Consider the following 57,167-nt stretch of genomic DNA (forward strand, 5'->3'; position numbering starts at 1 on the left):
CGCAGAGGCGAAGAGGAAGACGATGCCAAGAGTTGCAGCGAGCGCATATGGCAAGGCGATGGCGGCACGGCCGAGCATGAGCTTGCCGGCTTCCGATTTTCCGAAACCCGAGAGCCAATGCTCGCCGCCGCTGGTCACAATGGTCGCCACGATCATGGACATGAGCGGGACGAGAAACAGTGCGAACTTCTTAAGTGTCATCGCCGAACGCCTCCGCACCGATCGTCATCAGCCGCTGGCGTTCCCCAGCGTCATCACCGAGCCTTCGCTTGAGCTCGATCAGTGCACCGAGGAGGAGTGCACGCTTCTCGTATCTGAGACCGGCTTTGACGATCAGCCCGCCGAGTTCGATCTTCTCCCGCGTGTCCTTCTTTCGGGCGTCGGAGGTGGAGGTGCGTGCCATTCGCTCAAGTCTCAGCAGTGCCGCTCGCAGCCGCGCCAGGCGTGATCGGCGCGATGTCGGCCGTGCTCGAGCCGCCTGCACTTGCCCTCTCCCTCCCGTTCGATCCTCCCTTGCCTCCGCGAAACCGCTTGGCCAGGTCCTCAAAGGCCGCCTGAAGTTGCGCCTCGTCGATTTCGATCTCGCCTAGTCCGGCTTTCAGCGCGATGCGACCGATGCGCTCGGCCTCGCGGGTTTCGGCGACTTTGAGCTGTTCCTGCAGCTTGGCGATTTCGTCGCGGATCTTGGAGGATGGTCTCTTCATTTTCCGGTGGTCCTTTCACGGTTTCCGACTTCGAACCACGTGACAGTCCCATGAGATCGGCGTGCCGATCTACTAACAGAAATGCGAGTTGGCGCAGCCAACGCCTTTGAGCATCATCCCGGCCGTTCCGAAGGAGCGGATCCGAAGGGCGCAATTATACGTCGCTGATGCGACGCTTTGCTTTCTGCCCCTGGCGGCGCCTGCCGCTTCCAACGAACCTGTTGATTTTGTTCGCAATCGGGAAAGAACTCCGCCGTGGCCGTCCCTCACTTCTCCGTCAGCGTCGTTGCCCGTGGCTCCGGCCGCAGCGCGGTTCTGTCGGCGGCCTACCGGCATTGCGCCAAGATGGACTTTGCGCGGGAAGCGCGCACGATCGACTACACCCGCAAGCAGGGACTGCTCCACGAAGAGTTTGTCATCCCGGCCGACGCTCCTCACTGGCTGCGCTCGATGATCGCCGACCGCTCGGTCTCGGGCGCATCCGAGGCCTTCTGGAACAAGGTCGAGGCCTTCGAAAAGCGGTCGGACGCGCAACTCGCCAAAGACGTCACCATCGCGCTGCCGCTGGAACTCACTGCCCAGCAGAACATCGCGCTGATGAGGGATTTCGTCGAACGGCAAATCACCTCGAAAGGCATGGTTGCCGACTGGGTCTATCACGACGCGCCGGGCAATCCGCACGTCCACCTCATGACCACCTTGCGGCCGCTGACAGAAGACGGTTTCGGCGCCAAGAAGGTCGCGGTGCTTGGACCAGATGGCAAACCGGTTCGCAACGATGCCGGAAAAATCGTCTACGAACTTTGGGCCGGCAGCCTTGATGATTTCAATGCGTTTCGTGACGGCTGGTTTGCTTGCCAGAACCGCCACCTGGCGCTTGCCGGCCTCGACCTTCGTGTCGATGGGCGGTCGTTTGAAAAGCGAGGGATCGAGCTGGAACCGACCATCCATCTCGGTGTCGGTACCAAGGCGATTGAGCGGAAATCTGCCGGCGCCCGGGAGGATATTTCACTCGAGCGGCTCGAACAGCAGGAAGCGCGAAGAGCCGAAAACGCGAGGCGGATCGAACGAAGTCCCAAGATCGTCCTGGACCTGATCACGCGCGAGAAAAGCGTCTTCGACGAGCGTGATGTCGCCAAGATCCTGTACCGCTACATCGACGATCCCGGCCTCTTCCAGGATCTCATGGTTCGGATTCTCCTGTGCCCCGAGACCTTGCGGATCGAACGGGAGCGCGTCGACTTCGCGACCGGCTCAAGCGTTCCCGCTAAATACACGACCCGCGACATGATCCGGCTGGAATCGGAGATGGCCAATCGTGCCATCTGGCTTTCGCAGCGATCGTCGCATGGTGTTCGGCAAGCGGTACTGGCGGCGACCTTCGGGGGCCATGAGCGTCTGTCGGAAGAGCAGAAAACCGCGATCGAACATGTTGCGGGGCGTGAGCGGATCGCCGCAGTCATCGGCCGCGCCGGCGCCGGCAAGACTACAATGATGAAGGCCGCACGCGAGGCCTGGGAAGCGGCCGGCTACCGGGTCGTCGGCGCAGCCCTCGCCGGCAAGGCAGCCGAAGGCCTGGAGAAGGAAGCGGGCATTGTCTCGCGCACGCTGGCGTCCTGGGAGCTGCGTTGGAATGAGGGGCGCAATCAACTTGATAACAAGACTGTCTTCGTCCTGGACGAGGCTGGCATGGTGTCGTCGCGGCAGATGGCGCTCTTCGTCGAAGCAGTGACCAAGGCAGGCGCCAAGCTCGTTCTCATCGGCGATCCCGAACAGCTTCAGCCGATCGAAGCAGGAGCCGCCTTCCGCGCGATTGCCGATCGCATCGGCTATGCCGAACTCGAAACCATTTACCGCCAGCGCCAGCAATGGATGCGCGACGCCTCGCTCGACCTGGCGCGCGGCAAGATCGGAAAGGCAGTCGACGCCTACCGTGCCAACGGCAAGGTGATAGGTTCGGATCTGAAGGCGGATGCCGTCGACAATCTGATCGCCGCCTGGGATCGCGATTACGATCCGGCAAAGACGTCGCTGATCCTCGCTCATCTGCGCCGCGACGTTCGCATGCTGAATCAGATGGCCCGCATCAAACTCATCGAACGCGGCGTACTCGACCAAGGATGCATGTTCAAGACCGAGGACGGCGAACGGAATTTCGCAGTCGGTGATCAAATCGTGTTCCTCAAGAACGAGGCATCGCTCGGCGTCAAGAACGGCATGCTGGCGAGGGTCGTTGAAGCAGCTCCCGGCCGCATCGTTGCCGAGACTGGTGAGGGCGGACACCGCCGTCAGGTCGTCGTCGAGCAGCGCTTCTACAGCAACGTCGATCATGGCTATGCCACGACGATCCATAAGAGCCAGGGCGCCACCGTTGATCGTGTCAAGGTGCTGGCCTCGCTCTCGCTCGACCGGCATTTGACCTATGTCGCGATGACCCGTCACCGCGAGGATCTCAGCGTCTATTACGGCCGCAGATCCTTCGCCAAGGCCGGTGGGCTCGTGCCGGTCCTCTCGCGCAGAAATGCGAAGGAAACGACCCTCGACTACGCCGGCGGTCCCTTCTATCGCCAGGCACTTCGTTTCGCCGAGGCCCGCGGCCTCCATCTCGTCAACGCCGCCCGAACCCTGGTTCGCGATCGGCTTGAGTGGACGGTTCGGCAGAAGCAGGTGCTCAAGGATCTGGCGAGCCGGCTTGCGGCTGTCGCAGCCAGGATCGGCCTCTTCGCCCCGGCGTCCCAAACTCACCGTCCCGATACAGGCAAGGAGGCAAAGCCGATGGTGTCCGGTATCACGAACTTCCCCAAGTCGGTCGAGCAATCCGCCGAAGACAAGCTCTCGTCCGATCCAGGTCTGAAGCGGCAATGGGAGGATGTTTCGACGCGGTTCCAGCTTGTCTATGCCCACCCTGAGGCAGCGTTCAAAGCTGTCAATGTCGACGTCATGCTCAAGGACAAGGCGAGTGCCGCCGCCACGCTGTTCAAGATCGCAAACGAGCCGGAAACCTTCGGAGCGATCAAGGGGAAGACGGGCATTCTCGCCGGCAAGGCCGATAAGCAGGATCGCGAGACCGCTCTCCTCAACGTGCCCGCACTTGCCCGCAATCTGGAGCGCTTCCTTGAAATGCGTGCGGAGGCCGAGCGCAAGCATCAGACCGAAGAGCGGGCGGCAAGGTTGAAGGTTTCCATCGACATCCCCGCGCTCTCGCCGAGCGCCAAGACGGTGCTCGAGCGAGTGCGCGACGCGATCGACCGGAATGACCTTCCGTCTGGGCTGGAATATGCGCTTTCAGACAAGATGGTGAAGGCGGAACTCGAGGGCTTTGCCAAGGCCGTCGCTGAACGGTTCGGCGAGCGTACCTTCCTGGGGGTTGCGGCGAAAGACGCGAGCGGCGAGACCTTCAAGACGATTACCGCGAGCATGAGCCCCGGTCAGAAGGCGGAGGTCCAGTCAGCGTGGAGCCTGATGCGCGCAGTGCAGAAACTCAGTGCGCATGAGCGAACCGTCGAAGCCCTGAAACAAGCCGAGACGATGCGCCAGGCCAAGGGCCAGGGGATGTCGCTGAAATGAACATGCCTCGCATGAAAATGGCGCCGGAGCGGCGACCGTACACACGGCTCCTTCGGTCCACGGCGTCGGTCACAGCAGCGCTTCTCGGTGCAATCGTCACTGCTGGGCTTGGTGGCTACCGGATCAATTTCACGCCGAGCGAACCGCTCGGTCTCTGGCGTATCATCAAGCTGGATCGTGCAGCCGATGTCGGCGATCTCGTCTTCATTTGCCCGCCTCGAACGGCAGCCATGCAGGAGGCGCTCAGTCGGGGTTATCTGCGCTCCGGGTTTTGCCCGGGCGGCGTTGCGCCGCTGATCAAAACGGTGATCGCCGTCGCCGGCCAGCGGATCGAGGTCGCAGCAAGCGTTCGCATCGATGGGCGTGACGTTGGTCGATCGACGCTTGTAGACCGGGACGGAGAGGGACGGCCGTTGACGCCGTTCGGAGGCGGGATCGTGCCGGCGGGTAGCGTCTTCCTGCACTCGGCTTTCGCCGGCTCCTACGACTCCCGCTATTTCGGTCCCGTTGCCGCTTCCGGTATCCTTGGCTTGGCGCAAGAGGTTCTGACCTATGAGCCGTGATCATCGCGAACCAACGCTGCTGATCATTGCTGCGATGGTCGCCGGGACAATCGGATGGAGTGGTCATGTCTTGCTGCTTCCGGCCGCGCTGGCATTCCCAATTCTGTGGGCGAGGTCGAAAACGAGATCAGTGGCTGCGCTGGTTTCCGCCGGATATTTTCTGGCAGCATCTCGGGGTCTGCCGCAGGGTGTCGCAACCTTCTATTCATCGGACCTCTGGCCCGGTCTGCTACTATGGTTGTGTGCGTCGGTGAGTTTTGTTGGCGTGCATGCGGTGCTCTGGACGAAGAGCTCCGGTGCTCGCCCGTTTCGCTATCTTGTGGCCGCTGTCCTAATGACCGTTCCACCCTTCGGAATCACCGGCTGGGCACATCCTGTGACATCCGCCGGCGTCGTCTTTCCCGAATGGGGATGGTGGGGAATGGTAGCGATCACAGCCGGCCTCATGGGCCTCGTAACCCGCATGTGGCCGGCTGTCGCCATCGCCCTCGCAGGCTTTTGGCTGTGGTCCGCCGCCTTCTGGACCGATCCGAAACTACCGGAGGGCTGGCAGGGCGTCGATCTCGAAATGGCCTCTTCGCTGGGTCGGGACGCCAGCATGCAGCGCCACCGTGATCTGATTGCCACGGTGAAGGATCGTGGAGCTGGCCAAACGATCGTGCTGCCCGAGAGCGCCCTGGGCTTCTGGACGCCGACGGTCGAACGGCTTTGGGCCGAAGCTCTTCGGGGCACGGAGATTTCGGTGGTCGCCGGCGCCGCCGGCGTCGATGCCGACGGGTATGACAATGTGCTCGTCGTCGTCTCTGCCGCCGGCAGCAAGATCCTCTATCGCGAGCGGATGCCGGTCCCAGGCTCGATGTGGCAGCCATGGCGGTCGTGGCGACGTGAGACCGGCGGCGCCCGGGCGCATTTCTTCGCCAATCCGACGGCGGTTATCGGTGATCACCAGGTCGGGCCTCTGATTTGCTACGAGCAGCTGATCGTCTGGCCGATCCTGCAATCGATGTTCCACGACCCGGATTTTATCGTGGCGGTCGGCAATGGATGGTGGACTAGCGGGACATCCATTGTCGCGATCCAACGGGCGAGCGCCATCGCCTGGGCAAAGCTCTTCGCAAAACCGCTTGTTCTTGCATTCAACACCTGAAATTTTGGAGACGTCATGCTGGACGCTGCCCTGATCAAAGAATGCGCCGAACCTCCCCTGAAGCCGGCGATTGTCGAGCAATTCGTCAATGCTGTCGGGTCTCCCGACCCCCTCGCCATAACGGTGAAATCAGGCGGGCGACTGCTCCTCGTTCCGAAGGCGAGGTCGGCCAGCGAGGCGATGGAGATCATTCGGCAGAATGTCGGGCATGCGGTGGTTCGGGTTGGCTTGACACAGTTTCCGGCGGGTGTCGGCGCCAGGGACGCCTCCGAGCTGAAACCCGACCTCGTCGAGCCATGTGCCAACCTCCGCATGGGAACGGCGATGTTCGCCAAGATCCTCCGGATTGTGACCAAATGGTACGGAAACCCCAAGAGCGCGGAAGTCTTCCCTCAGATATTCGATGACGCCGTCTATGCCTGGAAGACGGGCGAGTTTGAAGGAGAGAGCGTGTTTCAGGCGGAGGATCCGGGCGGCGCGGTAGCCGAGCAGCCCAACGGTGCCGTCGAGCGCGATGCGTCGACGCCGGCCGATCAACCTGTCGAGCCAGCCGCGTCAGCCCAATCGAACGTGCAGGACGCTGGCATCCGGGTCGATCTTTCGAGGATCGGAAACAAGTAGGCCGCGGTATTCGGCGGTGGTGCGGAAGTCGGGATCCCGCATGTGATCGGGGCTGGGCCGGGTGAAAAGGATTCGAAGCGCGCTAATGCCACAATGCCGAAATTGGCACGGCGGACAGGCGTTCTCCGAAAGGGATCACCCTGTCATGGTCGTACAAGACGATACCCGAAACAAACCGTTCTCCGGATGCTTCGGCCAAAATTCGCAATCCCGAAAAATCGGAACTCGAGACGGTTGCTGCCGCTTTTATCTCGATACCGACGACCCTCCCTTTTCTGTCTTCGATGACGATATCGACTTCGTTCTGCTGCTTGTCGCGAAAGTGCGAAAACTCGAAGCGACTGTGTGCAGCGCTGGCGAGTTTAAGAATCTCGCCAAAAACGAAAGTCTCCAGCAGCGCCCCGAACTGCCCCCTGTCGTCCCGGAGACGCTCAAGCGAGAGGTCCCGAAGAGATGCGAGAAGACCAGAATCGAGGAAATGTATTTTCGGCGTCTTCGTCAGGCGTTTCAGTTTGTTGGAAAACCAGGGTTGCACGGTTCGGGCCAGGAACAGGCTCTCGAAGATGCCGACATATTTTTGAGTTGTGATGTGGTTCATCCCGATGGCGGCGCCAATCCCGGAATAGTTCACGAGTTGTCCCGAATGCTCTGCCAGAATGCGCAGCAGGCGCGGCATTTGAGCAATCTGCTCGACTTGAGCGACATCGCGAACGTCGCGTTGAACGATCGCATTGATATAGTCTGCATACCAGTCCTGCCTGCGACTCAAGGTTTTGCGGCCCAATGCCTCGGGATATCCCCCGGCCAGAACTGCAGCCATCAGGTCGTCGCCGACGATTGGTTCTCCGGCTTTGGCTTCGTTTCGGAAGGCGTCGACCAAAAAGCTTCCGCCGCCAGTTCTGATTTCGCTTTGGGCGAGCGGCAGCAATCGGACGACCTCCATGCGCCCTGCCAGCGAGTCCGCCACGCGTGGCAGCGTCATGAGGTTGGCTGAGCCGGTCAGGAGGAAACGCCCTGGACGCTGGTCGGTATCCACGCTTTCCTTGATCGCCAGCAGCAGCTCGGGAGCGCGCTGAATTTCATCGATGATGGCACGGTCCATACCTCTCACAAAGCCAACTGGATCCTGCCGGGCTGCCTCCAGGGTCGTCGCATTGTCAAGCGTGTAATACTCCATCCCCTCGTTGGCCATCTTCTTGGCCAACGTCGTTTTGCCTGATTGTCTCGGACCCACAATCAATACGACTCGCGTGTCTGACATGGCGTCGGCTACGCGTTGCTCGACAAGCCTTGGATACAGCGCCACAGCTTCATTCCTTCGATGACTGTTTGAAACTATCTTGATGACCGATTGAAAGTCAAGATGCGACCATTTGAAAGCAGAGTCGCGGCCGATTGAAAGTATGAGTCCGCGAACGCCCTTATCTCACGGTGCTGACCTTTGTCCCAAGGCTAAGGACAGACAGTAGCTAGGCCGCACCCGAGGGCTGGCGCTTCCCGTACAGAATACCTATAGAGGAGTCAGGGCGACCAACGTATCGCCCCGGGGCGTAGAAACCCCGAACACAGCGGCAGATGTCGGCCGCAACGATATCGGATCCTCTGGCTTTCGGCCGGGGGCCTGTGACGTATGTCCAGGCACTCGTGCTAAAGGTCGCAGGGGCCGACTGTGTTCGGTTTTCTAACCCCCGGTCAGGGGTCAAAGGATGACTTTGCGAGGACGTATCGCAAAACACGGGGTTAGGTGTGATTGTGGTGGACACGAACTATGATGAAGCTGTGTCGGAAAGCAAGTTAGTTCTAAGGCCGCTCATCGGCCTGATGGATGGCCTCAGGCCCGACGAAATCGAGCGGTTCGTCGTCGAAGAAATCGAGAAGCATCGCCGTCTGCGCGACGAGGCGGTCCGGATCGAATCCTCTCTGGACTCGGAGACGGATCAAACCGAGCTCACGGAAAACAGGCGGGCGTACATTTCCGCGATGGTCGCCGTCCACGCACAGCAGACGGTGGTCTCAACACTTCTCGACGTGCTCGGCTACATTCCCGAAATTCCAAGGTCGACGCCTCACTGAGCTTTCGTCAGATCAAGCCGAACTCTTTCGCCAACGCAGTCGCCTGTGGAAGCGTCGAGGCGCCGAGCGCGCTCTTGGCGTTGCGTAGGAAGAAGCAGACGTTTGCGTAAGTCGTGTTTTCGATGATGGCGATGGCCTTCATCGATTTGCCTTCGGCAGACCATCTGAGACACGTCAGTTCGTCGGATTTCAGACGGATGTTGCTGCGACGCGTAGGCCGCAACCGCATCAGCTCTAAGCGGGAATGCACTTGACCGAAGGACGCAGCGGCGCCGACCGGATTGAGGACCTGCGCCTCGGCGAAGTCCACTTCGCTCGATGCAAGCGTGAGCATCGCCATCCTTCCGAAGCCGGTCTTGATGGGAACTGTAATCCCCGACCGAATGCCGAACTCAGCGGCCTCGCCGAAGAACTTTCGACGCTCCTTGCTCGTCCGGCCGGTTGCGACGTTCGACCAGGCAAAGGCTTCCTTGCGATCTCTGGCGGTTCGAATGACGGGATCGATCTCCGCATAGCAAAGATCGAAATACCGCTGTTGCCATTCTTCCGGATAGTTGGAAACAGCCGTCTGTGTTTCCGCCTGTAAACTGAGATAGGCGTAAGCATTGAAGCCCGCTTCATAGGTCAACCTTTGAAGTGTCGACCTGACGGCGGGCTCGTCGTGCGCAATGGCAACTTGCTCGCTCAAACGCTCAAACCACTGATTCAATTAAGGCCTCCAAGCAAACGGACGCGATGCGTCAAATTCCTGCTCGGCAGCTTACGTGCGCGTGGAGCGCAGATGATTCAAGTGCAGCAAAACTAAAAAGTTGACCGCAGTTAGAAAGAATCTCCCTATGTGTGGTTGACGCATCACAGAAAATACACGCACGAGAATCGACGGGCCGCCGGCGGCTCAGCGCGGCGTGTAGGCCGAAGGAAAAATGATATCCTGATCAACCAGAACATTGAAACGATAGCCCGGTCGAATGTTGATGGTCGGCTGCACATTGAGGTTCTTCGAAATCGTCTCCTCGGCGACGCGGCCGAAGCTCTCGGCGAAGTTCCGTCGTGCTGCATCCGACGCTGTATCCTGTGTCGCAAGCGTCGAGCTCTGCGGCATCGACATATCGATCCCCGTGCCGATCAGTGCGACAAGCGCGGCCGAACTCCACGTGCGCCAGAGGTGCCGATCGACCTTATCCTTGAAGCCCCCATATCCTTCCGCATCCGTACCGGCCATGCCGCTGATCTGAAGCGTGGAGCCATTCGGGAAGATGAGGTCGGTCCAGACGACCAGCACCCGCTCCTGACCGAACGACACCTTGGAATCATAGCGGCCGAAGAGCTTGGCGCCCTGTGGAATGAGCAGCCGGTAGCCGGTGGCGCTGTCATAGACATTCTGGCTAACCTGCGCCGTGATCCGCCCGGGGAGATCGGAGTTCAAGCCAGTGATGAGGTTTGCAGGAATGACTGATCCGCGCTTCAGCTCGTAAGGGGAGAACTGGGGAACGACCTTGTTCTGCAGATAGCCGAGGTCCTTGATGTCCTGGTTGAAGAAATCCTCCTTCGACGACTGGCCGTTTTGATCGACGTTCTGCCCCATGAGTCCGGATTTCATGGCGGCAGCATAGAGATCCGAGGCGTTGTTGGTTGCCGCTGTCGTCGTCTGCCGGCCCTTGTCTGTGGAATTGCTGGCGGCCTTCTCGGCATCTGAGATATCGACTTTCAACGGCGAGTCCAAAGCAGTTGCCCGGGCCTGCAGCCGGGCCATGCGCTGGCGCTGAGCCTCGCGGATGTATTGCTCGTCCTGCTCTCGCTTCAGCCGAGCCTTCCATTCCTCTTCGGACTCGAGCTGTGAGCGTCGTTCTTGCCGCTCGATGGGCCGGCGGTCGACCACGGGGGTTTCCTTCTCGACCTTCTGTTCGGCGGCGGGCGTTGGCTGGAAGGCTTCGCGCTCCACTGGCTCGCCGATGATGCCGTCGCTGACGCCGCGCTTGAGCTGGTCGCCGAAGTTTGTTGCCGGCGAATTCGATGCGCTGTCGATATCGTTGCTGCGATTGAACCCCAAGCCGCGCCACGACAATCCGATCACGACGACGCCAACGAACAGCGCGACAATGACGATGGCGATGATGATCGGCAGCCGATTGAGGCGGCGCATACCGTTCTGATCGTCGGCCTGATTGGAGGCGCCGAGCTGGAGAGACTGGACCATTCTCGCCTCCTTCAATTGCGCCGCAGGATGGAGAGCGGGCTTGCCGGCGTGGCGCCGGCCGCCGATGTCGCATAGGCCCGTCCGAGTGCCACCGATGGCGTCGAGAGCCTTGCAAGCACCTGACCGTCTGCGCCATCGATCGAATAGGCGAGCTCGACCGGTTTGATGTCCTTGCCGACCTTGCCGTCGGTGATCACCGTGTAGCCCCAACCCTTCAGGGCCGCTTCGAGTGCCATCGCGAAATCGGAGGAGTCTTTGTCCATTTTGAGCGTCGTCGTGCCGGCGGGGCCGATCTGCTCGGCGAGCCGGCTTGCTATGTCACCGGCAATGGCACTGGCAGCCGGGCCTGTAACAGCGACCGGCGTGGAACTGGTGGTCAATCCGTCCTCGGCCGTTTGGCAGCCGGCAAGAACAGTGGCCGCAATGATGAAGACGACAAGCTTGCGCATGGTTAGCCTCCCCGCCGGATGGTGATTTTCTGCTGGCGCCAGCCAACACCGGACACGAGGATCGCCTTGTCGACCGCGCAGTCGACGATCATCATGTCGTTTTTCATCCGGTAATTGACGATGCGGTTCTGGCCGCCGGAGACGACGAACAGCACCGGCGCATCCTGCCCGGAAATCGATTTCGAAAACTGAATGTAGGTCTTAGCACCGTCAGAATAGACGCGCTTCGGTCGCCAGGGCGCGCTGCCGCTGATCGAATACGAAAAATTTAGTTTGTCAGGCGCGGTCCCCGGAATACCACCGGTTTCGAGTCGCGCATTGATATCGGCGAGCTTGGTCGAGACGTCCTCCGGATATTCGAAGCCGACACGGGCCATGTATTGGCTCGGATGGGACTTGAGTTGGATGTGATAGGTGCGCCTCGAGGTCGTCACCACCATCGAAGTGACGAGACCGGGTTCCGATGGCTTGACAATCAGGTGGATCGCCTGGCCGCCGGTGGCGCCTGATGTCGCCGGCTCGACCTTCCAGCGTACGGTGTCGCCGACCATGACATCGCGGACGATCTCTCCACCCTGCAATTCGATATCGCAGACCTGCAGCGGCGAGCAGACGACGGAGGGCTGCATTTCGCCGTAGAGGAAAATAACCTTCCCGTCCGGTCCCGTGGTCACGAGGCCCGGTGTTCCCCGCCACTTGCTCGACAGCTTCATGCCTTTGACCTCGTTGCTCGTCATGCTCTGCGCGTGGACGCCACCCACAAAGACGAGTCCGGCCAAGCAGCCGGCGGCTGCCATCAATCCTGTTCTGTGCATTGGAAATTCCTGCCCTTAAAGCTGTGCTGTCCAGTCGAAATCCCGGACGTAGAGACCGATGGGATTGAGGCGGATGGTCGCCTCGTCCTGCGGCGCGGTGAGCGCCACAGTCGCAATCCCGCGGAACCGCCGCGTGCCGGTTTCCTTGCCCTTGCGATCCCGTTCGTATTCGGTCCAGTCGATCTGATAGGTCTGGTTGGAGAGCGCCACGATGTTGTTGACTTCGATGGCGACCGTCGCGGTCTTCGCCTTCTCAAACGGCGAGTTGGTGCGAAACCACGAATTGATTTTTTCGGTGGAAGGGTCAGATGTGCGCAACAGGGCGTAGGTCCGGTCGATATACTGCTTCTGCACCACGGCGTCGGGCGTGATCGAACGGAAGCTCGTCACGAAATTTCCGAGCGTGGAGCGCACCACCCGCACGTCCGCATATTCGATCTGTTCGGGGAAACCGGCGGTTACCGCCGTGCCCAGTTTATCGACCTGAACGATGTAGGGCACGAGCTTGACCTGGGTGCTCAGATACATCGAATATGCGAAGCCGATGACCGCCATGGTGAGGCCCAGAATGCCGACGACCCGCCACGCGGCCGCCGCCTGCACATAGGAGCCATATCGCTCGCTCCACTCCTGGCGTGCGGCAAGATAAGGGTTTTCGGGGGTGCCGTTCACTGCCATCGATCCATCACTTTCTGATTGCTGTTAGTCTTTGCGCTCGGGTGGCGGGTTTGGCCCGCTGTGGCCGCCGCGGCTCTGATCGAGCTTGGCGTTGGCGAGCCCGAGGATCGATCCCGCATAGGCGCCGGGAGAGCCGATCGCCTTCTCCTTCGCCGCGGACCCGGCAGCTTTGCCCACCGATCCGATACCAGCCCCGATGCCTCGAAGAGCGGCGCCCGCAACGGAGGAACCGGCTGCGCGTGCCGCTTGCCCGGCTGCGAAACCCGCGCTTGCAGCGCCGCCCGCAAGAAACCCGGCTCCCGCGCCCAACGAGGCCGCCTGCCCGCCGTGGCGGATCGCCTCCATGCCTCCGGAAACCGAAGCTCCCTGAACAACGCCTTGGATGATGTTCGGCACATACATGGCGATGATGAACACCACGACAGAGATGCCGGCGATCGCCAGGGTCGTGACGAACTGATCCGAAGACGCCGTCGGCGCGTTCGCGAGCCCCAGCAGCACCTGCGACCCAATCTTGGCGATCATCACCAAAGCCATCAGTTTCATGCCGACGCTGAAGGCGTAGACGAGATAGCGGACCGCGAAGTCCTTCGTGAACGATGAGCCGCCCAGCCCGAGCATGATCATGCCGGCGAGCAGGCCGACATACATCTCAACCATGACCGCCACGAAGATCGCCGCGACAAGCGAAAAGCAGATGACGACGACGCACATTGCAAGCACCGCCGCGATCGCCAGCGCGTTGTCCTCGAACACACCGAACTGGGCTTGCTGCGACATCTGCGATGCCACCCGAATGCCGGCGTCGAAGATTTCGGCGGGCGACGCCGAACCGCCGCCGGCGCCGATCTGGAAAAGGCTGTCGACCACCGCGCGCGCGAAGGTCGGGCCTTGCGTGAGGACGAAAGCGAAAAACCCGATGAACATGATCCGCCGGACAAGCTCTGCGAACCAGGAGTCAAGCGATGCGGCCTGGATTGCGAGCCAGACGGCTGCAATACCGACCTCGATGGTGGCCAGGATCCAGAACAGCGACTTCGCCGCGTCCATGATGGTCCTTTCCCATCCTTTCGCGGCTGTCGAAACCTGGTTCTCCAGTTCAGTGAGGACCTGTCCTTCCTGCGCGAAAGCGGGTGCAACGAAGACGACGGCCACGAGTCCCGCGATAAGGAAAGTACGTGCAGTGAACTTCACCATCTCGGGCGCATCTCCTGGCCCTCTTTGACCGGCGGCAGTTCCCTGCTCGAGCCGAAGAATTTTTCCCGTGCCGCCCGCTGTTCCTCGGTGAGCGAAGGCTTGCCCGCGTCTCTGAAGTTGATGATCAGCACCGTGGCTGCAGACGATGCAGCAGCGGCAAGGGCGATCAGGGCGATAATGATTGCGCGGCTCACCAGCGAGGCTCCATCTTCTGACCTTCCGGAACGGTTTTGACCTCGGCTTTGAAGAACTTTTCGCGCCGCGCCTGCGCCAGATCCTTGTCGGTCTGCTCCGTCTGCAGCCAGGTGCCCATCATGGTCATTTGCTGCGAAACGAGACCGCGGAGCTTCTGGGTCTGCGCCACCTGTTGCGCAGCGATCTCATGCCCCACCTGCAGGGCTTTCATCTGCCCGTCGGCCGTCTCCGACATCGACCGAAGCGAGGACATGGTGCTTTCCTCGCTGTCGAACTGATCAGCCGTGAGGCTTGCCGCCTTCAGCGTGCTGGCGATCGTGTCGCGGTTGGTGTCCGACCAGGTTTGATAGGTCGAGGAGAATGTTTCGTTGTTTGGCAGATTGGTCTGCAGCGTCGAATAGCTCTGGAATCGCTGCTGCAATACGTCGTCCGCATTGCCCATGGAGAATGCGATGCTCTGGCCCCGATCGACGATGCTGCGGAGCTGATCGAGGTCACGCTCGACCTGCCCCCACATATGTGACGGAAGGGTAGCCGTATTCTGCAGCAAGTTCTGATAGATGTTGAGCTGTGTCTCGATCTGCTGTGCCAGCTGATTGATCTGAGTGAGCTGATTTTGGATCTGCTCGCCGGATTTTCCGACGAGGGCAACCAGCTCGCCATTGTTCAACACCTGCGTCCATTCGGTCGCCGCACCTGTTGCGGTACCGGCGCTGGCCGGCGAGGTACTTCCGATCGCCAAGGCGATGGCCGCAAGACCTGCGACCAATTTATTCGACGTTGAGCAGCGATGCGGCATCGTAAACTCCTCTCATCTGAAGCCAGTGGATCGGCCAGTCGCGGCCGTGTTCGGAATGGAGCGCACGGATGCGCTTCAGGTCTTCCTTGCCGGATGCTCCGACGAAGCTGAGCGCCAGCGGGCCGAGCGCCATGTCGAACAGCCTCCGGCCTTCGGGGCTGACGACGTAGTATTCCCGCTTGGGAACGGCGTTCGAAACGATCTCGACCTGGCGCGCATTGAACCCGATCCGCTCATAGAACTCGCGTGTCCCGGGTTCGCGGGCAGCGCCGTTCGGAAGGCAGATCTTCGTCGGGCAGGATTCCTTCAGCACGTCGATGATCCCCGAGCGCTCGGCGTCCGAGATTGATTGTGTGGCAAGCACGACCGCGCAATTGGCCTTGCGCAGCACCTTCAGCCACTCACGGATCTTGCTTCTGAACACCGGGTGGCCAAGCATTAGCCAGGCCTCGTCGAGCACGATCAGGCTCGGCGAGCCGTCGAGGCGTTTTTCTATCCGCCGGAACAGATAGGTGAGCACGGGCACGAGATTGCGCTCGCCCATATTCATCAGCTGCTCGATCTCGAAGGTCTGGAAGGCGCCGAGTGCCAGCCCATCCTCCTCGGCGTCGAGAAGCTGCCCCATCGGCCCGTCGACGGTATAGTGATGAAGCGCGTCCTTGATCTCGCGCATCTGCACGCCGCTCACGAAATCCGACAGCGATCGGCCGGGCGCGGTGGACATGAGCGCGACCTGGCGGGAGATGGCGTTACGATGGTCGGGCGTGATCGTGACGCCCTGCAGCGCGACCAGCATCTCGACCCACTCCGTAGCCCAGGCCCGATCCGCATCGGTTGAAAGGTCCGAGAGCGGGCAGAAGGCCAGGGCCTTCCCCTCCTCCGCAATGTCGCCGCCGATCTCGTAATGATCGCCGCCGGCAGCCAGCGTCAGAGGCAGGAGCGAGTTTCCCTTGTCGAAGGCGAAGATCTGGGCGTGCTCGTAGCGCCGGAACTGCGCGGCGATCAGCGCCAGAAGCGTCGACTTGCCCGAGCCGGTCGGCCCGAAGATCAAAGTATGGCCAACGTCATCGACATGCAGGTTGAGCCGGAACGGCGTCGAGCCGCTCGCGACCTGCAGCAGCGGTGGGGAGTTCACCGGATAGAAGGGGCAAGGCGCGACCGGATTGCCCGACCACACCGAGTTCAACGGGATCAGGTCCGCAAGATTGCTGGTGTTGATCAGCGGCTCGCGGATATTGGCGTACCAGTTGCCGGGCAGACTGCCGAGATAGGCGTCTGTCGCGTTCAGCGTTTCGATCCGCGCGCCGAACCCCTCAGCCTGGATCAATCTGCGGATTGCCTCGGCCTTTTCCTGCAGGGCTTCGCGGTCCTGATCGAACAGGACAATGACGGGCGTGTAGTAGCCATAGGCGACGAGCTGCGACGACGCCTGCGCGATGGCATCTTCCGTCTCCGCGACCATCGTCATGGCGTCCTGATCGACCGATCGGCTTTGCGTTTGGAAAAGCTGATCGAAGAACGGCCTCACCTTCTGCTGCCATTTCTTGCGGGTGCGCTCCAGTTTCTGACGCGCCTCTTGCGCATCGAGAAAGATGAAGCGCGATGACCATCGATAAGTGAGCGGCATCAGGTCGAGGCTATTGAGGATCCCGGGCCAGCTCTCGGCTGCAAGCCCGTCAATTGCCACCACGGCCAGGAACCGGTTCTCGACCTTCGGCGTCAGCCCGTGCTCAAGTTCGGCCGTGGCAACCCAGTCGAGATACATGGGAGCGTTGGGAAGTCGGATTGGGTGGTTCTCGCCGGTGATGCAGAAGCGGACGAACTGCAGCAGTTCGTCATAGCGCGCTACGCGCTCGCCTCCCCTCTCGCGCACCTCCCGCGTCTCCATCCGCCGGATCGAAACGGTATTGGCGAGATACTGCTCGATCTCGCGGATCGCGTTCCTGAAGATGAACAGCACCGTGTCCGCATAGGTCTTCTTGCGGCTGTCCTCGTCGGAGTAGATGTATTTGCTCAAAGCCGTCTTTTTGGATTCAAGCGGCCGATGGGTCAGGATCAGCGCGTGCTTGCTCTCGAAATGTCCCCGCTCGCGCTCGAAATGCGCCCGGCGCTCCGCGTCGATCGCGCGCGTCACGGCATCGGGGAAATGGCAGCGATCTTCCGACGGATAGTCGAATGTTGGGATACGAACTGCCTCGACCTGGATCATCCAGCCGCTACCAAGCCGCGACAGGATGGCGTTGATCTGACGTGACAGTTCGTTGCGCTCAAGGTCGGTAGCGCTTTCGGAATCCGGCCCCGCAAAATACCAGCCGGCCATCAGGCTGCCGTCCTTCAGCAGGATCACGCCGTTATCGACCAGGCCGGCATAGGGAACGAGATCGGCGAACGATGGGCCGGTGGCCCGGAAGCGTTTGAGAGCGACCATTCCTTCCCCTCAATATCGGCGCCACGGAGACGTGGTCGCTTTGTAGTAATGCCCGTAGGAGATGTGCCGGATATAGACCTGCCGCATGAGTGGATCGGACTTCGCCATCATCCGAAGCAGCCCGACAATGACGATCCAGACGGCGACGCCGAAGAGTGCCGAGTAGAGGGTCAGCACCACGAAAATCAGGATGACGGCGGCGAGGCCCGTCAGCAGCACAAGTTCCCGGTCGGCGCCCATCAGCAGGTTCGGCCGCGACAGCGCGCGATGAATGCGGCTGCGCTGTAGTCCGGACAAGGACTCAGCCATGAGCCCCCTCCCCTTCGCTGTTTTGGTCGATGGACGTTGCCTGCTCGTCGTAGACCCCGATCGAGGCGCCCGTGGCGCCGAACAGACCAACGATGTTGGTGGCGCCGAGCAGAATGCCGGCGACAAGCACGACATACACGAGCCTCCGCGCGAAATCGTTCAACTCACCGCCAAAAATCAGCATGCCGCCGGCGATCGCCACCGCGGCCAGCGCAATCGCGCCGGCGACCGGACCGGTTATCGATTCCTGGATTTGCTGCAGCGGTCCTTCCCAGGGAAGACTGCCGCCGGAGCTGGCCAAGGCCGGCGATGCCGTCACGACCACGCCGACGGCCACGAGACCGATATATTGAAGAGACCGGTTAAGCTGCATCGCGTGCGTCCTCTGCATAGGGTTCGACTTGGTACTGTCCGCCGGCAAAGCGGCTGACATGGAGGATTTCCGTGACCCGCCGCCCCTTGGGTGTCCTCTCGATGAAGATGATGAGATCCACTGCGTCGCCGATCACGGCCTGCATAGGCTGCTGGCTTGCCTCGGCGGTAAGCTGCTCGAGGCGCTGCAAGGCGGAGCGCGCCGTGTTTGAATGGACGGTGGCGATCCCGCCGGGATGGCCGGTGTTCCACGCTTTCAGGAGCGTGAGTGCCGCGCCGTCGCGAACCTCGCCGACGATGATACGGTCTGGTCGAAGCCGCATCGTGCTTTTGAGCAGGCGAGACATGTCGACGGTGTCGCTCGTGTGCAGGCAGACGGCGTTGTCAGCGGCACACTGGATTTCTGCCGTATCCTCAAGAATGACCAACCTGTCGTCGGGAGTCTGAAGAACAATCTCCCCCAGGATCGCATTTGTCAGCGTCGTCTTGCCCGAGCCGGTCCCGCCGGCAACAACGATGTTCAGCTTCGAAGCGACCGCGCTCCGAATGACTTTTGCCTGCTCGGCCGTCATCGTGTTGCTCGCAACATAGTCGTCGAGCGGGATAAGCCGTGACGCGCGCCGGCGAATTGTAAAGGACGGACCGGCGACCACAGGCGGCAACAGACCTTCGAACCGATGGCCGCCGATCGGAAGCTCCCCCGAAACGATGGGACTTTCATCGTCGACCTCGGAGTTGAGAACATGAGCAACGCTGCCGATCACGGTCTCGGCCGCCGCTCGCTGCATCTCCCCTGCGGCAGCCATGCCGTGTCCCAGCCGTTCGATGAAGAGCTTTCCGTCCGGATTGAGCATGATCTCCACCACGCTTGGATCCTCAAGCGCCACGCAGAGATGATCGCCAAGGGCATTTTGGAGCTTGCTCACCAAACGCGGAAGAGAGCGATGTTGTGAGGGCATCATTTCTCACGCAGCCTTCTGGTGGGTCATGAACGAAGAGTGATAGTGTTGCGGCCGGAGGCGATCAAAGCTGGCTTGGTCGGCGGTCAGGACGCCAGCGACACTGTGTGTTTCATTGATCATCGTCGGGGAGCCGAGGCGGCGCATGGGCCAGCCGGCGCGCTTCAGGATACGCTCGAATCGGAGATCGGTCGCTGTGGCGATTTCTGTATAGCCGTTCAGCATGCACCATTCGACGATGCCGGCGAACATCGCCAAGGTCGTATTGTGGAGTGAGCTTGCCCCCCTCCCCTCGGCGAACGCGGTATCGACGCAAAATCGCGAGCTCTCGATCATGTGGTTATGTGAGAATAGCAGGCCGGTTTCGAGCAACTGCGGGAAAACAGTCTGCAGCATGGTCGTGCCCGTTGCAGGCAACAGCCGGGCGGATCCGACGACCTGCTGCTCTGGGGCAATTGCCAGTATGTAGGTCGGCGAGAGGGCATCGAACTCGTCGAACTCCCTGCCCTCGAAGCAGTGCACTTTCCAGGAAAGTCTCCCTCCAAACACCGTTGCACGAAGTTGGTGCATCTGGTCCAGGAGGTTCAAATCTTCGGGTGACTTTGCATTGCGGATTGCCTTTATATGCATTGACGAGCCTCTTGCCTGAATCAACGCAGGAGGTGTGCACGTGGGAGAGCCAGCGATCTACTCGCAGAAATGTTAGTACCGATTCGGCTCAATGGGTGATCGGGTCACCCGGACTCGCGGTGGTTGTCACGCTAGCTTACTAACAAAAGTGTTAGTAAGCACGATGAGGCGTGAGGCTGGTCCGGGATCTTAAGCCACAGGAATCAAAGCGAAATCGGTCGGTTTTCCGCTCACATCCTCTGAATCAGAAATCGCCGTTAAGTCTTTGTTAACCTAAAATTTCTTGCAACGCTGACCGGAATCGGGTGTTCTATCCACGGCAAAAAGCTGTGTTTACGAAAATTACCGTGTGTACGAGAGGGCGTCGTGGAGAATCCCGTTCAGCTTCAGAAAGCTATCCATAAACTGATAGCGGCGCATGCGCGAGATCTCTCGGGCGCGTTACACGAGCATCGTGTGAAGCTTTATCCGCCTGAAGCTCGCAAAACACTTCGGTCGTTTTCGTCTACCGAGGCGGCGAAGCTAATTGGCGTAAATGATGGCTATCTTCGTCATCTCTCCCTTGAGGGCAAAGGACCGCAGCCAGAGATCGGCAATAACAACCGCCGTTCTTACTCGGTTGAAACCATCCAGGCTCTTCGCGAATATCTTGACGAAAACGGCAAGGGCGACCGTCGCTATTCGCCAAGGCGTACGGGTCGGGAGCATCTGCAGGTCATAACTGCCGTTAATTTTAAGGGCGGGTCTGGGAAGACGACGACCGCGGCACACCTCGCCCAATATCTCGCGCTCAACGGCTACCGGGTTCTGGCCATCGACCTCGATCCCCAGGCCAGTATGTCTGCGCTCCATGGCTTCCAGCCAGAGTTCGATGTGGGAGACAACGAAACGCTCTATGGGGCTGTCAGGTATGACAGCGAGCGTCGACCCCTGAAGGAGGTCATCAAGAAGACTTATTTCACCAACCTCGACCTCGTGCCTGGCAATCTTGAGCTCATGGAATTTGAGCACGATACCGCTAAAGTGCTCGGTTCGAACGATCGGAAGAATATCTTCTTCACCCGCATGGACGACGCTATTTCGTCAGTGGCCGACGAGTATGATGTCGTCGTCGTGGATTGCCCACCACAGCTAGGCTTTCTGACAATTTCGGCCCTATGCGCTGCGACAGCCGTTCTTGTGACCGTCCACCCGCAGATGTTGGACGTGATGTCGATGTGTCAGTTTCTTTTGATGACCTCCGAGCTTCTGAGTGTTGTTGCCGATGCTGGCGGCAGCATGAACTACGATTGGATGCGGTATCTCGTAACCCGCTATGAGCCTGGCGATGGCCCGCAGAACCAGATGGTTTCGTTCATGCGAACCATGTTTGGTGATCATGTCCTCAACCATCCAATGCTCAAGAGCACGGCGATTTCCGACGCAGGGATCACCAAGCAGACTCTGTACGAGGTCAGCCGTGATCAGTTTACGAGAGCGACCTACGATCGGGCGATGGAATCGCTCGACAATGTGAACAACGAAATCGAGCAGTTGATCCAAACCTCTTGGGGGCGGAAGTAATGCAGACGGTAGCGCCCATCAGCTGTTGCATTGCTGAGAAGTTGCCAGCCGGAAACTTTGGGCCTAACGGCCTGGAAATACTAACTAGTTTCGCTCTTTCAGCTGCGAACAAAGGAGCAGAAAATGGCTAGAAAACACCTTCTCTCCGATCTCGCCGGCCCCAAATCCCATGCCGGAGACGCGGATGCCTCTGCCCAAGACAACATCACGCCGCAATACGCTCCGCGCGGGGCGATTGGCGCTGTTTCGCGCTCGATCGAGCTGTTGAAATCCCAATCGCTGACGGACCTTGATCCGGATCTCATCGATGCGCCGGCCGTTACCGATCGCCTTGATGAGGACGGAGAGCAGTTCGAGGAGTTCGCTCGAAACATCCGGGAAAACGGCCAGCAGGTTCCCATCCTCGTTCGACCTCACCCATCCATCGAAGGGCGCTATCAAATCGCCTATGGACGTCGACGACTCCGCGCGGTCAAGGCGGCAGGGCTTCGGATCAAAGCGGCAGTCAGGACCATGACTGACGATGAGCTGGTTTTGGCTCAGGGTCAGGAGAATAGTGCTCGACAGGATTTGTCGTTCATCGAGCGTGCGCTTTATGCAGCTGAACTCGAAGCAAAAGGATTTCAGCGGTCGGTCATCATGAGCGCGCTCGCCGTCGACAAGAGCAATCTGTCGCGCCTGATCCAGGCGGCGACGCAGCTGCCGACGGATATCATCCGCGGGATCGGTGCGGCTCCTAAAACTGGTCGGGACCGTTGGGGCGAGCTTGCCGCGCGGTTGGGCAAGGATGGGGCCGTCGCGACGGCGCAGGTGGTTCTGTCTGATGACGAAGTGAAAGCCCTCCCCTCAGACGAACGCTTTGCACGTGTCTTCGAAGCGGTAGCGCCGAGAAAGGCGAAGAAGGAAACGGTTCAGGCAGAGGTTTGGCAGGCCGACGATGGCGTCAAGGCTGCGACTTTCCGCCAGGACAAACGCACACTGACATTGATGATCGACAAAAAGGCTGCACCGGAATTCGGGGAATACCTGATGTCGGTGCTCCCTGAAATCTACGCGTCGTTCAAGAAAACGAAGCAGTAGGTCAAACGAAACGAGGAAAGGATCAATAGAGCAAAGAAAAAGCCCTCCGAAACGGTGTTCCAGAAGGCCTCTCTCAGTTTGGTCGCTTAGAGAATCGCACTTCCCGGAATCACAGTCAAGAGTCAACGCCACACCGGCGTAGCCTTTTCTTTGCCTTGTGAAAGGTGAAGGACATGGAAACGGGATATATCACGACGCCCTTCGGGCGGCGGCCGATGACGCTTGCCTTGGTGAAGCGTCAGGTGAAGACTGATCAGGAGATTTCAGAACGCCCTGTCGATAAGTGGCGCGTATTTCGCGATGTCGGCGATGCGCGCTCACGCCTTGGGCTTCAGGATCGGGCCTTGGCCGTCTTAAGTGCTCTCTTGTCATTTTACCCTGTCGCGGAGCTAAGCAGCGACAAGAACCTTATCGTCTTTCCCTCAAATGCTCAGCTGTCAGCCCGAGCAAATGGAATTGCTGGGACGACTCTACGCAAGTGCCTCGGCGCTCTCGTAGAAGCCGGCATTATCATTCGTAAGGATAGCCCAAATGGAAAGCGCTATGCTCGCAAGGACGATGAGGGCGACATTGAGGATGCATATGGGTTCAGCCTAGCGCCGCTTCTCGCACGCGCCCGCGAATTTGCTGCCCTCGCCCAGGAGGTCGCCGCCGAACAGCGCCGTTTCCGCGTCATGAAGGATCGTCTCACGATCGTCAGGCGGGATGTCCGAAAGTTGATCACGGTTGGGATCGAAGAGAACCTAGCGGGTGATTGGGCAGCAGCGGAAGCCTGTTTTATCGAGATCGTTGGAAGGTTCGCTCGGCGCCCAACTCTGCAGGACGTAATGGCCAGCCTCGATGAGCTGAGCCTCCTCCACGACGAAGTCTCCAGAATGTTGGAAACAAAGGAAGAAGCCGAAAAAAGTGATGGCAATGCCATCGCAGACGGATGCCACATACAGAATTCAAATACCGAATCTTGCTATGAACTTGAACCTCGCTTCGAAATAAAGCAGGGCGAAAAGTCCGAGCCAAACAAACAACCGAAGCAAAAAGGCGAACCGGAGGTTTTCCCATTATCGATGGTGCTGCGGGCGTGCCCTGAGATTGTGCCGTTCGGGCCGGGCGGGTTAATCGGAAACTGGCGCGAAATGATGTCAGCCGCGGTCACCGTCCGGCAAATGCTGGGTGTCAGCCCGTCAGCTTACGAGGAAGCGTGCGAAGTCCTGGGGCAGGCGGGAGCGGCGATCGCGGTGGCTTGCATCCATGAGCGGGCAGGGCATATCAGCTCAGCTGGCGGCTATCTTCGCGATCTAACTGCGAAGGCGCGGCGAGGGGAGTTTTCGCTCGGACCCATGCTTTTTGCCGCCCTACGAGCCAGGGGTATGGCAACACGCGTTTCCGCGTGACGGATGATAGCGATGAGGTGGCTAACCGGCTGAAATGTATGGTATAATGGACTTTTTTTGCGGAAGTTTCCGGCTGGCAACTTTTGAAGCGCGCTGATCTATTTGGCTTTAGGCCTCGTGTGAACTTGCGCACCCTCGAGCAGCTTTCCGGTCGAAATGTCGATCCGTTGAAAAAGTTGGTCGCGCCATTCGATGGTGTCATTCGAAATTGGCGCATGGACTGGAAGGCCGTTCAGAAAAGCCTTGCCATCGCGCAAGACGCCAAACGTCTTCGCCACCCCCCTCGGGTAGAAGCCGGCCAACTGTGCGGCACCGCCAGAAAGGTTGTCAGTGCCGCTTGAGATAGCGTCGCAGAACGACGAGAATATCTCCCTGCTATATGCCGCAGCCCAGAGACGTTCGTGTGTCTTGGCTACCGGTACACCTGAGCCAAGACGCTCGATAATGCCAGTGCTAGTGGGTATCTCCAGAACCCGGTCGGTCCAAACCCGTCCGGCTGCCTCATATTCAATGCACCAGGCATGGACCGTTGCTCTGGGCTCCCCATCCCATCGGCTGAGGTGTAATATGTGGAAATCTCGGTCATCAGTATTATGGCGATGCGCAAAGGAGTCCTGCAGAGATCTCTTGATGATCTCGTGGCGGTCCCACGGAGTTGCGTCCGAATTGAACATAGTGTTCGCGTCGATCGCTTCGATGAGTTGGCTAAGCGCAAGCGCCGGGAAAACGACGTCGCCCGCATAGCCTAGAATGTCCGGATAGATCTTGCTTGCGAAAATCTTCCGACCTGCGTCCCAGCGCTTCACACCTTGGCTGTCCCAAGTAATTCTGCTGTCGCTTGCCATATAAGCTGCGGCGAACTTGTTATCGAAAGCGATCCAGGCGATCAGTGTGGTCACACGAAACCCATTCGGTTATGCGGAGCAGCGATAATTGAATGCAGCGGTGGCCTGCATCTGGAAAGGGACCCAGCCGTGCCAGCCCGGCAAACCGGGCCGGCACAGGTCACTACGACCGTCACGCCCCGCAGATGGTGGAGCGCCTGGGAGTTGCCTCGAGGTCAACTCGGCTATAGCAGAGCGAACTGTTTTGGGAAAGCAAGCTGTTCCCCAGTCTCAACGAAAGCTCTCTAGCATCACGCGCCGGCGCTAGTTGGGCCTGTTCATCAGGTGGCATTTCGTTGCTCTCGCGCTTCAGCATCCGGCAGCCAACCCAACGAGTCGCCACAGGCGAGCGTCGGCCCGGAAAATTCGATCGAATTTTGGGGCAGCCGATCATATTCGGCGGGAGGCATGCGCGAGCCGCTAATTCGACTTTAACCAGCGGTGTCTCATGTGTTGCCCCATCGAGGAGCTGAACCCGAGCTGTGAAAGGTTCTCGGGCCTACCTTCAACGACGGGCAACATTCAAATCGATCATTTTCGAGCGGATCATGAGCAAAAATCAAACCGAAATCCTTATTGAGTTGTTAGGCGCGGACACCTCGGTGCCCAAAGTCCGGCATGCAATGTGCATCGTCTTCTGCTTCGTGGCGCCTGTTCTGTTCGGCGTTGGTATATGGTGGTGGCTGCCGGCTCATAGCTTCATACTTTTTTGTCAGATCATAGCTCCCTTGTTCGGTCTCGGCGCATCGGGCCTGTGGCTGCTCTGGCCATGGATCCGGACCGACATCGAAACCGCTCATCGCGTCATGGTCGTGACAAGTCGTGAAATTGATCACGATGGGGACGAAACCCCGGCACAGCCCGCACAGACGAAAGTGACGCCCATTGGCACTATTCTGGATAGGGCAGAGAAGGGAAGTTACAGATATGTCGGCGGAGCCCTTGCGCTGAGCTGGCTCCTGACGCTCATTCCGACTGTGCTAACCGAGTCGGGCACATCCTTGCCCTCGGAGGATATCACGCTTCTCTCGCGGCGCCTCGAATGGCTTTCGTCTGCCGTTCATCACCATAGCCAGTTGCTTGAGCATCCGTCGAACGCTGAGATCCAAGCGCAAAGCAGCGACGCGGCGATACAAGAGCTTACCGCGAGGATCGATGCGTTGGAGCGTAGAATCCCCCCGGCCAAATGACCTTTTTGCCGTCACGCTACAGCAGCTGCGCCGCTCGACCACTACGGCGTGTCGCACTGTTGTAATAGCTTGATGCCTGTTGCACCGATCGATGGCGAGATTGATCCATGGCTTCGGCGAGTGGAATGCCCCTGTTCGCCGCTTCCGTCAAATAGCCAGATCGTAGCCCGTGCGCCGAAAACTCCGCCGCCTCCAGCCCAGCCTGGGCCACTCGTCTCTTGACAATGTCGTTGACCGCCTTCGGATCGAGCGCGCGGCGGCTGACATTGCCCCAGCGATCGATCGCCCGAAACACACTGCCGCCGTCAATCCTGGCGGCCGCCAACCAGGCGTTCAACGCGTCCACCGGACGGCCGGTGAGGTAGACGACCTCGTCCTGACTAGCGCCGGAGTTCTTGGTGCGGCCGAGGTGGATGGAGAGCGAGGGGAGAGGAGCGCCGTCTTCGACGACCGGCGGCTCGATCGTCAGCTGCTCCTTCCGCAGGGTGGCGACTTCGCTGCGTCGGCGACCTCCGGAAGCAAAGGCAACCATCAGGATCGCCCGATCGCGGATGTCGCGCAGGCTGTCCGCGCCACAGGTCGCCAGCAGTTTCGCCAACACGTCTGATGTGACCGCCTTGGCGCTCTTGCGGCGGCGCGGCCGCGGCACGGCGCGCACGGCCAGCCGGAGCGCCGACCGGAGGGCAGGGGAAGCGAAGGCGCCGTCGAAGCCGCGCCACTTGGTCAACGTCGACCAGTTGGCCAGCCGCCGGCGCACGGTGTCCGGCGCATGCGGCCCGGTCGTCCTCAGAACGCCACCCCGACGTAGCGTGTCAGCGACATCGGCCGGCATGCCATGATCCGGATCGCTCTCCCGTTTCGCGGTGTCCCAGAGATGGTGAGCGACGAATTTCAACAGCAGCGCTTCCGGCGCTGGCCAGGGCAGGGGATTGCCGGTCGCCGCCAGCGACCAGGCCTCGAGATAGGCGAGGTCGGATGTCAGCGCGCGAAGCGTGTTGTCGCCCATGCCTTCGTTGACCAGATGGCGCAGCGTCTCGACATCGGCGTCGGTCAAGAGCTCAGCGAGTTTGTCGCGGCGGTCGATCGGCAGCACCGCGGCGATGGTGTCGAGGGTTTCGGCGCGAGCCGAGATCGATGCCGCAAAATCAATGCTCATTATCGATCGGTCCTGAAATGACCACACCCTCCGCGTGTGCGGCCTCGGCCAATCGGCGGTCGAGCGTGGCAAGTGGCAGACGCTCGAGCAGGGCGAGAGCAAGATAGGCAGCATCATAGGCGCTGAGATGATACTTGCGCGACAAGCGGACGATCTCGGTATCGTCGCCGGAGCCAACGAGTTTCAGTGGCAGCGCGCGAAAGCGCGCGAGTGCCGAATGCACGAGGTCGTCGGAAATCCGGCCACGCCGTTCAGCGATCAACAGGATACTGCGGATCTCATGCCGCAGCAGATCGGGCGCCACGGCGTCCTCGTCGGCCATGCGTGTCATCGCTTGCTCGGCGAGCGTATTGTCCTCGTCCGGCAATAGCCAGGCGCCGGCGATCGAGGCATCGACGACGAAGGCCATCAGCGACGGCCTTCCTGCTTCCAGGCTTGAACCTCTTCGTGTGTGACCGGCTTGATCTCGGCGCGCAGAGCCCGGACTGCCTCGATGGCGGCCAGGCGCTGCCGACGCTCATCGATGGCGACCAAACGGGCGATGGGATCGTTGCCACGGGCAATGATAAATTCCTCGCCGGCTTCGACCCGCGCCAGCAGGTCGGACAGGTGGGTTTTGGCCTCGGCGACCTTGACAGTGACAGTCATGACAATTCCTTGAGCGAATGGAATTTGAGCGCGCTTTGGGTGGAGAATACGGCTTAAGACGAGGATGGTCAACTGGTAGACTATCTCACTTCTGATAATGAAGACTTATCGGAGGTGATAGACACCGGGCACAATCATACGCAGTGAGGAATAGTAACTTTGAGATAGAGTTCGTTTAGCAAATCGTTTACCATGATTTCAATGGCTTATGATCTGTCAAAATTGCCCATCCAGAGCCTGCTGCGACCCATCTCAGACGCCGCCATCGCTCTGGCGCGTCTCGACGAGCGCATCGCCCGCTCGCCGGTCGGCGCCGGCTTCCTCGAGCGGCAAAATTTCGCCGACGCCTGCGCCTCGCTCTGGATCGACGGCGAACTCGTGCATCTCGAAGATCTCGTCCTTCATGACGCCACCCGCGACATACGCACCCCCACCCACGAACTCACCATCGCCCGCGACGTTCTGCGCACCCGCCGGCGTATTGCTGCCCAAACGCCGGACTGGGCGGTGTCCGCCGAGGGTATGCGGACATTGCGACAAACGTCGGACATCGCGTCGGTCGGCGCGGAAGCGGCGGGGGCCGCCAACACAGTGCGGAGCGCGGCGGCGATCGACCCAGAAGGGGAGGGGAAGGAAATCGATGAAGCCGTAGGGCTTCCCGGCGTCGATTATGCCGCCATCGATGCGGTGCTCGCCCGATCGGAGGCAGCGATCGAACAGGCGAAACGCCCCGGCCGCACCGCGAGCGGCCGAACTGCGGAAAAGGATCCGATGATCTATGACCTTGACTGGGATGAGGATGCCCGGCTCGGCGAATGGCGCGGCGTCTTACGCCAAGTCGAGGACTTTCCGGCGGTGCTGCAGGCGATCATCGCGCTTGATGCCTGGAACGAGCTGTCCGTGCTGCAGCATGCGCCATGGCTTGGCCGGCTGTTTGCCGCCTCAATCCTCCGTCAGGCCGGCATCACGTCAGGTGCTCATCTCGCTACGATCAATCTCGGCCTCAAAACCATTCCGGTCGATCGGCGCCGGCATCGCAATCGGGAAACCCGGCTGCTCGCCATCGCTCACGGGATTTTGTCGGCCGCCGAGATCGGCATGAAAGAACACGACAGGCTGACATTGGCGAAAACTATGTTCGAGCGAAAGCTGGAGGGGCGCCGCACGTCGTCAAAGCTGCCGGAGCTGGTAGAGCTGGTGATGGCAAAGCCGCTCGTTTCGGCCGGGATGGTGGCCAAGACGCTTGAGGTCACGCCGCAGGCGGCGCGGCGGATCGTTTTGGAGCTCGGGCTCCGAGAGATGACGGGGAGGAGGAGGTTTCGGGCGTGGGGGATCGTTTGATGAGGCGGCCGAAACTATCTATGGCGGTTTTTTGGATAACCGATGAGAATTGCGACTTGGCCGCTGCGACGAAATCGGCCAAAAGCTCTGGTCAGAGGATACGATGATGCTAGCAACGACCGATCAGGAAATCAGGGCCGCGCTTCACAGGAAGAAGCTCCGTTCCTACCACAAGACCGACGATGTCATCATCGTCGACGAACTTGGTCTGTCGCACGCCAAGGTGAGGATTGATGTCGCAGTTATATCTGCGGAGGTCCATGGTTTCGAAATCAAAAGCAGTCTCGATACGCTCGACCGACTTCCGGGGCAGCTGGAATTTTATTCGAAGGGGCTGAGCAGGCTTACCCTTGTCTGCGCTGACAAACACTTGGCAAAAGCAGAGCGGATCGTCCCTGACTGGTGCGGTCTGATCAGGGCTGAAAAAGGACTGCGAGGTGGCATCGCCTTTGAAACAGTGCGGCGCGCTCGCGCCAATCCGACTGTCGATGCCATTCACGTTGCTCATCTGCTCTGGCATTCAGAGGCTGCCGAGCTGTTAGCAGGATTCGGCGCATCGCCGCGTGAACTCAAGCGAAGCAGGTTGCAGCTCTATATCGATCTGGCCGCTCAGATGCCGATCGCCGATCTAATAACGGCAATTCGCAATTTCATGGTCCAGCGCTCGGCGTGGCGAGATCAGCCAGCACATGCATGATATGATGGCTGATGCCGTTTTCCTTCCAGCGCGTCAGATTGGAGGGCGGTGCAAGCTTCTTAGCACACCGATCGATGTACTCGTCACCCGCTGAAAAGTGAGGGCCACAAAACTGGCCTGATCTAACAATGCTTTCGCAGTGCGTGTGCATTTGTCCCGGATCAGCTCTAAATGCTCCACCTTTTCGAACATTCCATGTGTCGCCCGCGGTGTAGACGATCTTGCCTGCGGGCTTCAGCAAGCGCATGTCCTGGGCGGTGAACTCCGGGTGGACGATCGTGTAATCTCCAAAATTCGGAATCCGGCCAATCCCGGCGAGCTTGGCGCGCAATGCTTTGTAAAAAAGCCAATCGTGCCGCTGCAGGTGGCCTCCCGGTTTGTCGACAGCGAGTATCTGAGGGAAGCCTGTGCCGATCATCACCAGGGAACGGTAGCTTGTCAGATTCGACACATTCTCCATCGCCGCTATCAACCCATCAGCGAAGTCCGCGTAGGGCTGAAAATTCGGAGCGCCGAGATCGATGATGAGGTCTGTTTGCTCTCGGGTGAGGCCAATCGACGAGATCAGTGCGATTAATCGAGCATCGAAGTTGGGCTTCATCACGTGCTCAAGTCGAGCTCGGATTCCGACGCCGAGCTTGTCGATTGCCGCGATGCCGGCGACAATAGCATTGACGGAAGACGGGGCATCCAATGAGGTGATTGGCACAGCCCTCGATCCGAAACTTCGAATTTCTTCGAAGACGAACGACATGGGCGGCCGGCCATCCGCCATGCTTGTCGTGGCGATATTCGCGTGCACGTCAATCCAAGCGGGTCTCTTGCCCCACTTTTGCTGGTAGCGCTTCGGAAAAGTCTGGACCTGCTCTTGAACAGTCTTTTTCGGTCGACCTTCCTCGAAGTCGTATTCCGGCTCGGGGACAAGTATGAACGGAACAACAAACTGTTTCGCCGCGTCACTGAGACGGAACAGCGCCTGGTATTCGCCCTGGCGCCACCGTAGCGAAGGAACATACATGCTGGGAGTTAGCTTCATTCCATCAGCCCCTCAAACTGAGCCCGGACGCTTCCTGACCCGACCAAGTTGGTGAAGAGTCGAAAGTCATTCCTCTCCTTTCTGATCCTACCGGCAATGATGCTCGCACTGATCCCGAGCTTTTCTGCATCGATAAGGACGGCCTCTTCCGTCAACGCAAAACGAGAGAGGCACTTGCGCCACGCATCTTGCGGTATGAGATGGTCCAGAGAGAACTTGTCCGCATCTTCTTCATACTGATCGCCCTTATGGCCATCTTCCTCATCGAAGAAATCGAAGCGAAGAGAATTATATAGATGCAGGAAGACGTGCCCCAGCTCGTGGAACAGCACGAACCAGAAGTTATCCAAACGATCGAACCGAAGCGTAAGCGCGACAACAGGATTTCCGAATGGAGCGACCATTGCCGCGCCGTCGAGGTATGTCCCGGGAAGGTGGCTTTGAACGACCATGCCGATGCCGTTTCGACCAAGGAGATCCCTGGCCTTGCGTGGCCCGTCACGATCTTTCGTGAGAGCGACCAACTGACCCAACCAGCGGTCGTCCAAGGTAAACTCGCCGATCAAACCCGCATCGAAATCGTCTCTTGCCTTTTGAAGAACACGCGCTTGCCACGCCAGGAGGGCGTGCTCGTTCGGTGCGTTTCCGCTATGCATTTTCTTGCGGTGAAGAGCTGTGGCGAACTGTGGCCCGGCTACCTGATGAAACCAGGTGCGGGCGGATACCGCCAGATCAGTGCCTTTAATCCAGCCGCGTTTTGCCATCTCTCGAAGTGGGAACCTGTTCCACTCAACAGAGCCTGCGTCAGACCAGGCATAGATCGCCCCCTCCGACCGTTCTTCACCTGCACCATAGGACGCAGAGACCCGAACGTTCAAAATGCTGGCGACTTCCATGAGGCGCGCCAGGCTGGCGCTCATGTAGTTGGTCGCCTCATAACGCTGAACTTGTTGCGCTTTCAGTCCTAGACGTTCAGCGAGATCTGTTTGGGTCAGGCCACTTGCAATGCGCGCCTGGATCAGGACCCGCGGCAATTCCTCGAAGGCGAACTCTTCGGTTAAGCCAACGGCTCCGGACTTAAGGAAATCATACTCTGCCATCTCTCGCTGTATGTCTGCGATCTGGCTATGAAGCGCATCGGACTCGATTTGCTTCAGCCAATCCAGCTTGCCGTCGCCAGCTTGGAAAGCCAGCGCCGCACTTTTCAGAATGTTGAGTTGTTCCTTCGACACTGCGTACTGCCGATCACTGAATATCATGAGCTAGCCTCCGAAGGACCGTCGCATCCGTCATGATCGAAATCTCAATAATGCCCTTTTCTCCACCCGAATGTTTCTCTACTTGAAAGAAATCCAGGAACGCCTTCCCTGAGCCGGCCTCTACTATGCTTGACGGAAAGAACTCGCCGCCGAAACGAGCTTTTTGTCGGGCTCTGCCATCGCTGAAGTCCTTGAATACGGGATCGAGAAGAGTGCCGACAACGCCAGCTGGATCCCAGCATGCATCGTAGTCGCCCGGGATCGGTTTAGCTGTGACGAAGCTACCGTCCAGATAGATCCTCGAACATCCAGCCTTCACCAGCGCAGCGGCGCCATCAATCAATCCCGAGAGCAGCGTGCGCCGCCGCTCGTTGTATCCATATACAATTTGTATCTCATCAAGAGATGCAGGATGAATGCCGCTCGGCAGCACATCCCATGGAGAACCGGGTAGGAAAACGAGGGCTGGAATCATGTTACAACAATAATGTTGTAAGCAAAAACTAGCAAGGGGCAACTTATCCGATCGGCAGTGGCATCCATGTTGTGAGATGCCTGCGGCCGACTGATCGGATAAATCTGCTTTTGGGAAAGCCTGAGACCAGCGCTCTCGGAAAAAGGGAGCGCCAGATAGATAAGAGATCCAGACCTTAATGTATAGAAGGTCTAAAATTGCGACGGCAGGCCCACTAATGGTGTCATTTAAAGCTGTTAAGTGGTAAGACGAATTGTACGCTACGGAATGTCTGTACAGTATCGGCGCTGACGTTAATAGCCGTCGTCTGCACCATTTTCGTCTTCGAACGGATTCTCGAAATCTTCATCGTCGTAGTCTTCAATATTAACCGTAAAGTCTTCCAAGAAGTCAGACCGCACTCGGCTAATTCGTTCATTTTCGTCACGGAGTGAGCGGATCGTGTTCGCGACAGATGCAAAGCCGTTCTCGATTCTCAGAAAGCTCACCCTTTTAGCAAAGAGCGGCGAAAAATATGGGTCCTGCTCGACGAAGTCAGTGTTGATGCCGGGCACCAGACCTTGAAGAGCAGTTTGATACGCGTACAGCCACATGGGGCCTTTCAGACCGTCGGGGGTATGTGACGCATTCCATGAGGCCAGATCGAGCTGACCTTGTATCAAGTTCCGCGATTTTGCCAAAGCTACGAGAAGACCAACCAAGGCGTTGTCGACTGGCAGAAGCGAGTCGGCCGCATAAGCACCCACAACCACTCCCAAGCGTATTGCCAAAAAGAGGAGCCATATTATTTCGCCAGTGCGATTGGCTCGAGCGAGCGCGGGGAGCCGATGGTCCAGAAAGTCCTTCAGATTGTTCAGGTCGAGGTCCCCATGGTCAATCTGACGCAAGATGAAAATTTCGACGACAAGTGATATCAGAGTTGAGTTTCGCCTGTAGGCGTTAATAAGCAGACTCTGGATCGTCCGCCAGCCTGAGGATCGAATGAAGGCTGTTCTGGCGCAGGCGAATGCAAACTTTTCGACGTTGACACTTGGGTGCGCTTCGCACAGCCTTCCCACTTCGTAAAAGAACTGCTGCATACTTTGAAGGTCGGGATTGCCACGCGGGATGTAGGCCCTTGCCGCCTGCTTCCATCCGATGTTGTGACGCGTAGCCGTCGAGTTGATCGCTGATTTCTCGTTGTTCAGTTCCAGTTCGAAATGCGACGCCGCTTGGCGCAGGGCGGCGATGATGTCCTCGCCTCTCTCTCCATTGATCCCGCTGATCGTGAAGTCGTCGATGTATCGGGAGGCATCCCTCGCCGTAACACCAAGCCGCTCCCGAAGCTTTTCGTCTACGCCGGATGCGACTACCTCTGCCAGAAGACGGGACGTGTCGGGCCCGACCGGCAACCCGATGGTCTGTGCGCCTTGGAGATTCCGCGACAAAAGATCCAGAACGTTCCCATAATGGGTGTATCCGCGGTTCGCGGGAATCTTCGCCCAAGCTTTTCCATAGATCGCCCACGGGATCGAATGCGTATAGATGGAGTGGAAGAACGACCGGAGGTCCGCGCTGACATACTCTTCCCGTCGCGACGAAAGATCGATGCGGAAATCGTCGCGTAAGTCCACGCTCGGTCGCATCACCGCGCGGGTTCCACTCCAATCGAATACCGGAGGAGAAGCAGTCAGCTGGGACTTTTTCGCGCTGCGGCGCAGATGCACGTAGTTGTCGGCAATTGTCTTCGACAGCAAGAGATACGACACAGGGTTGGGGACGCCATGACGACGGTCATCCTTGCCAAACCTCGGAAAGTAAAACCAGGTTGGTTCTGTGATGTAGCGATAGAAAGCGGGCTGCTGCTGGATTGGCGCCATCGATGCAATGCGGTCAAAGATCCACTTTCGATAACGAGCAAGATCCGTGGACACGAAACAAGGCGGTAGCTCGGGCGCGAAGTACCCGTGGGAGAGCAACCGTCGTAGTCTTTCGGACTTATTCTTAGCGACCATTGCGCGTTTTGTGCCTCACTGCGATCCGGTTTTTCTGATGAAATTCACACCGGCCGTTTCCAGCGAGCCAATGAATTGCCGAACGTTCTTGAACCCGCTGCTGTCCTCGCAGAAGGAAAACTTGACCCGCTCTCGCGCGCGCGACAGGGCCACGAGAAACACGTTGGCATCGTCCTGACTGTTCCAGAAGACATCGTCATTGAGTTCGACGAAGAACACCGTGTGATACTCAAGACCCTTGGACTTATGAATCGTCATCAGACGGATCACACCGCGCCCTTCGATTGCATCGATGCACTGCTCCCACGATTCATTCGTGTGTGCGCAGGTGTCATAGAATTCTCCAAATGCGGCCAGCACAGCCTCAAGACGGCCCCTATTTCGATAGTCGTTGTAGGTCCTGGAAAGTTGTGTCTTTCGGAGTTCAGTCACAACCGCTTCGGCGATTGAGCTTCCTGTAACGTCCGCTGCGCCTCGCCCCGAAAGGTAAGCCGAAAGCTCCTCCACTAACAGCCGTACCGCACGAAGACTTCCTGCCGAGCCCCGCTCCGATCCAATGTCCCACCCCTCGAATTCAGCCACAAAGTCGCGACACACTTGAAAGGGACTTCCGATTCGCGCGTTCACCGCTAACTTGAGGGTGGCCATGATGAATCGCACGACAGGCTCTTTAAGCAGATCTTGGATCTCGATCTCACGGAACTTACGGGACTCGTTTCTGATCCTTATGCCCTTCGCTGTGAAATGAGGGCGAAGTCTGTCTTCGACATTTCCAATGTAAGAACGAGCGAGGACGACAAAGTCCTCTGGAAGTCTGCCATTCCCGATCTCGCTGCTGATGAAGTCGGTTATGGCGAGACTTTCGTCTTCCCGAGTGCTAAAGATCCAGCCTTCGATTGCATCGGGAGGTGCGGGATCGTCCTGCCGCGCGGCTTCAGTGGGAACTGGATTGCTTTCGAAAAGTGTGACAGCTGAGTTGATCAGTCCAACGATTGCGGCGTTGGAGCGAAAATTGAACAACAGACGGCGGGGAGCGGCAAAACAATCCGCCTCTAGTCGCTGAAATACATCCGGCAGCGCGCCAGCATATTTCATGATCGCCTGGTTGGTATCGCCAACGGCCGTCAGTACGGCATCACTTCCAGAGAAGGCTGCCATGATGAGGCGATACTGCAGATCGTTAATATCCTGAAATTCATCCAAGAACACATGCGAGTAAGTGCGGCGAAGCGCCGATTGCACGACTTGCCGTGTCTTTAGGATCCTCGTCGCAAGCAGAAGAACCATGTCGAACGTGATGCTCGATTGAGTCGAGTGGATGCAATATTTCCACCACGCGTTTCGAACGCGTTCCCTCCCATCATCGTCCGGGAAGAGGCCGCCAAACGGTTCTGCATGGGCCACTTTATTAAGCGACTCGTCGTTGTAGCCTGAAATCGCAGGGATCTCAGTTTCCACACTCCGCCGAAACTCATTCCATATCGCCGCACTCGGAGCGAAAATGCGATAGTTCGCAGTTGGCCTTTCGTCGTCCGGCAACGCCTCGCGGAACTGGTCGAGAATTCGTTTCGCAAAGCTATGAAGAGTGAGCGATTCAAACCGGGCCCAGAATGGCGGATCGCACCGTGCCTGTACCCGCTCCAGTAGGTTCCGCGCAGCATCGACTTTGAAGGCAATCGCAAGGATTCGCCTCGGCGGCGGGCAGGCCCCCGTCGTGAGCAGGAAGTTTGCCCTCTGCGCAAGTATTTCAGTCTTTCCAGCGCCAGGCCCGGCGAGTACCGACAGCGAGTGCATCGATTTTACGACGTCGAGCGCCGTTCCTTCGAGTTTAATGCCGGCGGAAGCCGTCCAGGCGTCGGGCGTTGTGTAGGTCACGCGCCATCTCCGGACTTTGCCTTCGCTGATATCATTTCCATTGCTCTCGCGACGACCGCCTTCAGCGGCTCGGGGCAGTTTGTTCGGATCTCCTCGTTCGTCAGCTTCGTGAATGCGAGGAGGTGCGATCCTGGTTTCGAACTCGATTTAAACAGGTCGTCGTAAGCGTGGAGCTGTTCGTTGGTGATCGACAGCCCAACTGCCTGAATTTCTGCACGCCCTGCGCCCTTCTTAAAGACGCTCGTTTCAAGCCTGGCGACCTCCGCCGGTGTGACATTTGGATCGCACGGCGTGTCAGGTTTGTACGCATCCGGAAAGGCTTGAAGCATCATCATATCCAGGTCGACGGGCGCGGAATAGAAAATGTTCCAGCGACGCAACCAGTGCACCCAAGGGAGATAACTCGTTGTTGTAAGAGCCGGAGCGGCCGCGACCGCCTCTGCGGTTGCGGGCACTTCCTGCTGATTGTTGTTTGGCCAGGTCGGAATGTAGGAAGCCCCCAGATCAGTCATCCAACCGACGGCATTTTTTACGCGTCCGAGACCACCACCTGTCCGCCCCAGATCGAAGTCCAGTAGCGTGATGTGAGGGATATTCAGGCCATTCAAAAGCCTCCAGAGATGTTGCGCGTGGCGCCCTCCAATTGAGACATAAGCTATGAACGACGGATCGAGGCTAACGCCAAGCGCTTCCGCAACCTTCGGGATCACCAATCGCTCGGTGTCGCCTTCTCCGACGATTACTAATCTGGCGAAATAAATTTCCGGATTTGCCAGTATGACTTGCTGGACGAACTTGTCCTCGTCCGACTCCCTTTTCGGAAGCGGAAGGGAGAGTGCGCGACTTGTCAATGATGAGGGGTCGTTTCGAAAATACCGGACGTGGCGTGGCGGGATCCTGCTGAGTATGCTTGTTGCGTGGCTCGTAACGATGGCTTGTGCCGAGCCATCCTTGTTGAGCGTGTCGAGCAGTGAAATCAGCTTAGGAAGATAGAAGGGCGCCAGATGGTTTTCCGGCTCTTCTAGCGCGAATATGGTGAGCGGTGGATGCACAAAATCCGGAACGAGGAAACCATCTAGCTTCTTCGGGGCAGCCTTCTGCATGTCTGACATCAGCTTGTGCAGGCTCGCAGACAATGCAAAATATAAAAGCGACGTCTGACCCTCGCTGAGTTCCTCCAGTTGACGCTGCCCGCCTCCCGGGGCTTTCGTGAAGCGCAAGGTGAGATCGCGGATGAGCTTCTGAAATTCAGTGGCAATGACCCCTAGTTCGACCTTTCCGTCGTAATGGCCGTCATGAAGCGATGCCCAGAAACCCTCAAGGGTCTTCGTAACCAGCTTGAGCGCAGGTGTCGCATTGAGGTTCTTCTGGAGGTCTTCGGCGAATCCTTTAGACTTTAATTTCGTATCCTCGTCCCAGTCTGCAGAGCGTTCCAGCCGCTGAAGAAGGTTTCGGAGAGCGGTTTGGCTCACGCCTCGAGAATCCCTGTGAGCAGGAATGTAGACGACCTCGGCGTACTGGGTGGGGCGTCCACGAAGCGGCGTCTTTCGTTCATCGTCTGGACCGAAGGGAACCGCATCGAGTGTTCGAATAGCATAGAATTTCGTTTCGAGATCATCATCGATTGCATTCGCACTGCTGTATTTGCATTCGAGCCGAACCCTTACCTTCAGGCTGTTGTCGATGCCGTTGAAGAATAAGTCGGTGAATACCTGGGCATTGGTTGTGTTGCCTGGAAAGCCGAAGACGGCCTCGATGACGATCTCCCGCACGGATCCTTTAATCGTGTGGATGTCCTCGCCTGGGCCGAAGTGAACATCGGAGAGCCGGATCTGTCGTTCGGCAGCAATTGGTGAAAATAGCCGCTTTAGCGCCTCGAGGGCAGCGGTCTTCCCCGCCCCGTTGTTTCCGACGAACGCGTTAGTGCCGGCTGCGAGATTGATCTGAACTGCTTCATTGCCGAAGCAGCGGAAATTGCGAATCGAGAGGCTTTCAATGTGCATGGTGATCAGTGGCAGAGAATTTGGACAAGCAAAAGTATCGTTCGTCGACAGGAAATACAACTTTGCGGAAAAGTTCAAACGGCAAAATAAGATGGATGCAGTTTTTCTGATACCCGATGGTGCTAAGCAGAATTACATCACGGCAATCCAGCCGCGGCATGCCGTATCGAGGGCGATCAAAAACCGGGGCAACAATGTTTTTTCTTCAAGAATTTCAATCCTTCATTCGGTCGCGACTCACAATAAACGGGCGGATCGTTGGTTCGATTCCCTTCAACTGCAAAGGCAAGACCCCGAGGGAACGCTCCTGCCCGACGTCATCTTTACGATCGATTTGCCGGACCGCGATGGCTCGAGGGAGAGGCGGACGACATTTCGAAGCGACTTGCAGATTGAACGGGTAACGAGCACTAACAATGCTATGCGGTCTTGCGGAACGGGTATGCTTGCTCTCCCATTCCGCCCCCAACGTTGAACTTATCAATCAATTGGCGCAGCGTGGCACTCTCGTTGGCCAGCGATGAGGACGCGGCACTCGCCTCCTCGACCATCGCGGCATTCTGCTGGGTCGTTTGATCGAGGCTGTTGATTGCGGTGTTTATTTCCGCAAGACCCACCGACTGTTCTCGCGACGAAGCGGCAATCGCATCAATGTGCTGGTTCATCGCCATCACGAGTTCGCCGATCTGTTTCAATGCGCTGCCGGTTCTTGACACCAGATCGACCCCGGTCGCCACTTCACCGCTCGATGTTTGAATGAGTGCCTTGATTTCCTTGGCGGCCTTGGCGGACCGCTGCGCTAGTTCGCGAACCTCCTGAGCGACGACCGCGAAACCCTTGCCCGCCTCGCCAGCGCGTGCTGCCTCAACACCTGCGTTCAGCGCAAGCAGATTGGTTTGGAAAGCAATTTCGTCGATAACGCCGATGATATTCGATATCTCGTTCGAGGATTGCTCGATCCGGCTCATCGCTTCGACCGCTTCAGTGACGATCTGACCAGACATCATTGCGCTGGCATTTGCCTCAGCGGCGACCTTGCGGGCCTCCTCGGCGCGCTTGGACGACGAGGTGACGTTGGCCGTGATCTCGTCTAGCGCCGCCGCCGTCTGTTCCAGGGCAGCGGCCTGCTGTTCGGTGCGTTTTGCGAGGTCATTGGCGCTTTGGGCGATCTCGCTCGAGCCATTGTCGATGCCGACTGTCGATCCTGCGACTTTGCTCAACGTGCGACAGAGCTGGGCCACTGCACTGTTGAAGTCGCTTCGCAGCGCTTCGAAATCAGGATCGAATGGTTCGCTGATCTGCGCTGTGAGATCGCCGTCGGCGAGCTTCTTCAGATTTCCGGCCAGCCCATTCGTCGCCTGGGCCATGGCAGCTGCCCGGGCTCGATCAGTTTCCTCACGCCGCCGGCGCTCCCCGTCGGACAGGACACGGGTCGCCTCGATTTCCGCATCAGCGTTGATTTTGGCCAATGCCGTTTTCCTGAAAACCTCGACCGCTCCTGCCATTGCACCGATCTCGTCCGTCCGGCTCGCATAGGGGATGTTTGAGGCCGTGTCGCCCTCGGCAAGGCCGGTCATCGAACGCGTGATCGCCTTGATCGGACGGGATATTTGCACCGCGATATAGGCAATGGCGCCGGCAACGATGGTCAGCACCAGAGCAATCAACCCCCAGCTGCTCCAGAGGATGGTTGCATAGGTCTGCACGCTGCTTTGATACGAGGCGTCAGAACCCCTGACGTTGATCTCCAAGAGCTCATTCGCATCCTTCTCCGCGTCCTGCGCCAGAGGTTCCATATCCTTGTAGAAAATGGCCTTGGCAGCATCATTGTCGTTCTTGCGGGATTTCACCAGCATCGGCTCGGCCGCATTCTCGTAATCGGCGGCGCGCCTGCCGATCTGGTCGAGCAAGTCCTTCTCGCGAGGCGACGAGATCAGGGCCCTATAGGCCTCGATTGCTTGCCCCAGCTCCTGCTTTTTCGCCGACACCTGTTGTTCCGCGGCTGCGATTGCCTGATCGCTGATGGACATGATGTGGTTGGCATATGCGAACTTTAATTCCTGGAGCTTGAGTTGCATATTTCGGATCACCGAAACGCTTGGCAGCCAGTTTTTGGCGATCGCGGTCGTGTCCTGATTTACCTGCCGCACGCTGCCAAGAGAGAACAATGCGAAGCCGAGAAAAATAAGTGCGAACGTCAGATTAATGACGACCAGGGAAGTTCGGACGGTAGGCCTGCGCATATTTCGCACTCCTTTGGAACGAAGTCAGGCGATTATGACTTTTGGTGAGCATTTTATTAACTTTAGCTCCCTCTGATTAAGCAATCGTCAAACCCGCATTTGGTGTGATCACGGCCCGACGCAATCTCAAGGCATTCAACCACAATTAGAGGAGATTGGCAGAATTTCAGGTGCTTAGGTCAGTTGAATTGTGCGGAGCCGATTCGACCCTGCTCTACTGCATAAAAATTGATGCAGCTATCGCCTTCCTATTTACCAGGCCCGTATACCTCCAAGACACGATCGCATTTCTCAATACATCCCTTTAGGAATGCTAATGTGTTGTACCCACTTGAAATTGCGTGCTCCCGATCTTAGGACCAATTCTGTCGTTCGTTCGATCACCGGTTCTTCAGCATGAAATCGCGTAGACTTTTCGCCAGTCGATGCTCGGCTTCCCACGCTAAACTATGACCGCACTCTTCGAACACCTCCGACTGTTCGACGTTTCTCGCAACATTGAGCATTTGCTCACGGACCATAGGCCCAAAGAATTCAGGTGCCCCTATAGTCATCACAGGGAGATCAAGTTTCTCCTTGGAAAGGCGCCGATTGATTTCCGCATTCTTGAGGCCAGCGCGATAAGTCTCGAGGCAGCCGCGGAGACCGCCGGGCGAGGTGAGTCGAGCCACCCATTCGCTGATCGCCGAGTCGTCAATTGCCGTCGGGTTCCAGGTCTCAGCTTTGATCCAGTATTCCCAGAACTCTCTCTCGCGCCCGGTTATGAGCATTTCCGCGAGATGAGGGATCCAGAAAAACGGCAGGTGCCAGTTCCAAACACCTTGCTGACGGTACTGTGCAGTGATATTTTGGGGCGTGAAAAACGAGAGCTCCTCGAGCCCAAGTCCCGACAGCATCATCTCGCAGAACGAAAGCGTCAGAACCCGCTCTCTCTCGGTCGCGGCAAGCGCATACGCAAATTCCGCACCACGATCCTCACCGTGAACGTGAAATTTGTCAAACCCTAGTTGGGTCATCAGTTCAGCCATGTCGCTGGCATTGGCTAGAGAGTCATATCCCTCCTCAGCGGGAGGCTTGTCGGTGTATCCAAATCCCCGAAGATCAGGAGCGACAACGGTAAAATGCTCCGTCAGTAGCGGCATCAGCTTCGCCCAGTAATATGAAGTCTTCGGAGTTCCATGAAGAAGCAACAGCGGCTCCCCCTGACCGGAAGTCACGTAATGCATTCGAATGCCATTAACGCGAGCTCGACTATGCTTAACTGCCTTGCCCGAATGGTCAAATATGTCGACCATTGTTCCTCCTCATGTTCTTTGTTCTGCCAAAATCGGCACTTCCTCCGCTTCAACACCCTCTACCTGACACCCTGCGGCGCATCGTACATCCGTTGGTTCAGGGGCACTTCGCGGACCAAACAGGAGACCCGCCCGGACGTGACAAAGCTACTCTCGTCGCGCAAGACATAATGTCGAAGTAAACGGAATCGCACCATCGTTCCGAGAGCGAGTTCTACTTACGGACGAGATGCTGGATCAGTCACGTTACCGCGAAAATCTTCTCAAGCAGATCCTAGCAGGGCGCCTCAACAGAGTGGGAGTACGGCGCGCTTTGTGTCGCATTGAGCGGTCCCCAGGTGACTTCATGGAAGGACGCGTTGACTACGACATGATCAGGCCGCCGTCGACGTTGATCGTCTGGCCCGTAATGTAGGCCGCGTCCGCAGAAGCAAGGAACGAGACCAACGCGGCCACCTCGGCCGGAGTGCCAGCCCGCCCCATCGGGATCCCCTCAACCCATTCGGCCATGAGCTCGCCGGGACCGTATTCGCCGAGCATCTGACCCCAGACACGATCATTGTAGTCCCACATCTCGGTGTGAATGATGCCGGGGCATATGGCGTTTACCGTGATGCCTTCCCGGGCGAGTTCCTTGGCCAGACTTTGCGACAGGCCGACGACACCGAACTTCGATGCGGCGTAGTGCGGAGTGTAAATGAATCCTTGGCGAGCCTGTCCAGACGCGGTATTAATCAGGCGCCCCTTCATGCCGCTTGCACGGAAGCGTCGGATTGCCTCCTGGCAGCAAAGGAAGACGCCCTTCGTGTTAACATCGAGGTTGAGATCCCATTCACGCTCGGTGAGGTTTTCGACCTTTGCGATAGTGATCACGCCAGCATTCTGCACCGACACCGAGATCGCTCCAAGCTTGGCTTCGGCTTCGGCGTAGGCTTCCCGGACTGCCTTCGCATCGGTTACGTCGAGCGCCAGACCAATGATCTCTGCTCCCGTCTCGTTGGCAAGTGCCGCCGCTGCTTCGAGAGTGTCCTTCTCGATAGCTGCGATAGCAACCTTGGCGCCTTCTTCGGCAAAGCGCTTTGCGATGCCTCGGCCGATGCCTTTGTTGCCTCCGGTCACGAAGACGGCTTGGCCTGCGAAACGATTCATGGTCTTTCCTCCATAATGCGCAGCAGGCCGCCGATTAAGATCAAGCCGTGAGCCGTGCTGCTGTGAATTTGTCGGTTACGAGAAGATCGATGATACCAAGCTTCAAGGCGCCAGCGATTGCTTGTGTTTTCGATTCCCCGCCGGCAAGCGCCATTACTCGATCGGTCCTGCGGAGTTCCTCCAGCGTTATCCCGATTACGCGCTCGTTCAGCGGTGTCTCGACAGGCTTTCCATCCTTGTCGTAGAAGCGGTAGGAGATTTCGCCCACTGCGCCAGCGTCCTGCAACATGGCCATTTCCTGGCGAGAGAAGGTGTTGCCGGACCGGGCGAGGAGTTCGGACGGCTCTACGGCGCCGACGCCAACTATCGCGAGGGTGAGCCGACCAAAAAGGTCCATCGTCTCCCGCACCACCGGGTCTGCGAGCATAACCAACTTTGCTTCTCGCGAGGATGTGATCCCTTGCACCAGAAGTAGACGCGGCTCGCCTCCAGTGAGCCTCGCGAGCCGTGCCGTCAGCTGAGTGGCGTGCGTTTGGACGGAAGCGTCGCCCATGCCGCCGAGGATCTGCGCTACGTATTTTGCCTTGCCGTTCTTGAGCGGATGGATGTTGTCCACCATTCGCAGAATGGTCTGGCTCCAGCTGGACACACCGACGATCTCGTCCTGCTGGAACGTGATTTCCAGAAAGTGCGCTGCGGCCTCGCCGATACGGGCCATGATTGCCCCATCGCGATCTTCCGAGCAGTCGACAACAATCGCTTCCGTCAAGCCGTATCGTTCGCGGAGCGCTGTCTCGAGTTCCGCGAAGGTACCTGCGGGAGGAATGACTGTCGTCCTGACAATATCCTCCCGTTCCGCCCGCTTCAGCATGCGTGATACCGTAGCTTGCGACATCCGCATTGTGTCCGCGATCTCTGACTGACGCTTCCCCTCGACGTGGTACATCTGCGCTATGCGCGCGATCAGTCGCAGTTCGTTTACGCGGCCCATATAGATCTCCAAGCATGAATTTTTATTCACTCATAATTGAAGAAGGCCGAACGGTCGAGCGGTAGATCGCTTCCTGCCAGACCGTCAAGCGGGCAACCGCGTCTGACTGATTTGGCGACAGGATGGTAACGGATCGCGGAAGGGCAGCTATCGCAGGGAGATCAGGCCAGACGCCGAGCGAGATCCCAGCGAGGTATGCTGCTCCCAGCGCCGAAGCCTCCGGAGCGTCGCATTGTATGATTTCGTGGTTCAGCGTGTTCGAAACACATTGCATGAGGAAGGTGCTCTTGCTCGGACCGCCGTCCGCGTAAAGCCGACCCAAAGGCGTTGGTGACTGGGAGGATATGGCTTTGAAGACGTCATGAACCTGAAACGCTATAGAGTCCGTTGCTGCGCGTGCCATCTGCGCTCGACTTGTGTTGAAGGTGATTCCAGTGAACGTCGCGCGGGCATCGGACTGCCAGTACGGAGCTCCCAGGCCAACGAAAGCAGGAACGAAACCGGGACCGCCGGGTTCTGCAGTCGCAGCGAGTTCGATCAGCGACTGTACATCTGCCACGCCTAGCATGTCGGCCATCCACGGCAGGGCGGCGGCAGACACCAGTATGTTGCCTTCAAAGGCATAGGTTGCCTGACCGCCGATCGACCAAGCGATCGTGGTGGTAATACCCTGCTGAGGCGCGATGAAGCGGGGCAGGGTCGTCATGACCGAGGACCCTGTACCAAAAGTCACCTTGCCGTCGCCGGGGTTGAATGCGCCGTGACCAAAGAGCGCGGCGTGGCTGTCGCCTATCGCGGACGCGATCGGGATGCCATTCCTGAGGCCCGGTACGTTTTTCGTCACCCCAAACAGTGACGAACTATCTTGGACTTCAGGCAGTGCTGATTTCGCTATGCCGAACAGGTCGCATAGTTCGTCACTCCATACCTGACGTTTGAGATCGTAGAGCTGGCTTCGAGCGGCATTGGCGGAATCGCAGGCGTGGACCGCACCTCCGGTGAAGCAGTGAATGAGCCACGCGTCGATCGTTCCGAGGCGGACGTCGCGGCCAGCGGGTGCTCGGTCGAGCAGCCACTTCTTCTTCGGGCCGGGAAACATGGGATCGATTGGCAATCCGGTGAGGGCCTGAACACGCTCTGCGTATCCCAGTGAGACTAGGTCGCCACACGCGGATGCGGTGCGGCGGCATTGCCAGCTCACGACAGGTCCCAACGCTTCACCAGTCACCGCATCCCACATGGTGACGGATTCACGCTGGTTGGAGATGCCGACGCCAATAATGTCTACTTCTGGACCCGACTGAAGACAGGCGGAAATCGCTTCGAGCACTGAATCCCAAAGACGGGAAGGGCACTGCTCAACCCATCCCGGCTGTGGGTGCTCGATCCCTACCGGAGAGGCGCCACGCGATAGGATCTGTCCATCGGTCGACACCAGTACAGCTTTCGAATTCGTCGTGCCCTGATCGATGGCAAGGATGGCAGTATTCATGACGGCTCCGGTATACAGAAATAGGGGCGCGGCGAATGGGAGGTGTTGCCGCGCCCGGCACGAAATCTGTTCGCGCAGGCTTATGCGCGGGAGGTTTTTCGTGCAATCAAGGCTATCGCGGCTTCCGCTATGGCATTGGGAGACATGCCGAACTCATCCAGCAGGAATTCCGCGGAGCCTGTTGGCGCAAAGATTCCGGGAACACCAAGCATCTTCATCGGCACAGGTGACTCTGCGACCACGATTTCGGCGATCGCCGATCCGAGTCCTCCAAAGGTCGAATGTTCTTCCGCGGTCAGGATGGCGCCAGTATCGCGAGACGCGGCGACAACCGCATCCACGTCGATCGGCCGGACCGTTGCCATGTTGAGGACACGCGCTTCAGTACCCTGTTCGGCAAGAATGGCGGCCGCCTTCATCATACGATGTGTCAGAGTACCGTTAGCAACGAGCGTAACCGCGTCCCCGTCGCGCAGAAGGTTGGCCTTGCCGAGCGCAAATTTGTGGTCAGCCGGAAGAAGGTCCGGAACGCCGACACGCGAAAGACGCAGGAACACGGGGCCTTCGTAGCTGGCGGCCCACTCGACCGCTGCAGCTGTCTCGATCGAATCGCATGGCGCGACGACGGGAAGATTCGGCAGTACTCGTGTCCAAGCGAAATCTTCGACCGAGTGATGGGTCGGACCCAGTTCGCCGTAAGCCATACCGGAGGAAATTCCGATGATTTTGACGTTGGCGTTCGAGTACGCGATGTCGGCTTTGATTTGCTCGAGGGATCTCCCCGTAAGAAAGCATGCGGCGCCACAAACGAACGGCAGGAGGCCGCCATTGGCAAGACCAGCGCCAACTCCGACCATGTTCTGTTCAGCGATGCCGACGTTAACGAGACGCTCCGGCCACTTCGATTTGAAGCCGCCAAGCTTGGACGAGCCGACGGAGTCGTTACAGACGGCGACTATCTTAGGGTTCTCGGCTCCCAGACGCTCCAGAACGCCGACAAACGCGTCGCGGCAGTCATGGAGCTTCGGTGTCACGGCGTTCATCAAATGGCCTCCGAAAGGTCGGCTACTGCGATCTTGTATTGCTCGGCATTAGGTACTCTGTGATGCCAGTCAACGGTGTCCTGCATGAAGGAGATGCCCTGACCCTTGTTGGTGTGGGCGACGATGCAATGAGGGCTGTTTCCACGCTTCTCAAGTGCAGGCACGATTTCGTCCATAGCGTTGCCGTTGATCTCGGTCACATCCCACCCGAAGGCCTCCAGCTTGGAGGGGAAGGGCGCGAGATTATTGGTATCGCTCAACGAAGCTCCCTGCTGGAACCGATTGTGATCGATGATGAGCGTGAGATTGTCGAGGCCGAACTGGGCAGCTGATGCAATTGCCTCCCAGTTGGAACCTTCCTGCATCTCGCCGTCTCCGGTCATGACGTAGGTATGAAACTTCGCTCCGGTCAGTTTTGCCGCTTTTGCCATTCCGACCGCAACCGGAAGACCATGGCCGAGGGGGCCAGTGTTTGTCTCCACTCCGGGAACCTTATTGCAGTTCGGATGTCCATTGAGGCGTGAGTGCGGCTTCAGGAACGTTGAAATCTCGTCCTCGGGAATGAACCCACGTTTCGCCAGTGTCACGTACAGTGCCAAGGCCACATGGCCCTTCGAGAGCACGAACCTATCGCGATCGGGGCGCTTCGGCTCCTGCGGGAAAACCCGCAGCACCCGGAAGTAAAGCGCTGTCAGGATGTCGATAGCGGACATTTCGCCACCGATATGCCCTGCTCCGGCTTCGAATACCGCTTTCAAATCGCGGAGGCGTATCTCACCAGCGATGCGGTCGAGATCGTTCGGCTGCATGTAAACCTCACAGTGAATAAATATTCAATACGTAAAATAATTACACGATGTGGGAATATGTCAAGCGGTTTCCAGTCCGATTTCATGTTGGGTGGTTGCTAAGCGAATAATTATTCCTATTGCGTTGAATATTCCACGTGACTTAGATCGTCCCACTGCAAAGAGCAGGTGGAGGAGTTCAAATGAAAAAAATCGGTAATTCTCATTTCGCGTCTTTCATTGGCGCTGGTGCGTTTTCGCGTCGTAAGATCTTGACTATGGCGGGCTCTGCTGCCCTGGCCATTACGATGCATTCCGCGGTAATGGCGGGCGGTCTGGACAAAAACGACATCCAGCTTGTCACCGTCATCCAGACGAATACTAATCCTTATATGCTCCAGTGGGCCGCGGGCTCGCAAGCGTTCGCTGACTCGGTCGGCCTTCCGCTAAAGACGATCGTGTCGAACGGCGATTCCCAGCAGCAGTTGGCGCAGATCCAAGCGACGATCGCCGCGGGCAAGAAGGTCGTCGTGACCATCAACCCGATCAATAGTGCGGACGTCCCGGCAATCGTCAAGGCGGTCACGCGTTCTGGCGGCTTCATAACGACCCAGTGGAATAAGCCGGAAGGCTATAATCCATGGGATGTTTCGCCGAACTATGTCGCCCATCTCACATATGACGGCTACTCGGCTGGCAAGTGGACTGGCAAGGCACTCTTCACGGCAATGGGCGGCAAGGGTGGCATCATCGCCTTCAAGGGCGTCCTTGACAGCCCGCCCTCCAAGCAGCGTTACGATGGCATGAATGAGGCTCTGAAGGATTTCACGGGCGTCAAGATCCTCGACACGCAGGCGGCTGGCTGGGATCGCCAGAAGGCCTATGACATCACCAAAACCTTGCTGACCAAGTACGGTGACGAGATCAAGGGTGTATGGGCCGCCAGCGACTCCATGACTCTCGGCGCCTACGCTGCTTTCCAGGACGCAGGCCGACTCGGGGATGTGAAGTTCTCGGGCAATGACAACACTGAGGAAGCTCTAAAGCTGATCGACAGCGGCCCGAACTTTGTCGATACATATTCCTCCGACGGCTACTACAACGGCGCTCTGGGCCTTGCGATGGCCTACGAGGCTGCGATCGGCAAGCTGGACGTGTCGAAGCTGACCAATGATCAACGCGCGGGCAACTACTCGCAGTTCGGCGTCGACAAGACGAATGTCAAGCAGCAGCTCAAGGCGCCGACTGGAGAGGAGATCATGGCAGAGATCAACAAGGGCCTATTCGCCCGCTTCGTTGGACCTGAGCTGAAGTAATCCTCAACGCGGATTGAAGAAAGGCGAGAGAGTCATGTCACGCTCCGATAATCTCATATCCAATGGCCACGGTGCTCTGGTGTCCGCCGGATCCAAGCACAGCTTGAGGAAAGCGAGGAAGGAATGGCTGGGCCCTCTCGTCGCTCTCGCGGTTGTGATCGTCATCCTGTCGGTTCTAAGGCCATCCACCTTCCTTACGTGGGAGAACTTCCGGGCCATCACCGACCAGGCTTCGATCCCGCTCATTCTCGCGATGGGAGCGTCATTCGTCATTCTGATGGGATGCATCGACCTCTCGATCGAAGGAGTGATGGCAACCGCTGCCCTGATTTTCGTTCTTCTTTCGGGTAATAGCGTCAACTCGCTGGATCTCGGAATAGGAGCGCCATTGATCGCGCTTCTCGCGGGAACCGTGATGGGGCTGCTTACTGGCCTCATTCACACCGTGTTCCGTGTCCCGTCATTCATGGTGTCTCTAGGAACCTGGTTCATCGGCCTTGGTATCGCGACCGTCCTTTTCGGCGACTCCGTTCCACAGCTATCCGGCGACCTGACGCGCTCCTGGGCGAGCGCTTCGCCGCTCGGCGTGTCAAACGCTTTTGTTGTCGCCGTGGTTTTTGTGCTAGTCGCCAAGTTCGTTAGCGACAACACGTCGATGGGACGCTTCACCTATGCGATCGGCGCCGATGAAAGCATCGCGTCGCTGAATGCGGTCCCGGTCAACCGATACAAGGTCTACGTCTTTGCACTCGCGGGCTTCTGCAGCGCCCTGGCGGGCGTGATCGGCAGCAGCCGACTTGGCGTCGGCGTCGTCGACCTCGGCAGTGGCCAGCTCTTCCAGACGATCGCCGCTGTCGTCATCGGCGGGACTTTGCTTTCCGGAGGCAAGGGTGGTGTCATCAACTCTATCTGCGGGGTACTGCTCGTGGTCGTAATCAACAATGGCCTCATCCTCATGGGAGTGAGCCCTGTCTTCCAGCGTGCGGTCTCGGGCCTCGTCATCGTAGTCGCCGTGGTCGCCACCGCATTCAACCAGCGTTCGCGTCTGCGGATCGTCAAGTAGGAGATCGGCCATGCAGGGGACAGTTCCATTCTCTCTTCGCAACGTGTCGAAGAGCTTCGGCCCGGTGAGGGCGCTGAACAATGTCAGCCTCAGCATCAGAGCCAATGAAGTGGTCGGCCTGATTGGTGAGAACGGCGCGGGGAAGTCTAGCCTGCTCAAGGTTCTTTCTGGCACCTACCAGCCGGACACAGGTGATATTCTCGTCGGCGGACAGAAGCGGACATTCACCAACCCTGCTGCCGCGGCCTCCGCGGGCATTGGCGTCGTCCATCAGGAGCAGTCTCTCGTCACCAACCTTTCGGTCGCGGAAAACATCCTGATATCGACCCGCGCAACAATGTCAGGCAACAAAGACGGCAAGGTTCGCTTCGGCATCTACAACTGGCGCAAGATCAACGACGACGCCGCGGAAATCCTGGAGCGCATCGGCTCGACAATTGACCCGAAATCGAAGGTGGAAGACCTGTCTTTTGCCGATCGGCAGATGGTCGAAATCGCCAAGGCCCTTCAGATTACTAGGCAGCCGGGCGTGCAACCGATCATTGTCCTCGACGAGCCGACGTCTGTTCTTGAAGACAACGATATCCAGCAGCTCGAGCACGAAGTCAGGCGTCTGAAGGAAATCGGGTCCGTTATCTTCGTGTCCCATCGCCTCGACGAGGTGATGAAGTTCTGCGACCGGATCTGTGTGATGCGGAATGGCGAAGTGGTCGGCGAGCGTTTAACAAGTGAGGTGAACGAAGACGAGTTGTTCCGGCTGATGACGGGGCGACACGCTGAGACGACTTCGCGCGAGCGCAAGAAATCGTTTAGCGACAGCGCGGTGGTCCTCGATCTCGAACGCCTTGAGGCAAAGGGTAAGTTCTCCGGGATCTCTTTGAAGGTCCGAAGCGGAGAGATCCATGCTCTCGTGGGTACGAACCATTCTGGTCGCGAAGAAGTCTGCCGAGCAGTCTTCGGCGCCGAAGAGTTCGATGCCGGAACCGTCCGATACAACGGAAAGGTCGTTTCGCGACCAAGCTTGCGGGGAAGTGCCTATGGCGGGATCGCTTATCTCCCCTCCGAGCGAAAGGTCGAGAGCATGGTGGCGGGAATGACCGTTGCCGAGAACCTCCAGCTGACGCATCGGGGTGAACACGCATCCGCGATCTTCGTTAATCCGGGTGCTCGGCGTGAAAAGACCAAGGAATGGATTTCGAAGCTGAGCATCCGGCCTCCAATTCCGGACGCGGACATCGCTTCCCTCAGCGGCGGCAATCAGCAGAAGGTAGTCCTTGCGAAGTGGCTCGAGGATCCGAAGCTTTCCTTGCTCATCCTCGACCATCCTACCCGAGGCATCGATCCCGGTGCGCGCGAGGACGTCAGTAAGCAGGTTTTCGCAGCATGCGAAAAGGGCGCCGCAGTGCTGTTGATCGCTGACACGCTAGAAGAAGCGATTTCTCTGGCTGATACCATCACCGTTATGCGCGATGGTGAGATCACCGCCACGTTCGACCTCAACTCTGGTTCGATCCCGACCCATGCCGAACTTGTGGGGAAAATGATATGACAATGGAGGTTACCCAGGTGAACTCGCCCGCGGACATGTCGAAAGCCAAGATCGGCTCCGCAAATCTCAAGGCGTTCGCGCCACTCGCCGTGCTGCTGATCCTTCTTGGCATCATCTCTATCTTTCAGCCGACTTTTGTTGGCGGCGTAGGTCTTGAGATCCTCGCCTACCAGGCAATTCCGATCCTGTTGCTAGGCTTGGGCCAGTTCGGCGTAATCCAGCTCGGCCGCATCGATCTCTCGAGTGCGACTGTGGCGGTGCTCGCTTCGGTCTCGGTCGCCCAGCTCCTGGAACCGCTCGGCATGTTCGCTCCGATCGCCACGATCGGCATCGGTGCAGCAGCCGGGTTCGCCAACGGCATGGTCATCAACTACTTTCAGGTACCATCGTTCGCCGTCACGCTTGGTGCTATCGGTGTCTGGCAATCGCTTTCGCTTGTGATCGCAAAAGAGACTACTGTGTACGTCTCCGCAAATGGCGAAATCATCGACTGGCTCGACAGCTTCCAGATTGGCGGATACTCCGCTGCCGTCTTCATCGGCCTCTTGCTTGCCGTCGTGGCATGGGCTGTGATGCGCTGGACCCGTTTCGGCACCTTTGTGAAGGCAATGGGCCTCAATGAGCGGGCCTCGATCATGTCCGGAGTCCCGACCGCCGCCGTGACAGTGGCGGTGTTCACGATCTCCGGCGCGTTCGCGGCCCTCGCTGGGATCGTCCTGACTGCGCAGCAGGGAACCGCTTCCGCGTCCGGGCTCGGTGTGGGTCTGCTCCTGCCGTCCATCGCGGCGACGATCTGTGGCGGCGTGGCCCTGACTGGTGGCGTCGGTAGCGCGCTCAACGTCATCGTTGGATCCATGATCATCGCACTCATCCCGGTTGGCAGCTCTGTGGTCGGCATCGATCCGCGTTACCAGCAGATCGTATACGGCCTGGTCGTCATCCTTGCAGTGATTCTGACGATCGACCGCACCAAACTCAAATTCGTGAAATAACAAGCCTAGACGGGAGATTTCCGTGACTACTTTCGAAGAGCTTGAACCCAAGGAAGTGTTCAATCATTTCGCCGCTCTTTCTGCGATCCCGCGCGGTTCGCAAAACGAGAAGCAGGTCAGCGACTACATCGTGAATTTCGCTAGAGAGCGGTCTCTCGAAGCGTATCAGGACAAGATGTACAACGTACTTGTTAAGAAACCTGGCACTCCCGGCTATGAAAACGCGCCGGCACTCATTCTTCACGGCCACATGGACATGGTATGCGAGAAGGACCCGGGGGTCGAGCACGACTTCACGAAGGACGGCATCAAGCTGATTGTCGACGGCGACTATATCCGTGCGGACCGGACGTCCCTCGGCGCTGACAACGGCATTGGTTGCTCCTTCATCCTAGCGTTACTGGACTCCAAGGATATTCCCCATCCTCCATTGGAAGCCGTAATGACCGTCATGGAGGAGATGGGCAAGGTCGGCGCATCCGAGTTCGACGTCTCCCAGCTCGAGGGCACTCGGATGGTCGACTTCAACTGGGTGACCGACGAGCAGATCCTTGCGGGTTGCGCGGGCGACATTTCCTGCACCATCGATGTCAATGCTGAATGGGTGACCACTCCCCCGAACACGCAGGCACTCTCGCTCAGCATCGGCGGGCTGCTCGGAGGACATTGCGAATTTGACATCCACCTCGAGCGAGCCAACGGCATTGTGGTTCTGGCGCGCATCCTCAACTCACTGGCGAAGACGTACGATGTCCGGATTGGCCGCTTTGAGGGTGGGGCCCAGAACAACGTCATCCCAGCACATGGCGAACTCGTGCTCGTGGTTCAGCAAGCCGATAAAGCTGCAATTCTGGATGCTATCAAGGAGCTTGAAGCGACGCTCAAGAGCGAGTTCTTGGTCGCCGACCCGGGTCTGAAGGTCACTGTAACTGACGCAGAACTTTCATCCCGGATCTATTCGCAGACAGCAACCCGCCGTGTCGGCCGCATTGCGGCTCTTCTGCCCAATGGCGTCATCAGCATGAGCAGGTCCATCGACGGCCTCGTGGAGAGTTCAAGCAACCTCGGGACCGTGCGTGCGACCGACGACGGATTGACTTTCACCTGCACGATTACGGCGGGTGTGTCCTCGCGAAAGCACGACATCTTTGAACGCATGCGTGAGCTGGCCGAGATGGCCGGCGGCAGAACGGAGTTCAAGCAGTTCGGACTGGACGCCCCGGAGTTTCCGCCGACCCCGAATTCGAAATCTGTTCCCGCAGCCGTAGCAGCTTTCAAGACTGTCCACGGTCGCGAACCAGAAGTTCTTGTATCCTCCTGCAGCCTCGAGCTCGGCTTTTTCGTCAACCGCATCCCTGGACTGGATACGGTGGGCATTGGAACCGAACTGCAGCACCTGCACTCGACGAAGGAGCGTGTGAGCCATCCGTCGGTGGCCCGCTCGTGGAAGGTTGTCCGCGACTTCGTGGGACGCTTGAAGGACTGATTCAAGGATTCGGCCCAATGGACTGGCGAGGCTTGTTCGCCAGCCAACATTCTTCATTCTCGAAACGGGCACCGTCGAAGATAACCTGGCTACCGCCGAGTGCTTCTGCGTGTCCTCTTCCGACAATATTGATGAGGTTAGTTAGATGGAACACCGTGTCCGGCCGCTGCTCGTCGGCAATTGGAAGATGAACGGAATGATCTCGTCGCTGGACGAACTCGCTCAGACGGCATCGAGAAGTGTGGATTTGTCTCTTTTCGTCGACATGGTCATCTGCCCGCCTCTGACCTTGGTTCGCTCCGCTGTAGAGGGCGTCGCCACGTCGCTGCTCGAAATCGGCGCGCAGGACTGCAGCGACGAACAGACAGGCGCATTCACGGGAGACGTCTCCGCGGCCATGCTCGCCAATTGCGGGGCAAAGTGGGTTATCATTGGTCACTCCGAGCGACGGACACTGAGATCAGAAACCAGCGCCGTTGTGTGCCGGAAGGTCCGCCAGGCACTGTCAGCGGGGGTCACTCCGATCGTTTGTATCGGAGAGACCGAAAGTGAAATGCACGAGGGGCGTACGCTCCAAGTTCTCTCGGAGCAGTTGACAGCTTCTCTGCCTTCGGAGGCGGGGCAGGGCGACTTCGTCGTAGCGTATGAGCCAGTGTGGGCAATAGGGAGTGGCAAGACTCCGACAGTCGACGAAATTGCCGGCGTGCACCAATTTATACGGAATTGGTTGGATGCACAGTTTGCCGACCACGGCCCGAAGACGCGGTTGCTTTACGGCGGATCCGTCAAGGCGGAGAACGCCCGCGAAATCATTACCTGCGAGAATGTAAGTGGTGCTCTTGTCGGAGGTGCGAGCTTGAAAGCGGCCAGCTTCCTGGCAATCGCGGATGCCTTCTGCGTTTCCTAGTCCACATTTCCTCACGCAGCGGCCGCTGTTTCATTCGCAATTGGGAGAACGGGCGCTTGAGAACTCCGCCATTTGTCTCCTTTGCTGATATCGTTCTCAGGGCGGGAAGCGATTCCCCGCCGGCGGTATCGGGAAGATCCGGAACCCGCGAGCGCTTCCGGCAGCACCCGGGGAGGTTAGCAGATCCGATAAAATGCCGGAGACGATGGTATAATCCGGATGGAAGAGAGCACGCACAAAGGCGCTGCGCAGCTACAGCGTTCGAATGCTTGTTCGCCAAGGCTAAGTGGTGGCTCGTCATGATCCATGTACGGCGCGGTTTGGGGCTAACCCTTTAAAGGCAGAGAAATGGCATTTTCCCTAATTGAAGATGCAATCGCCGCTATCGGTCGTGGTGAGATCATCCTCGTCGCCGGCAACCGCCACAGAGAGAACGAGGGCGACCTCGTCATCGCATCGGAACTGGTCACTTCAGAAGCGATCCCATGATGAATCATGCGCGGCCTGATCTGCGTACTGAACCGCAGCGTGTTTGGCGGAGGCCATTTTGCCTAAGCTATGCGGCCACGGCTGCTTCGTCCAACGTAGTACCGCTCTTCAGCTTCGGCTGGCGGTGTATTCGCGATGGACTTCAGAAGTCGTCGGTGGTTGAACCAGTCGGCCATTCCATGGTGGCGAATTCCACCGTTTCAAAGCTCTTCCATGGTCCACGCGATTGATCGTTCATGAACACAAATTTCTCATTTCAATATTCTTCGACATTTCATGCCGCTACCAACGCATTTTGTAGTAGCTACCGGAGGACAGCTAGTATCTTCTGGGATAGGACCCCAACATGCGGATATCATCCCTCAATACTAACTGCGCAAGCTGTGATTCAGCCTCAACGTGTCCGGCGAAATCAATCACGTATTGATGGATGTCCAACCGTTCGCGCGTAGGGCGCTCGTAGATATTGAGGATGGACAGCCCGGAATTCACAAAGGTCGCAAGCTGCGAGCTGATCGACGCTTCGTCGCTACGAAGCACAATCGTCGTTCTGTCGAAGCCGGTCGGCCGGGCGATATCTTTGCCAAGAACCCACCAACGCGTAACGTTGTGGAGACCCGCTTCGATACCGGTGCGGAGTTCCTGGAGGTCGTAAAGTTTTGCGCCTAGGCCCGGCCCGAAAGCTGCAAGCTTTGGTGAATTCTCCTCGGCGATATAAGCGACAGTGCCCAGGCGGCTCTCACGCTCCACTCCCGGCATGTTCTCGTCGATCCAAGCCCTGACCTCTTCCAGAGCCACGGGATGACCGAGCACCTTTGTTATCGACGAGAAAGTGGCGTCTTTGCTCGCGATCAGGCTGTAGCTTAACAAACGGGGATATTCCGCAATAACCGTAACCGAGGGGAGAGCAAGAATTTGATCGAGATATGGAGTGGTCCCGACTAGAGAGGTCGTAACCGGTGCACAGATAGCGTCAACCATTCCCGATGCGTACGCCTCGAAGAGGCCATCCTTAAAGGGTACCAGTCCAGGGCCGTTGCTGAAGAGCTCAAGTGTCGCTTGATGTGTCCAGGTCCCCTCGGGTCCAATGAAGCCGACTTTTTTGATATCGGATGCATCAATGATCGGCGGCTGCCGGATTAACTTGTTCATTCCCATGTCCCGGTTGCGCAGCTCATACTGCGGGTGCTTCCATCGTTCGCTAAATGGATAACGGGGCATCTCGGGCGGTTCAATTCGTTTGAAAATATTTTAATGTCATGAAAATCAGGTCAGTTTCGCAGGCTAAATATAAACGAATACTCGGCTGGTGCCTGACGCAGGCTTTCACGTCCATGGATGCCGCGGCCGTCGAATAACCAAGGTATCGGATGGCTTCAGTTCGACGACCTCATCGGCATAGCGGAACGACATTTGATCTTCCAATATGTAAGTCGCCTGTATTCCAATGTGCTGATATCCGGCGACTTCATCTGTCACTGTGAGGAGGCATGGCTCCACACAGTTTCTATCGACGACATCCTGGTCGGTAGGGCGGTTCACGTCGAGAGCAGCAGAATTGTCGATTAGACAAAGCAATATTATGCGAAAGAAGCGAATGCTGCGAGGGAGTTTGTGAAGGAAGCATCCCCACCCTATGTGTTGACGCGAATTTCCGAACGTTTCGTGTGGGCTACACCGTTCTCGACGCTGGCACACGCGGGTGCGACCCTCGCTGTGCCGGTGTTTCGCGACGTCACAGGAGCCGAACGGTGACGAGCGCAGTTCCTTATCAATAGGCTTACGCCAACTCGTGCGTGAGCCCTGCGCCACGAGCCCACGCGTGAAGCAGCTGGCTCGTGGCGGTTAGCATCACAGCAGTTCACCGATTGCCTGGGACGCCAGATCAACCTGTTCGATACGCAGGCCTGCGAGATTTACGCGACCAGAGTCAGGCATGTAGATGCCATGAACCTCTCGGAGGTGCGTGACGTTCTCGGGCGTGACCGGGAGAAGTGAAAACATTCCTTCCTGGCCTGCGACAGCGGAAAGTCGAGGGGCGTAGATGGAAAGCCGGTCTGCCAGCGCTG

53 protein-coding genes, 2 pseudogenes and 1 riboswitch (1 of these 56 running past the window's edge) are annotated in these 57,167 nt (G+C 58.3%); of the genes and pseudogenes, 18 read left to right on the forward strand and 37 right to left on the reverse strand.

The window, feature by feature from the left end; all coding sequences use genetic code 11:
• From AC13QY_RS23810 to traC, 3 genes and pseudogenes are all read right to left on the reverse strand, one after another.
• Window positions 1–201, reverse strand: a pseudogene (locus AC13QY_RS23810) (Ti-type conjugative transfer system protein TraG); the annotation flags it as partial.
• Complete coding sequence (traD, locus tag AC13QY_RS23815; protein ID WP_488493963.1) at window positions 191–403, reverse strand: type IV conjugative transfer system coupling protein TraD; 213 nt, start codon at window positions 401–403, stop codon at window positions 191–193. The pseudogene AC13QY_RS23810 and the gene traD, both read right to left, overlap by 11 nt.
• A gap of 4 nt (window positions 404–407) precedes the next feature.
• Window positions 408–704 carry a conjugal transfer protein TraC gene (gene traC / locus AC13QY_RS23820; protein ID WP_488493964.1) on the reverse strand — a complete coding sequence of 99 codons (297 nt, stop codon included), beginning with the start codon at window positions 702–704 and terminating at the stop codon, window positions 408–410.
• 255 nt (window positions 705–959) lie between these two features.
• On the opposite strand from traC, the gene traA reads away from it, so the two are divergent.
• Genes traA through AC13QY_RS23840 form a run of 4 tightly spaced genes read left to right on the forward strand, consistent with a single transcriptional unit; the run spans window position 960 to window position 6,602 of the window.
• On the forward strand, window positions 960–4,271 hold the full coding sequence (gene traA, locus AC13QY_RS23825; RefSeq protein ID WP_488493965.1) for a Ti-type conjugative transfer relaxase TraA: 3,312 nt from the start codon (window positions 960–962) through the stop codon (window positions 4,269–4,271).
• Window positions 4,268–4,834, forward strand: a complete 567-nt coding sequence (traF, locus tag AC13QY_RS23830) for a conjugative transfer signal peptidase TraF (protein ID WP_488493966.1) — start codon at window positions 4,268–4,270, stop codon at window positions 4,832–4,834. Before traA ends, traF begins: the two co-directional genes overlap by 4 nt.
• Window positions 4,824–5,981: a conjugal transfer protein TraB gene (locus AC13QY_RS23835; protein WP_488493967.1), complete on the forward strand. Its 1,158-nt coding sequence runs from the start codon at window positions 4,824–4,826 to the stop codon at window positions 5,979–5,981. The genes traF and AC13QY_RS23835 overlap by 11 nt, the downstream gene beginning before the upstream one ends.
• Window positions 5,982–5,996: 15 nt before the next feature.
• Window positions 5,997–6,602, forward strand: coding sequence for a TraH family protein (locus tag AC13QY_RS23840; protein WP_488493968.1), 606 nt, complete (start codon window positions 5,997–5,999; stop codon window positions 6,600–6,602).
• An 82-nt stretch (window positions 6,603–6,684) separates the two neighbouring features.
• On the opposite strand, the gene AC13QY_RS23845 is transcribed toward AC13QY_RS23840, so the two are convergent.
• The gene (locus AC13QY_RS23845; protein WP_488493969.1) at window positions 6,685–7,908 is read right to left on the reverse strand and encodes an ATP-binding protein; all 1,224 of its coding nucleotides are present in this window, start codon (window positions 7,906–7,908) and stop codon (window positions 6,685–6,687) included.
• A gap of 449 nt (window positions 7,909–8,357) precedes the next feature.
• On the opposite strand from AC13QY_RS23845, the gene AC13QY_RS23850 reads away from it, so the two are divergent.
• Window positions 8,358–8,675 (forward strand): transcriptional repressor TraM, encoded by a 318-nt coding sequence (locus AC13QY_RS23850; protein WP_488493970.1) that lies wholly within the window; start codon window positions 8,358–8,360, stop codon window positions 8,673–8,675.
• Window positions 8,676–8,682: 7 nt separating this feature from the next.
• Here the strand turns inward: AC13QY_RS23850 and AC13QY_RS23855 are convergent, their stop codons facing one another.
• The 13 genes from AC13QY_RS23855 to traI all read right to left on the reverse strand — a co-directional run bounded on the left by AC13QY_RS23855 (window position 8,683) and on the right by traI (window position 19,703).
• A complete protein-coding gene (locus AC13QY_RS23855; protein ID WP_488493971.1) occupies window positions 8,683–9,384 on the reverse strand; it encodes an autoinducer binding domain-containing protein in 702 nt (233 codons plus the stop codon).
• Window positions 9,385–9,570: 186 nt separating this feature from the next.
• Window positions 9,571–10,872: an IncP-type conjugal transfer protein TrbI gene (gene trbI, locus AC13QY_RS23860; RefSeq protein ID WP_488493972.1), complete on the reverse strand. Its 1,302-nt coding sequence runs from the start codon at window positions 10,870–10,872 to the stop codon at window positions 9,571–9,573.
• Window positions 10,873–10,883: 11 nt separating this feature from the next.
• Window positions 10,884–11,321: a conjugal transfer protein TrbH gene (gene trbH / locus AC13QY_RS23865; protein ID WP_488493973.1), complete on the reverse strand. Its 438-nt coding sequence runs from the start codon at window positions 11,319–11,321 to the stop codon at window positions 10,884–10,886.
• A 2-nt stretch (window positions 11,322–11,323) separates the two neighbouring features.
• Window positions 11,324–12,136 (reverse strand): P-type conjugative transfer protein TrbG, encoded by an 813-nt coding sequence (trbG, locus tag AC13QY_RS23870; RefSeq protein ID WP_488493974.1) that lies wholly within the window; start codon window positions 12,134–12,136, stop codon window positions 11,324–11,326.
• 15 nt (window positions 12,137–12,151) lie between these two features.
• Window positions 12,152–12,814, reverse strand: coding sequence for a conjugal transfer protein TrbF (locus tag AC13QY_RS23875; protein WP_488493975.1), 663 nt, complete (start codon window positions 12,812–12,814; stop codon window positions 12,152–12,154).
• A 24-nt stretch (window positions 12,815–12,838) separates the two neighbouring features.
• Window positions 12,839–14,011: a P-type conjugative transfer protein TrbL gene (trbL, locus tag AC13QY_RS23880; protein ID WP_488493976.1), complete on the reverse strand. Its 1,173-nt coding sequence runs from the start codon at window positions 14,009–14,011 to the stop codon at window positions 12,839–12,841.
• Window positions 14,005–14,205 carry an entry exclusion protein TrbK gene (trbK, locus tag AC13QY_RS23885; protein WP_488493977.1) on the reverse strand — a complete coding sequence of 67 codons (201 nt, stop codon included), beginning with the start codon at window positions 14,203–14,205 and terminating at the stop codon, window positions 14,005–14,007. Before trbK ends, trbL begins: the two co-directional genes overlap by 7 nt.
• Window positions 14,202–15,005 carry a P-type conjugative transfer protein TrbJ gene (gene trbJ, locus AC13QY_RS23890; protein WP_488493978.1) on the reverse strand — a complete coding sequence of 268 codons (804 nt, stop codon included), beginning with the start codon at window positions 15,003–15,005 and terminating at the stop codon, window positions 14,202–14,204. Before trbJ ends, trbK begins: the two co-directional genes overlap by 4 nt.
• Window positions 14,977–17,433 carry a conjugal transfer protein TrbE gene (locus AC13QY_RS23895; RefSeq protein ID WP_488493979.1) on the reverse strand — a complete coding sequence of 819 codons (2,457 nt, stop codon included), beginning with the start codon at window positions 17,431–17,433 and terminating at the stop codon, window positions 14,977–14,979. The genes trbJ and AC13QY_RS23895 overlap by 29 nt, the downstream gene beginning before the upstream one ends.
• 9 nt (window positions 17,434–17,442) lie before the next feature.
• Complete coding sequence (locus AC13QY_RS23900) at window positions 17,443–17,742, reverse strand: conjugal transfer protein TrbD (RefSeq protein WP_488493980.1); 300 nt, start codon at window positions 17,740–17,742, stop codon at window positions 17,443–17,445.
• Window positions 17,735–18,115: a TrbC/VirB2 family protein gene (locus AC13QY_RS23905; protein WP_488493981.1), complete on the reverse strand. Its 381-nt coding sequence runs from the start codon at window positions 18,113–18,115 to the stop codon at window positions 17,735–17,737. The genes AC13QY_RS23900 and AC13QY_RS23905 overlap by 8 nt, the downstream gene beginning before the upstream one ends.
• Window positions 18,105–19,076: a P-type conjugative transfer ATPase TrbB gene (trbB, locus tag AC13QY_RS23910; protein ID WP_488493982.1), complete on the reverse strand. Its 972-nt coding sequence runs from the start codon at window positions 19,074–19,076 to the stop codon at window positions 18,105–18,107. Before trbB ends, AC13QY_RS23905 begins: the two co-directional genes overlap by 11 nt.
• 3 nt (window positions 19,077–19,079) lie before the next feature.
• The gene (gene traI, locus AC13QY_RS23915) at window positions 19,080–19,703 is read right to left on the reverse strand and encodes an acyl-homoserine-lactone synthase (RefSeq protein ID WP_488493983.1); all 624 of its coding nucleotides are present in this window, start codon (window positions 19,701–19,703) and stop codon (window positions 19,080–19,082) included.
• Between the two features lie 366 nt (window positions 19,704–20,069).
• Here traI and repA point away from each other — a divergent pair, with 366 nt between their 5' ends.
• From repA to repC, 3 genes are all read left to right on the forward strand, one after another.
• On the forward strand, window positions 20,070–21,266 hold the full coding sequence (repA, locus tag AC13QY_RS23920; RefSeq protein WP_132589814.1) for a plasmid partitioning protein RepA: 1,197 nt from the start codon (window positions 20,070–20,072) through the stop codon (window positions 21,264–21,266).
• Between the two features lie 123 nt (window positions 21,267–21,389).
• A complete protein-coding gene (repB, locus tag AC13QY_RS23925; protein WP_488493984.1) occupies window positions 21,390–22,346 on the forward strand; it encodes a plasmid partitioning protein RepB in 957 nt (318 codons plus the stop codon).
• 173 nt (window positions 22,347–22,519) lie between these two features.
• Window positions 22,520–23,737 carry a plasmid replication protein RepC gene (gene repC, locus AC13QY_RS23930; RefSeq protein WP_488493985.1) on the forward strand — a complete coding sequence of 406 codons (1,218 nt, stop codon included), beginning with the start codon at window positions 22,520–22,522 and terminating at the stop codon, window positions 23,735–23,737.
• Window positions 23,738–23,835: 98 nt separating this feature from the next.
• On the opposite strand, the gene AC13QY_RS23935 is transcribed toward repC, so the two are convergent.
• Complete coding sequence (locus AC13QY_RS23935) at window positions 23,836–24,636, reverse strand: hypothetical protein (RefSeq protein WP_488493986.1); 801 nt, start codon at window positions 24,634–24,636, stop codon at window positions 23,836–23,838.
• Between the two features lie 533 nt (window positions 24,637–25,169).
• Here AC13QY_RS23935 and AC13QY_RS23940 point away from each other — a divergent pair.
• Complete coding sequence (locus tag AC13QY_RS23940) at window positions 25,170–25,811, forward strand: hypothetical protein (RefSeq protein ID WP_488493987.1); 642 nt, start codon at window positions 25,170–25,172, stop codon at window positions 25,809–25,811.
• A 16-nt stretch (window positions 25,812–25,827) separates the two neighbouring features.
• On the opposite strand, the gene AC13QY_RS23945 is transcribed toward AC13QY_RS23940, so the two are convergent.
• From AC13QY_RS23945 to AC13QY_RS23955, 3 genes are read right to left on the reverse strand one after another with little or no spacing between them, the layout of a single operon-like run.
• The gene (locus tag AC13QY_RS23945; protein WP_488493988.1) at window positions 25,828–26,967 is read right to left on the reverse strand and encodes a site-specific integrase; all 1,140 of its coding nucleotides are present in this window, start codon (window positions 26,965–26,967) and stop codon (window positions 25,828–25,830) included.
• A complete protein-coding gene (locus tag AC13QY_RS23950; RefSeq protein ID WP_488493989.1) occupies window positions 26,957–27,376 on the reverse strand; it encodes a type II toxin-antitoxin system VapC family toxin in 420 nt (139 codons plus the stop codon). The genes AC13QY_RS23945 and AC13QY_RS23950 overlap by 11 nt, the downstream gene beginning before the upstream one ends.
• Entirely contained in the window at window positions 27,376–27,615 is a 240-nt protein-coding gene (locus AC13QY_RS23955) for a type II toxin-antitoxin system Phd/YefM family antitoxin (RefSeq protein ID WP_488493990.1), read from the reverse strand. The genes AC13QY_RS23950 and AC13QY_RS23955 overlap by 1 nt, the downstream gene beginning before the upstream one ends.
• A 192-nt stretch (window positions 27,616–27,807) precedes the next feature.
• Here AC13QY_RS23955 and AC13QY_RS23960 point away from each other — a divergent pair, with 192 nt between their 5' ends.
• The gene (locus AC13QY_RS23960; RefSeq protein ID WP_488493991.1) at window positions 27,808–28,956 is read left to right on the forward strand and encodes an RHE_PE00001 family protein; all 1,149 of its coding nucleotides are present in this window, start codon (window positions 27,808–27,810) and stop codon (window positions 28,954–28,956) included.
• Between the two features lie 106 nt (window positions 28,957–29,062).
• Window positions 29,063–29,653 carry a sce7726 family protein gene (locus AC13QY_RS23965; RefSeq protein WP_488494114.1) on the forward strand — a complete coding sequence of 197 codons (591 nt, stop codon included), beginning with the start codon at window positions 29,063–29,065 and terminating at the stop codon, window positions 29,651–29,653.
• Here the strand turns inward: AC13QY_RS23965 and AC13QY_RS23970 are convergent.
• From AC13QY_RS23970 to AC13QY_RS24030, 13 genes are all read right to left on the reverse strand, one after another.
• Window positions 29,607–30,689 (reverse strand): beta family protein, encoded by a 1,083-nt coding sequence (locus AC13QY_RS23970; RefSeq protein WP_488493992.1) that lies wholly within the window; start codon window positions 30,687–30,689, stop codon window positions 29,607–29,609. The genes AC13QY_RS23965 and AC13QY_RS23970 overlap by 47 nt on opposite strands.
• Window positions 30,686–31,948: a helix-turn-helix domain-containing protein gene (locus AC13QY_RS23975; RefSeq protein WP_488493993.1), complete on the reverse strand. Its 1,263-nt coding sequence runs from the start codon at window positions 31,946–31,948 to the stop codon at window positions 30,686–30,688. The genes AC13QY_RS23970 and AC13QY_RS23975 overlap by 4 nt, the downstream gene beginning before the upstream one ends.
• A complete protein-coding gene (locus AC13QY_RS23980; protein ID WP_488493994.1) occupies window positions 31,935–32,423 on the reverse strand; it encodes a DUF6932 family protein in 489 nt (162 codons plus the stop codon). The genes AC13QY_RS23975 and AC13QY_RS23980 overlap by 14 nt, the downstream gene beginning before the upstream one ends.
• 293 nt (window positions 32,424–32,716) lie before the next feature.
• A complete protein-coding gene (locus AC13QY_RS23985) occupies window positions 32,717–34,336 on the reverse strand; it encodes an RNA-directed DNA polymerase (protein WP_488493995.1) in 1,620 nt (539 codons plus the stop codon).
• A gap of 96 nt (window positions 34,337–34,432) precedes the next feature.
• Complete coding sequence (locus AC13QY_RS23990; RefSeq protein WP_488493996.1) at window positions 34,433–36,292, reverse strand: UvrD-helicase domain-containing protein; 1,860 nt, start codon at window positions 36,290–36,292, stop codon at window positions 34,433–34,435.
• Window positions 36,289–38,373 (reverse strand): ATP-dependent nuclease, encoded by a 2,085-nt coding sequence (locus tag AC13QY_RS23995; protein ID WP_488493997.1) that lies wholly within the window; start codon window positions 38,371–38,373, stop codon window positions 36,289–36,291. Before AC13QY_RS23995 ends, AC13QY_RS23990 begins: the two co-directional genes overlap by 4 nt.
• 341 nt (window positions 38,374–38,714) lie before the next feature.
• The gene (locus tag AC13QY_RS24000) at window positions 38,715–40,538 is read right to left on the reverse strand and encodes a HAMP domain-containing methyl-accepting chemotaxis protein (protein ID WP_488493998.1); all 1,824 of its coding nucleotides are present in this window, start codon (window positions 40,536–40,538) and stop codon (window positions 38,715–38,717) included.
• Between the two features lie 380 nt (window positions 40,539–40,918).
• A complete protein-coding gene (locus AC13QY_RS24005) occupies window positions 40,919–41,833 on the reverse strand; it encodes an alpha/beta hydrolase (RefSeq protein WP_028755042.1) in 915 nt (304 codons plus the stop codon).
• Between the two features lie 363 nt (window positions 41,834–42,196).
• Complete coding sequence (locus tag AC13QY_RS24010) at window positions 42,197–42,982, reverse strand: SDR family oxidoreductase (RefSeq protein ID WP_028755043.1); 786 nt, start codon at window positions 42,980–42,982, stop codon at window positions 42,197–42,199.
• A 40-nt stretch (window positions 42,983–43,022) separates the two neighbouring features.
• Entirely contained in the window at window positions 43,023–43,973 is a 951-nt protein-coding gene (locus AC13QY_RS24015) for a sugar-binding transcriptional regulator (protein WP_028755044.1), read from the reverse strand.
• A 22-nt stretch (window positions 43,974–43,995) separates the two neighbouring features.
• Complete coding sequence (locus AC13QY_RS24020) at window positions 43,996–45,465, reverse strand: FGGY family carbohydrate kinase (protein ID WP_488493999.1); 1,470 nt, start codon at window positions 45,463–45,465, stop codon at window positions 43,996–43,998.
• Window positions 45,466–45,545: 80 nt separating this feature from the next.
• Window positions 45,546–46,508, reverse strand: coding sequence for a transketolase family protein (locus AC13QY_RS24025; RefSeq protein WP_488494115.1), 963 nt, complete (start codon window positions 46,506–46,508; stop codon window positions 45,546–45,548).
• Window positions 46,508–47,317: a transketolase gene (locus AC13QY_RS24030; RefSeq protein ID WP_028755047.1), complete on the reverse strand. Its 810-nt coding sequence runs from the start codon at window positions 47,315–47,317 to the stop codon at window positions 46,508–46,510. The genes AC13QY_RS24025 and AC13QY_RS24030 overlap by 1 nt, the downstream gene beginning before the upstream one ends.
• A 257-nt stretch (window positions 47,318–47,574) precedes the next feature.
• Here AC13QY_RS24030 and AC13QY_RS24035 point away from each other — a divergent pair, with 257 nt between their 5' ends.
• The 7 genes from AC13QY_RS24035 to AC13QY_RS24065 all read left to right on the forward strand — a co-directional run bounded on the left by AC13QY_RS24035 (window position 47,575) and on the right by AC13QY_RS24065 (window position 55,098).
• Window positions 47,575–48,612, forward strand: a complete 1,038-nt coding sequence (locus AC13QY_RS24035) for a sugar ABC transporter substrate-binding protein (protein ID WP_028755048.1) — start codon at window positions 47,575–47,577, stop codon at window positions 48,610–48,612.
• 34 nt (window positions 48,613–48,646) lie between these two features.
• On the forward strand, window positions 48,647–49,675 hold the full coding sequence (locus AC13QY_RS24040; RefSeq protein WP_081670465.1) for an ABC transporter permease: 1,029 nt from the start codon (window positions 48,647–48,649) through the stop codon (window positions 49,673–49,675).
• 10 nt (window positions 49,676–49,685) lie between these two features.
• Entirely contained in the window at window positions 49,686–51,224 is a 1,539-nt protein-coding gene (locus AC13QY_RS24045; RefSeq protein WP_488494000.1) for a sugar ABC transporter ATP-binding protein, read from the forward strand.
• On the forward strand, window positions 51,221–52,216 hold the full coding sequence (locus tag AC13QY_RS24050; RefSeq protein ID WP_028755051.1) for an ABC transporter permease: 996 nt from the start codon (window positions 51,221–51,223) through the stop codon (window positions 52,214–52,216). Before AC13QY_RS24045 ends, AC13QY_RS24050 begins: the two co-directional genes overlap by 4 nt.
• A gap of 22 nt (window positions 52,217–52,238) precedes the next feature.
• The gene (gene pepD / locus AC13QY_RS24055; protein WP_488494001.1) at window positions 52,239–53,702 is read left to right on the forward strand and encodes a beta-Ala-His dipeptidase; all 1,464 of its coding nucleotides are present in this window, start codon (window positions 52,239–52,241) and stop codon (window positions 53,700–53,702) included.
• A gap of 145 nt (window positions 53,703–53,847) precedes the next feature.
• Complete coding sequence (tpiA, locus tag AC13QY_RS24060) at window positions 53,848–54,609, forward strand: triose-phosphate isomerase (RefSeq protein WP_488494002.1); 762 nt, start codon at window positions 53,848–53,850, stop codon at window positions 54,607–54,609.
• Window positions 54,610–54,697: 88 nt separating this feature from the next.
• Window positions 54,698–54,844, forward strand: a riboswitch (FMN riboswitch).
• Between the two features lie 113 nt (window positions 54,845–54,957).
• A complete protein-coding gene (locus tag AC13QY_RS24065; protein ID WP_081670466.1) occupies window positions 54,958–55,098 on the forward strand; it encodes a 3,4-dihydroxy-2-butanone-4-phosphate synthase in 141 nt (46 codons plus the stop codon).
• A 67-nt stretch (window positions 55,099–55,165) separates the two neighbouring features.
• Here the strand turns inward: AC13QY_RS24065 and AC13QY_RS24070 are convergent.
• The 3 genes and pseudogenes from AC13QY_RS24070 to AC13QY_RS24080 all read right to left on the reverse strand — a co-directional run.
• Window positions 55,166–55,321: pseudogene (locus tag AC13QY_RS24070) on the reverse strand (IS3 family transposase); the annotation flags it as partial.
• A gap of 95 nt (window positions 55,322–55,416) precedes the next feature.
• A complete protein-coding gene (locus AC13QY_RS24075) occupies window positions 55,417–56,250 on the reverse strand; it encodes a prephenate dehydratase (RefSeq protein ID WP_488494003.1) in 834 nt (277 codons plus the stop codon).
• 699 nt (window positions 56,251–56,949) lie between these two features.
• On the reverse strand, window positions 56,950–57,167 hold the end of the coding sequence (locus tag AC13QY_RS24080; protein WP_488494004.1) for an aromatic amino acid transaminase. The gene runs 970 nt beyond the window's last position; 218 of the gene's 1,188 nt are visible here — the last part of the coding sequence; its start codon lies beyond the right edge, outside the window — the gene reads right to left on this strand; it ends in the stop codon at window positions 56,950–56,952.

This window comes from Martinezella sp. CNPSo 3795 (assembly GCF_057784475.1).

Excerpts from the sequence above, each read along its gene's own strand:
- AC13QY_RS24045 (WP_488494000.1), top strand. The coding sequence starts at position 49,686 with ATGCAGGGGACAGTTCCATTCTCTCTTCGCAACGTGTCGAAGAGCTTC.
- AC13QY_RS24020 (WP_488493999.1), bottom strand. The coding sequence starts at position 45,465 with ATGAATACTGCCATCCTTGCCATCGATCAGGGCACGACGAATTCGAAA.
- AC13QY_RS24050 (WP_028755051.1), top strand. The coding sequence starts at position 51,221 with ATGACAATGGAGGTTACCCAGGTGAACTCGCCCGCGGACATGTCGAAA.
- AC13QY_RS24040 (WP_081670465.1), top strand. The coding sequence starts at position 48,647 with ATGTCACGCTCCGATAATCTCATATCCAATGGCCACGGTGCTCTGGTG.
- AC13QY_RS23970 (WP_488493992.1), bottom strand. The coding sequence starts at position 30,689 with ATGAAGCTAACTCCCAGCATGTATGTTCCTTCGCTACGGTGGCGCCAG.
- trbI (WP_488493972.1), bottom strand. The coding sequence starts at position 10,872 with ATGGTCCAGTCTCTCCAGCTCGGCGCCTCCAATCAGGCCGACGATCAG.
- AC13QY_RS23905 (WP_488493981.1), bottom strand. The coding sequence starts at position 18,115 with ATGCAGCTTAACCGGTCTCTTCAATATATCGGTCTCGTGGCCGTCGGC.
- trbJ (WP_488493978.1), bottom strand. The coding sequence starts at position 15,005 with ATGCCGCATCGCTGCTCAACGTCGAATAAATTGGTCGCAGGTCTTGCG.
- AC13QY_RS24035 (WP_028755048.1), top strand. The coding sequence starts at position 47,575 with ATGGCGGGCTCTGCTGCCCTGGCCATTACGATGCATTCCGCGGTAATG.
- AC13QY_RS24015 (WP_028755044.1), bottom strand. The coding sequence starts at position 43,973 with ATGGGCCGCGTAAACGAACTGCGACTGATCGCGCGCATAGCGCAGATG.
- repB (WP_488493984.1), top strand. The coding sequence starts at position 21,390 with ATGGCTAGAAAACACCTTCTCTCCGATCTCGCCGGCCCCAAATCCCAT.
- AC13QY_RS23875 (WP_488493975.1), bottom strand. The coding sequence starts at position 12,814 with ATGGCAGTGAACGGCACCCCCGAAAACCCTTATCTTGCCGCACGCCAG.
- AC13QY_RS23840 (WP_488493968.1), top strand. The coding sequence starts at position 5,997 with ATGCTGGACGCTGCCCTGATCAAAGAATGCGCCGAACCTCCCCTGAAG.
- AC13QY_RS23980 (WP_488493994.1), bottom strand. The coding sequence starts at position 32,423 with ATGATTCCAGCCCTCGTTTTCCTACCCGGTTCTCCATGGGATGTGCTG.
- AC13QY_RS24005 (WP_028755042.1), bottom strand. The coding sequence starts at position 41,833 with ATGGTCGACATATTTGACCATTCGGGCAAGGCAGTTAAGCATAGTCGA.
- AC13QY_RS24000 (WP_488493998.1), bottom strand. The coding sequence starts at position 40,538 with ATGCGCAGGCCTACCGTCCGAACTTCCCTGGTCGTCATTAATCTGACG.
- AC13QY_RS24025 (WP_488494115.1), bottom strand. The coding sequence starts at position 46,508 with ATGAACGCCGTGACACCGAAGCTCCATGACTGCCGCGACGCGTTTGTC.
- AC13QY_RS23835 (WP_488493967.1), top strand. The coding sequence starts at position 4,824 with ATGAGCCGTGATCATCGCGAACCAACGCTGCTGATCATTGCTGCGATG.
- trbG (WP_488493974.1), bottom strand. The coding sequence starts at position 12,136 with ATGCACAGAACAGGATTGATGGCAGCCGCCGGCTGCTTGGCCGGACTC.
- AC13QY_RS23950 (WP_488493989.1), bottom strand. The coding sequence starts at position 27,376 with ATGGCCTTCGTCGTCGATGCCTCGATCGCCGGCGCCTGGCTATTGCCG.
- AC13QY_RS24030 (WP_028755047.1), bottom strand. The coding sequence starts at position 47,317 with ATGCAGCCGAACGATCTCGACCGCATCGCTGGTGAGATACGCCTCCGC.
- traC (WP_488493964.1), bottom strand. The coding sequence starts at position 704 with ATGAAGAGACCATCCTCCAAGATCCGCGACGAAATCGCCAAGCTGCAG.
- trbH (WP_488493973.1), bottom strand. The coding sequence starts at position 11,321 with ATGCGCAAGCTTGTCGTCTTCATCATTGCGGCCACTGTTCTTGCCGGC.
- repC (WP_488493985.1), top strand. The coding sequence starts at position 22,520 with ATGGAAACGGGATATATCACGACGCCCTTCGGGCGGCGGCCGATGACG.
- traI (WP_488493983.1), bottom strand. The coding sequence starts at position 19,703 with ATGCATATAAAGGCAATCCGCAATGCAAAGTCACCCGAAGATTTGAAC.
- AC13QY_RS23945 (WP_488493988.1), bottom strand. The coding sequence starts at position 26,967 with ATGAGCATTGATTTTGCGGCATCGATCTCGGCTCGCGCCGAAACCCTC.
- traD (WP_488493963.1), bottom strand. The coding sequence starts at position 403 with ATGGCACGCACCTCCACCTCCGACGCCCGAAAGAAGGACACGCGGGAG.
- AC13QY_RS23940 (WP_488493987.1), top strand. The coding sequence starts at position 25,170 with ATGAGCAAAAATCAAACCGAAATCCTTATTGAGTTGTTAGGCGCGGAC.
- AC13QY_RS24075 (WP_488494003.1), bottom strand. The coding sequence starts at position 56,250 with ATGAACAAGTTAATCCGGCAGCCGCCGATCATTGATGCATCCGATATC.
- AC13QY_RS23955 (WP_488493990.1), bottom strand. The coding sequence starts at position 27,615 with ATGACTGTCACTGTCAAGGTCGCCGAGGCCAAAACCCACCTGTCCGAC.
- traF (WP_488493966.1), top strand. The coding sequence starts at position 4,268 with ATGAACATGCCTCGCATGAAAATGGCGCCGGAGCGGCGACCGTACACA.
- AC13QY_RS24010 (WP_028755043.1), bottom strand. The coding sequence starts at position 42,982 with ATGAATCGTTTCGCAGGCCAAGCCGTCTTCGTGACCGGAGGCAACAAA.
- AC13QY_RS23960 (WP_488493991.1), top strand. The coding sequence starts at position 27,808 with ATGATTTCAATGGCTTATGATCTGTCAAAATTGCCCATCCAGAGCCTG.
- AC13QY_RS23900 (WP_488493980.1), bottom strand. The coding sequence starts at position 17,742 with ATGGCTGAGTCCTTGTCCGGACTACAGCGCAGCCGCATTCATCGCGCG.
- AC13QY_RS23965 (WP_488494114.1), top strand. The coding sequence starts at position 29,063 with ATGCTAGCAACGACCGATCAGGAAATCAGGGCCGCGCTTCACAGGAAG.
- tpiA (WP_488494002.1), top strand. The coding sequence starts at position 53,848 with ATGGAACACCGTGTCCGGCCGCTGCTCGTCGGCAATTGGAAGATGAAC.
- trbL (WP_488493976.1), bottom strand. The coding sequence starts at position 14,011 with ATGGTGAAGTTCACTGCACGTACTTTCCTTATCGCGGGACTCGTGGCC.
- AC13QY_RS23975 (WP_488493993.1), bottom strand. The coding sequence starts at position 31,948 with ATGATATTCAGTGATCGGCAGTACGCAGTGTCGAAGGAACAACTCAAC.
- trbB (WP_488493982.1), bottom strand. The coding sequence starts at position 19,076 with ATGATGCCCTCACAACATCGCTCTCTTCCGCGTTTGGTGAGCAAGCTC.
- AC13QY_RS23895 (WP_488493979.1), bottom strand. The coding sequence starts at position 17,433 with ATGGTCGCTCTCAAACGCTTCCGGGCCACCGGCCCATCGTTCGCCGAT.
- AC13QY_RS24065 (WP_081670466.1), top strand. The coding sequence starts at position 54,958 with ATGGCATTTTCCCTAATTGAAGATGCAATCGCCGCTATCGGTCGTGGT.